This is a genomic window from Kitasatospora sp. NPDC040550, from assembly GCF_055594965.1.
Genome location: NZ_JBVIWC010000035.1, coordinates 1 through 55,629, shown reverse-complemented (window position 1 = coordinate 55,629; position 55,629 = coordinate 1). Strand labels below are relative to the sequence as shown.

55 protein-coding genes (1 of these 55 only partly in view) are annotated in these 55,629 nt (G+C 72.8%); 26 read left to right on the top strand and 29 right to left on the bottom strand.

The window, feature by feature from the left end; all coding sequences use genetic code 11:
* Positions 1-495, top strand: partial view of an MFS transporter gene (locus ACZ58X_RS35690; protein ID WP_470337729.1) — the final stretch only. 981 nt of this gene lie to the left of the window's left edge; 495 of the gene's 1,476 nt are visible here — the last part of the coding sequence; its start codon lies beyond the left edge, outside the window; it ends in the stop codon at positions 493-495.
* 97 nt (positions 496-592) lie between these two features.
* Here ACZ58X_RS35690 and ACZ58X_RS35685 read toward each other — a convergent pair whose 3' ends face one another.
* Positions 593-955, bottom strand: a complete 363-nt coding sequence (locus tag ACZ58X_RS35685) for a MerR family transcriptional regulator (protein ID WP_470337728.1) — start codon at positions 953-955, stop codon at positions 593-595.
* A gap of 112 nt (positions 956-1,067) precedes the next feature.
* Between ACZ58X_RS35685 and ACZ58X_RS35680 the strand changes: the two genes are divergently transcribed.
* From ACZ58X_RS35680 to ACZ58X_RS35670, 3 genes are all read left to right on the top strand, one after another.
* Positions 1,068-2,327 (top strand): MFS transporter, encoded by a 1,260-nt coding sequence (locus tag ACZ58X_RS35680; protein ID WP_470337727.1) that lies wholly within the window; start codon positions 1,068-1,070, stop codon positions 2,325-2,327.
* A gap of 68 nt (positions 2,328-2,395) precedes the next feature.
* The gene (locus tag ACZ58X_RS35675; protein WP_470337726.1) at positions 2,396-2,689 is read left to right on the top strand and encodes a type II toxin-antitoxin system Phd/YefM family antitoxin; all 294 of its coding nucleotides are present in this window, start codon (positions 2,396-2,398) and stop codon (positions 2,687-2,689) included.
* On the top strand, positions 2,686-3,120 hold the full coding sequence (locus ACZ58X_RS35670; RefSeq protein ID WP_470337725.1) for a type II toxin-antitoxin system VapC family toxin: 435 nt from the start codon (positions 2,686-2,688) through the stop codon (positions 3,118-3,120). The genes ACZ58X_RS35675 and ACZ58X_RS35670 overlap by 4 nt, the downstream gene beginning before the upstream one ends.
* Here the strand turns inward: ACZ58X_RS35670 and ACZ58X_RS35665 are convergent.
* Positions 3,068-3,742 carry an alpha/beta fold hydrolase gene (locus ACZ58X_RS35665; protein ID WP_470337724.1) on the bottom strand — a complete coding sequence of 225 codons (675 nt, stop codon included), beginning with the start codon at positions 3,740-3,742 and terminating at the stop codon, positions 3,068-3,070. The genes ACZ58X_RS35670 and ACZ58X_RS35665 overlap by 53 nt on opposite strands.
* Positions 3,743-3,783: 41 nt before the next feature.
* Complete coding sequence (locus tag ACZ58X_RS35660; protein WP_470337723.1) at positions 3,784-4,980, bottom strand: MFS transporter; 1,197 nt, start codon at positions 4,978-4,980, stop codon at positions 3,784-3,786.
* A gap of 212 nt (positions 4,981-5,192) precedes the next feature.
* Between ACZ58X_RS35660 and ACZ58X_RS35655 the strand changes: the two genes are divergently transcribed.
* From ACZ58X_RS35655 to ACZ58X_RS35635, 5 genes are all read left to right on the top strand, one after another.
* Positions 5,193-5,426, top strand: a complete 234-nt coding sequence (locus ACZ58X_RS35655) for a hypothetical protein (RefSeq protein ID WP_470337722.1) — start codon at positions 5,193-5,195, stop codon at positions 5,424-5,426.
* A 68-nt stretch (positions 5,427-5,494) separates the two neighbouring features.
* Positions 5,495-6,349: a DUF3626 domain-containing protein gene (locus ACZ58X_RS35650; protein ID WP_470337721.1), complete on the top strand. Its 855-nt coding sequence runs from the start codon at positions 5,495-5,497 to the stop codon at positions 6,347-6,349.
* 45 nt (positions 6,350-6,394) lie between these two features.
* Positions 6,395-7,507 carry a threonine aldolase family protein gene (locus ACZ58X_RS35645; RefSeq protein ID WP_470337720.1) on the top strand — a complete coding sequence of 371 codons (1,113 nt, stop codon included), beginning with the start codon at positions 6,395-6,397 and terminating at the stop codon, positions 7,505-7,507.
* 91 nt (positions 7,508-7,598) lie between these two features.
* The gene (locus ACZ58X_RS35640) at positions 7,599-8,177 is read left to right on the top strand and encodes an NADAR family protein (RefSeq protein WP_470337719.1); all 579 of its coding nucleotides are present in this window, start codon (positions 7,599-7,601) and stop codon (positions 8,175-8,177) included.
* 206 nt (positions 8,178-8,383) lie between these two features.
* On the top strand, positions 8,384-9,562 hold the full coding sequence (locus tag ACZ58X_RS35635; protein ID WP_470337718.1) for a hypothetical protein: 1,179 nt from the start codon (positions 8,384-8,386) through the stop codon (positions 9,560-9,562).
* A 96-nt stretch (positions 9,563-9,658) separates the two neighbouring features.
* Here ACZ58X_RS35635 and ACZ58X_RS35630 read toward each other — a convergent pair whose 3' ends face one another.
* Positions 9,659-11,041, bottom strand: coding sequence for a glycine--tRNA ligase (locus ACZ58X_RS35630; protein WP_402483569.1), 1,383 nt, complete (start codon positions 11,039-11,041; stop codon positions 9,659-9,661).
* A gap of 191 nt (positions 11,042-11,232) precedes the next feature.
* Between ACZ58X_RS35630 and ACZ58X_RS35625 the strand changes: the two genes are divergently transcribed.
* From ACZ58X_RS35625 to ACZ58X_RS35610, 4 genes are read left to right on the top strand one after another with little or no spacing between them, the layout of a single operon-like run.
* Complete coding sequence (locus tag ACZ58X_RS35625; RefSeq protein ID WP_470337717.1) at positions 11,233-12,222, top strand: metal ABC transporter substrate-binding protein; 990 nt, start codon at positions 11,233-11,235, stop codon at positions 12,220-12,222.
* Between the two features lie 14 nt (positions 12,223-12,236).
* The gene (locus tag ACZ58X_RS35620) at positions 12,237-13,001 is read left to right on the top strand and encodes a metal ABC transporter ATP-binding protein (protein ID WP_470337716.1); all 765 of its coding nucleotides are present in this window, start codon (positions 12,237-12,239) and stop codon (positions 12,999-13,001) included.
* On the top strand, positions 12,998-13,960 hold the full coding sequence (locus tag ACZ58X_RS35615; protein WP_470337715.1) for a metal ABC transporter permease: 963 nt from the start codon (positions 12,998-13,000) through the stop codon (positions 13,958-13,960). Before ACZ58X_RS35620 ends, ACZ58X_RS35615 begins: the two co-directional genes overlap by 4 nt.
* Positions 13,961-13,995: 35 nt before the next feature.
* Positions 13,996-14,406: a Fur family transcriptional regulator gene (locus ACZ58X_RS35610; protein WP_470337714.1), complete on the top strand. Its 411-nt coding sequence runs from the start codon at positions 13,996-13,998 to the stop codon at positions 14,404-14,406.
* Positions 14,407-14,507: 101 nt separating this feature from the next.
* Here the strand turns inward: ACZ58X_RS35610 and ACZ58X_RS35605 are convergent, their stop codons facing one another.
* The 4 genes from ACZ58X_RS35605 to leuA form a co-directional block, all read right to left on the bottom strand.
* Positions 14,508-15,347 carry an isoprenyl transferase gene (locus ACZ58X_RS35605; protein ID WP_470337713.1) on the bottom strand — a complete coding sequence of 280 codons (840 nt, stop codon included), beginning with the start codon at positions 15,345-15,347 and terminating at the stop codon, positions 14,508-14,510.
* Between the two features lie 4 nt (positions 15,348-15,351).
* The gene (gene recO / locus ACZ58X_RS35600) at positions 15,352-16,098 is read right to left on the bottom strand and encodes a DNA repair protein RecO (RefSeq protein WP_470337712.1); all 747 of its coding nucleotides are present in this window, start codon (positions 16,096-16,098) and stop codon (positions 15,352-15,354) included.
* A gap of 200 nt (positions 16,099-16,298) precedes the next feature.
* Positions 16,299-16,970 carry a TerB family tellurite resistance protein gene (locus ACZ58X_RS35595; protein WP_470337711.1) on the bottom strand — a complete coding sequence of 224 codons (672 nt, stop codon included), beginning with the start codon at positions 16,968-16,970 and terminating at the stop codon, positions 16,299-16,301.
* Between the two features lie 250 nt (positions 16,971-17,220).
* Positions 17,221-19,017 carry a 2-isopropylmalate synthase gene (gene leuA, locus ACZ58X_RS35590; protein WP_470337710.1) on the bottom strand — a complete coding sequence of 599 codons (1,797 nt, stop codon included), beginning with the start codon at positions 19,015-19,017 and terminating at the stop codon, positions 17,221-17,223.
* 333 nt (positions 19,018-19,350) lie between these two features.
* Here leuA and ACZ58X_RS35585 point away from each other — a divergent pair, with 333 nt between their 5' ends.
* Both ACZ58X_RS35585 and ACZ58X_RS35580 read left to right on the top strand, forming a co-directional pair.
* On the top strand, positions 19,351-20,373 hold the full coding sequence (locus tag ACZ58X_RS35585) for a M4 family metallopeptidase (RefSeq protein ID WP_470337709.1): 1,023 nt from the start codon (positions 19,351-19,353) through the stop codon (positions 20,371-20,373).
* A gap of 108 nt (positions 20,374-20,481) precedes the next feature.
* Positions 20,482-20,748, top strand: coding sequence for a protealysin inhibitor emfourin (locus ACZ58X_RS35580; protein WP_360228741.1), 267 nt, complete (start codon positions 20,482-20,484; stop codon positions 20,746-20,748).
* A 96-nt stretch (positions 20,749-20,844) separates the two neighbouring features.
* On the opposite strand, the gene era is transcribed toward ACZ58X_RS35580, so the two are convergent.
* The 15 genes from era to hrcA all read right to left on the bottom strand — a co-directional run bounded on the left by era (position 20,845) and on the right by hrcA (position 35,279).
* Complete coding sequence (gene era, locus ACZ58X_RS35575) at positions 20,845-21,774, bottom strand: GTPase Era (RefSeq protein WP_049651090.1); 930 nt, start codon at positions 21,772-21,774, stop codon at positions 20,845-20,847.
* Positions 21,775-21,834: 60 nt separating this feature from the next.
* Positions 21,835-22,017 (bottom strand): hypothetical protein, encoded by a 183-nt coding sequence (locus tag ACZ58X_RS35570; protein WP_360228745.1) that lies wholly within the window; start codon positions 22,015-22,017, stop codon positions 21,835-21,837.
* 100 nt (positions 22,018-22,117) lie between these two features.
* Positions 22,118-22,471 carry a cytidine deaminase gene (locus tag ACZ58X_RS35565; RefSeq protein ID WP_470337708.1) on the bottom strand — a complete coding sequence of 118 codons (354 nt, stop codon included), beginning with the start codon at positions 22,469-22,471 and terminating at the stop codon, positions 22,118-22,120.
* A 50-nt stretch (positions 22,472-22,521) separates the two neighbouring features.
* On the bottom strand, positions 22,522-23,073 hold the full coding sequence (locus ACZ58X_RS35560; protein WP_470337707.1) for a DUF4383 domain-containing protein: 552 nt from the start codon (positions 23,071-23,073) through the stop codon (positions 22,522-22,524).
* Positions 23,074-23,124: 51 nt separating this feature from the next.
* A complete protein-coding gene (locus tag ACZ58X_RS35555) occupies positions 23,125-23,361 on the bottom strand; it encodes a hypothetical protein (RefSeq protein WP_470337706.1) in 237 nt (78 codons plus the stop codon).
* Positions 23,362-23,394: 33 nt separating this feature from the next.
* Complete coding sequence (locus ACZ58X_RS35550; RefSeq protein WP_470337705.1) at positions 23,395-24,717, bottom strand: hemolysin family protein; 1,323 nt, start codon at positions 24,715-24,717, stop codon at positions 23,395-23,397.
* 19 nt (positions 24,718-24,736) lie between these two features.
* A complete protein-coding gene (ybeY, locus tag ACZ58X_RS35545; RefSeq protein ID WP_030061268.1) occupies positions 24,737-25,231 on the bottom strand; it encodes an rRNA maturation RNase YbeY in 495 nt (164 codons plus the stop codon).
* Positions 25,232-25,245: 14 nt separating this feature from the next.
* The gene (locus tag ACZ58X_RS35540; RefSeq protein ID WP_470337704.1) at positions 25,246-26,373 is read right to left on the bottom strand and encodes a PhoH family protein; all 1,128 of its coding nucleotides are present in this window, start codon (positions 26,371-26,373) and stop codon (positions 25,246-25,248) included.
* Positions 26,374-26,572: 199 nt separating this feature from the next.
* A complete protein-coding gene (locus tag ACZ58X_RS35535; protein ID WP_470337703.1) occupies positions 26,573-27,496 on the bottom strand; it encodes a ribonuclease Z in 924 nt (307 codons plus the stop codon).
* 6 nt (positions 27,497-27,502) lie between these two features.
* Positions 27,503-27,856, bottom strand: coding sequence for a histidine triad nucleotide-binding protein (locus tag ACZ58X_RS35530; RefSeq protein ID WP_470337750.1), 354 nt, complete (start codon positions 27,854-27,856; stop codon positions 27,503-27,505).
* Positions 27,857-27,912: 56 nt separating this feature from the next.
* A complete protein-coding gene (locus ACZ58X_RS35525; RefSeq protein ID WP_470337702.1) occupies positions 27,913-28,725 on the bottom strand; it encodes an RDD family protein in 813 nt (270 codons plus the stop codon).
* 127 nt (positions 28,726-28,852) lie between these two features.
* Entirely contained in the window at positions 28,853-32,101 is a 3,249-nt protein-coding gene (locus ACZ58X_RS35520) for a S41 family peptidase (protein WP_470337701.1), read from the bottom strand.
* A gap of 82 nt (positions 32,102-32,183) precedes the next feature.
* A complete protein-coding gene (locus ACZ58X_RS35515) occupies positions 32,184-32,933 on the bottom strand; it encodes a 16S rRNA (uracil(1498)-N(3))-methyltransferase (RefSeq protein WP_470337700.1) in 750 nt (249 codons plus the stop codon).
* A gap of 93 nt (positions 32,934-33,026) precedes the next feature.
* Complete coding sequence (gene dnaJ / locus ACZ58X_RS35510; protein WP_470337699.1) at positions 33,027-34,166, bottom strand: molecular chaperone DnaJ; 1,140 nt, start codon at positions 34,164-34,166, stop codon at positions 33,027-33,029.
* 78 nt (positions 34,167-34,244) lie between these two features.
* Complete coding sequence (gene hrcA / locus ACZ58X_RS35505) at positions 34,245-35,279, bottom strand: heat-inducible transcriptional repressor HrcA (protein WP_360228778.1); 1,035 nt, start codon at positions 35,277-35,279, stop codon at positions 34,245-34,247.
* 267 nt (positions 35,280-35,546) lie between these two features.
* On the opposite strand from hrcA, the gene htpX reads away from it, so the two are divergent.
* Genes htpX through ACZ58X_RS35490 form a run of 3 tightly spaced genes read left to right on the top strand, consistent with a single transcriptional unit; the run spans position 35,547 to position 37,951 of the window.
* Positions 35,547-36,467 (top strand): zinc metalloprotease HtpX, encoded by a 921-nt coding sequence (htpX, locus tag ACZ58X_RS35500; RefSeq protein ID WP_470337698.1) that lies wholly within the window; start codon positions 35,547-35,549, stop codon positions 36,465-36,467.
* 42 nt (positions 36,468-36,509) lie between these two features.
* Positions 36,510-37,094 (top strand): PspA-associated protein PspAB, encoded by a 585-nt coding sequence (gene pspAB / locus ACZ58X_RS35495; RefSeq protein ID WP_470337697.1) that lies wholly within the window; start codon positions 36,510-36,512, stop codon positions 37,092-37,094.
* Positions 37,095-37,117: 23 nt separating this feature from the next.
* On the top strand, positions 37,118-37,951 hold the full coding sequence (locus ACZ58X_RS35490; RefSeq protein ID WP_470337696.1) for a DUF3097 domain-containing protein: 834 nt from the start codon (positions 37,118-37,120) through the stop codon (positions 37,949-37,951).
* Here the strand turns inward: ACZ58X_RS35490 and ACZ58X_RS35485 are convergent.
* Genes ACZ58X_RS35485 through ACZ58X_RS35475 form a run of 3 tightly spaced genes read right to left on the bottom strand, consistent with a single transcriptional unit; the run spans position 37,942 to position 41,487 of the window.
* Positions 37,942-38,220 carry a hypothetical protein gene (locus ACZ58X_RS35485; protein ID WP_470337695.1) on the bottom strand — a complete coding sequence of 93 codons (279 nt, stop codon included), beginning with the start codon at positions 38,218-38,220 and terminating at the stop codon, positions 37,942-37,944. The genes ACZ58X_RS35490 and ACZ58X_RS35485 overlap by 10 nt on opposite strands.
* A gap of 41 nt (positions 38,221-38,261) precedes the next feature.
* Positions 38,262-39,491 (bottom strand): radical SAM family heme chaperone HemW, encoded by a 1,230-nt coding sequence (gene hemW / locus ACZ58X_RS35480; RefSeq protein WP_470337694.1) that lies wholly within the window; start codon positions 39,489-39,491, stop codon positions 38,262-38,264.
* Positions 39,492-39,549: 58 nt separating this feature from the next.
* Entirely contained in the window at positions 39,550-41,487 is a 1,938-nt protein-coding gene (locus ACZ58X_RS35475) for an AMP-dependent synthetase/ligase (RefSeq protein WP_470337693.1), read from the bottom strand.
* A 325-nt stretch (positions 41,488-41,812) separates the two neighbouring features.
* Here ACZ58X_RS35475 and ACZ58X_RS35470 point away from each other — a divergent pair, with 325 nt between their 5' ends.
* Complete coding sequence (locus tag ACZ58X_RS35470; RefSeq protein ID WP_470337692.1) at positions 41,813-43,546, top strand: ABC transporter ATP-binding protein; 1,734 nt, start codon at positions 41,813-41,815, stop codon at positions 43,544-43,546.
* 134 nt (positions 43,547-43,680) lie between these two features.
* The gene (locus tag ACZ58X_RS35465; protein WP_470337749.1) at positions 43,681-45,579 is read left to right on the top strand and encodes an ABC transporter ATP-binding protein; all 1,899 of its coding nucleotides are present in this window, start codon (positions 43,681-43,683) and stop codon (positions 45,577-45,579) included.
* 231 nt (positions 45,580-45,810) lie between these two features.
* Here ACZ58X_RS35465 and lepA read toward each other — a convergent pair whose 3' ends face one another.
* Positions 45,811-47,679: a translation elongation factor 4 gene (lepA, locus tag ACZ58X_RS35460; RefSeq protein ID WP_470337691.1), complete on the bottom strand. Its 1,869-nt coding sequence runs from the start codon at positions 47,677-47,679 to the stop codon at positions 45,811-45,813.
* A gap of 223 nt (positions 47,680-47,902) precedes the next feature.
* Here lepA and ACZ58X_RS35455 point away from each other — a divergent pair, with 223 nt between their 5' ends.
* The 3 genes from ACZ58X_RS35455 to ACZ58X_RS35445 all read left to right on the top strand — a co-directional run bounded on the left by ACZ58X_RS35455 (position 47,903) and on the right by ACZ58X_RS35445 (position 49,677).
* Positions 47,903-48,208: an antibiotic biosynthesis monooxygenase family protein gene (locus ACZ58X_RS35455; protein WP_470337690.1), complete on the top strand. Its 306-nt coding sequence runs from the start codon at positions 47,903-47,905 to the stop codon at positions 48,206-48,208.
* Between the two features lie 176 nt (positions 48,209-48,384).
* Entirely contained in the window at positions 48,385-48,654 is a 270-nt protein-coding gene (gene rpsT / locus ACZ58X_RS35450) for a 30S ribosomal protein S20 (protein WP_375892438.1), read from the top strand.
* Positions 48,655-48,921: 267 nt separating this feature from the next.
* The gene (locus ACZ58X_RS35445) at positions 48,922-49,677 is read left to right on the top strand and encodes a hypothetical protein (protein ID WP_470337689.1); all 756 of its coding nucleotides are present in this window, start codon (positions 48,922-48,924) and stop codon (positions 49,675-49,677) included.
* A gap of 52 nt (positions 49,678-49,729) precedes the next feature.
* Here the strand turns inward: ACZ58X_RS35445 and holA are convergent, their stop codons facing one another.
* Positions 49,730-50,728 (bottom strand): DNA polymerase III subunit delta, encoded by a 999-nt coding sequence (holA, locus tag ACZ58X_RS35440; RefSeq protein ID WP_470337688.1) that lies wholly within the window; start codon positions 50,726-50,728, stop codon positions 49,730-49,732.
* Between the two features lie 189 nt (positions 50,729-50,917).
* On the opposite strand from holA, the gene ACZ58X_RS35435 reads away from it, so the two are divergent.
* Positions 50,918-51,211: a hypothetical protein gene (locus tag ACZ58X_RS35435; protein WP_470337687.1), complete on the top strand. Its 294-nt coding sequence runs from the start codon at positions 50,918-50,920 to the stop codon at positions 51,209-51,211.
* A gap of 107 nt (positions 51,212-51,318) precedes the next feature.
* On the opposite strand, the gene ACZ58X_RS35430 is transcribed toward ACZ58X_RS35435, so the two are convergent.
* On the bottom strand, positions 51,319-52,254 hold the full coding sequence (locus ACZ58X_RS35430) for a LysR family transcriptional regulator (RefSeq protein ID WP_470337686.1): 936 nt from the start codon (positions 52,252-52,254) through the stop codon (positions 51,319-51,321).
* A 298-nt stretch (positions 52,255-52,552) separates the two neighbouring features.
* Between ACZ58X_RS35430 and ACZ58X_RS35425 the strand changes: the two genes are divergently transcribed.
* Both ACZ58X_RS35425 and ACZ58X_RS35420 read left to right on the top strand, forming a co-directional pair.
* Positions 52,553-53,788 carry an MFS transporter gene (locus tag ACZ58X_RS35425; RefSeq protein ID WP_470337685.1) on the top strand — a complete coding sequence of 412 codons (1,236 nt, stop codon included), beginning with the start codon at positions 52,553-52,555 and terminating at the stop codon, positions 53,786-53,788.
* Positions 53,789-54,349: 561 nt separating this feature from the next.
* The gene (locus tag ACZ58X_RS35420; protein WP_470337684.1) at positions 54,350-55,477 is read left to right on the top strand and encodes a DUF4185 domain-containing protein; all 1,128 of its coding nucleotides are present in this window, start codon (positions 54,350-54,352) and stop codon (positions 55,475-55,477) included.
* Positions 55,478-55,629 lie beyond the last annotated feature (152 nt).

Sequence of the window (55,629 nt, the reverse complement as noted above, 5' to 3'; positions counted from 1 at the left end):
CTGCGGCTCGGCGTGGTCGCCGCCGGCTGGGCGCTCGTCCCGATGGCCGTCGGCTACTTCACCGCCTCGCTCTCCGGCCCGCGGCTGATCGGCCGCTGGGGCAGCCGGGTGCTCAGCGCCGGCGCCGTCGTCCAGGCCCTCGGCCTCACCACCATCGCGCTGACCGTGCTCGCCGACGCGGACCACTTCTCCCCGCTGCGGATGGCCCCCGGCGTCGCCCTCGCGGGCATCGGCCAGGGCCTGATCGGCACCCCGCTGTTCCGGGTCGTGCTCGCCAAGGTGCCCGCCGCCCGGGCCGGCGTCGGCAGCGGCGTCCTCGCCACCGGCCAGCAGTCCAGCCTCGCCCTCGGCGTGGCCACCCTCGGCACCCTCTACCTGTCGCTCTCCCCCAGCCTCGGCATGGGCCGCGCGCTCGCCCTGTGCCTCGGCGTCCAGCTGCTGGGCTCCTTCACCGTGCTGTACCTGACCACCCGCCTGCCCCGCTCGATCGGCTGAGCCCCGCGGGCCCACGGGCCCGGGCGACGACGCACGGCCCCGCGACCGGTTCCCGCCGGTCGCGGGGCCGTCCCGCCGCCCGGAACCGCCCGTACGGTCAGGCGAGTTCCCTGACCACGGACAGGTACTCCAGGATGGCGTCGCGGTTGCGGGTCAGGCAGTGGATGCGGCGGGTCATCCGCTCGGTCTCGGACTCCAGGGTGTCGAGCATCTCCGGGGTGGCGTCCGCGAAGTGGATCTTCCGCGGGGCGTCCAGGCAGGGCAGGATCTGCTTGATGATCCTGGTCGGCAGCCCCGCGTCCAGCAGTCCGCGGATCTGGAGCACCCGGTCCACCAGGGAGTCCTCGTAGTCCCGGTACCCGTTCGCCTCGCGGCGCGGGATGATCAGGCCCTGCTTCTCGTAGTAGCGCAGCAGGCGCGGTGAGGTCTCCGTCAGCCTGGCCAGTTCGCCGATCCGCATGTGACCACCCTCACGTCGGAGCCGGGCCGCTCCGGCTGGACCTTGACATCCATGTCAACGATAGACGATCGGTCACATGCCGACGCACGAACTCCCTTCCCCCGCTTCCCCGATGACGACCCCGACCACGCCCGGTGGCCCCACCCCGACACCTTCGCCCGGCCCGGCGAGGGAGGCACCACCGGCCCGACTGCCCTGGCCGGCGCTGCTCGCCCTGAGCACCGGCGGGTTCATCACCCTGATGACCGAGGCGCTGCCCGCCGGCGTCCTGCCCGCGATGAGCAGGGACCTCGGCGTCAGCCAGTCCGGTGCCGGACAGTCCGTCACCCTCTACGCGGTCGGCTCCATCGCGGCCGCCATCCCGCTGACCGCCGCCACCGCCGGCCGGCCGCGCAAGCGACTGCTGCTCCTCGCCGTCGGCGGCTTCACCGTCGCTAACGCCGTCACCGCGGTCTCCGGCAGCTACCCGCTCACCATGGCCGCCCGCTTCGCGGCGGGCCTGGTCGCCGGAATGCTCTGGGCCCTGCTGGCCGGGTACGCCCGCAGCATCGTCGCGCCCGAACAGCGCGGACGGGCCATGGCCGTCGCGATGGGCGGCGCCACGGTCGCCCTGTCCGTCGGGGTCCCGGCCGGCACCCTGCTCGCCGGGGCCGCCGGGTGGCGCGTCGCCTTCGGGCTGATGAGCGTCCTCGCGCTCGCCCTCGTCGGCTGGATCGCCGCGGCCGTCCCCCCGGTCCCCGGCCGGGCCGAACACGACCGGCTGCCGCTCCGGCAGGTCGTACGGATCCCCGGCGTGGCGGCCGTCCTGGCCGTCACCGCGACCTTCGTCCTCGCCCACAACGTCCTCTACACCTACGTCGCGGCACTGCTCGAACCGCTGCACCTCGGCGGGCGGACCGACACCGTACTGCTCGTCCTCGGCCTGGCCTCGCTGGTGAGCATCGCCGTCACCGGAGCCCTGATCGACCGGCACCTGCGCACCCTGACCCTCACCGCCTGCCTCCTCGTCGGCGCCGCGACCCTGACCCTCGCCGGCGCCCTGCTCGGCTCGTCGCCCTGGCCCGTCTACGCCGCCGCCGCGGTCTGGGGCCTCGGCTTCGGCGGCGCCGCCACCCTGCTGCAGACCGCCGTCGCCGACGCCGCCGACACGGCCGCCGACCTCGCCCAGTCCCTGCTGGTCACCTGCTGGAACCTCGGCATCGCCGCCGCCGCGTCCGCCGGCGGCCTCCTCCTCGACCACGCCGGGCCGCGGTCCCTGCCCTGGTCGGCCCTGGCCCTGCTGGCCCTCGCCCTGGCCGTGACCACGGCGGCGCGCCGCCACGGCTTCCCCGGCCGGGGGCTCCCGGAGCGGGGGCGCCCGGAGCGGGGGTGACGCTCGTCCGGGTGAACCCGACGCACGCTGCGCGCAATCGCCGCACGATCCGCCCTACCGTGAGTCGCATGACGGCCAGAGTCCCCATCCGGCAGCTCCAGCAACATGCCAGCGAACTGATCGACCGGGTCGCAGCCGGGGAGCGCATCGAGATCACCCGCAACGGGCGGCTGATCGCCGTACTCGCACCGCCTGACCCGGAGCAGCGGGTCCTGGAGGATCTCGTACGCGACGGCACCATCGACCCGGAGAACGCCGCCACCGCCCGTGGACTGGCCGACTGGGTCCCACCCACGATCAACATCCGGCTCCCGTCCGCGACCGAGGCCCTCCACAGGATGCGCGAGGAAGAAGACCGTTGATCTACCTCGACTCCTGCGCGATCCTCAAGCTCCTCCTCCCGGAGACGGAGTCCTCCGCACTGCGAACGTTCCTCTCGTCACACGGCTCCGAGGGCCATGCGACCAGTGCGCTGGCCCAGGTCGAGGTCCCGCGCGCGCTCATCAGGATCGGTGCGCCGCAGCAGTTGCACGATGCTGCGGCGGACCTGCTCGACCGAATGCTCCGCATCCGGCTCTCCGATCCGATCCTCCGAGCCGCCGGCAGCTTCCCCACCCGGCACCTGGGGACGCTCGACGCCATTCACCTCGCCGGCGCCGAACACCTGGAGCATGCGCTCACCGCTTTTGTGACGTACGACAAACGCCTCGCCGAAGCGGCCGAGGGACGTGACCTGCCGATCACCGCACCGGGCTCGACGTCGGACGTCGAGCCCGGCGGCGCCCCCGCCTAGGCGCAGGTTCCACGGCCGGGGTCAGTGCGCCGATGAAGGTGTCCAGGCGGGCGACGGCTGTGCGGAGCAGGTCGACGGATCCGGTCGGGTCGTCCGGGAGTTCGAGGCCATGGTCGGCGGCGGGGAGTTCCAGGACCTGATGGCCGGTGGCGTCGGCAACGTTCCGGTCCCACAGCCTGTCGGCGCTGCCGCCGATCAGGAGGGTCGGTGCGGTGGCCCGGTGGAGGGCGCGGGCCACCTGGTCGACGGTGAGCACCGGGGTGAGCCAGGCGGCCGGGAGGGCGCGGTCCGCGGCGAGGCCGGCGGCCAGGGAGCCCAGCGACTTGCCGACCAGCAGGCGGCAGGCGCCGCCCTCGGCGTCGACGGCCGCGCCGACCTGCCGCTCGACCCAGGCGATCCGCTGCTCGATCGTGAACTCGACGAACTCGTCCGGGATCCGCCACCACAGCTCCTGGACCGTCCAACCGTGCCGGGCCAGGACGGCGGAGGCGAAGTGCAGCAGCGGACGGGCGGGCGAGTAGCCGACGCCGGGGACGACCAGCGCGACCCGGTCCGGGTCGCCGTCGACGCGGGTGGGAAGGCTGAGCGCGGAGGAAGCGGAGGAGGCGGAGGAGGCGGACATGCCCGCAGGCTACGTCCGGCCCGCTCCGGCGGGCGGGCCGGTCAGGCCCGGCTCCCCTCCGGGAGGACCGCCCGGGGTCGGGTGCGCACCACCGCGAGGGTGCCGGCCAGGGCGATCGCGGCGAAGACGGCCAGCGCCCCGGTGGTGCCGACCGCACCGGCCAGCGTGCCGCCCAGCAACGCGCCCACCGGCATGACGAGTTGGCCGATCGAGCGGGACAGGCCGAGGACCCGCCCCAACTGCTCCGGCGGGGACAGCTGTTGCTGGAGGGTCACCCAGCTGACGCCCCAGACCGTCGCGCAGTAGCCGAACACCGCCTGGTAGCCGACCAGTACCGGGAGGGCCGCCCCGAGCGAGGCCAGCGGGATCAGGAACAGGGCGGCCGCGGCCAGCGGGCCGAAGAGCGGGATCACCCTGGTCAGCCCGACCCGCCGGATCACCCGCTTCGCGGTGAGCACCGCCGTCACCGCGGCGATGCTGTAGACGGCCTGGGTCAGCCCGAGCTCCCCCGGGCCCAGGCCCACGACCTGGTACGCGAAGTAGGCGAACAGCCCGGCCAACCCCGCCCCACCCAGGTTGAGCGCCGCCGCGGCGACGGCCAGCCGGGCCAGCAGCGTCCGACCGCGCAGGACGTCGATCCCCTCCCGCAGCGAGGCGGCGATCCCCGGGCGGGCGGCGGCCCGCGGCGGCTCCTCGTCCCGGTGGAGCCGGGGCAGGCTCATGGCGAGGGCGGACAGCCCGTAACTGACCGCGTCCGCGACCATCGCGGTGGCCGCCCCGACCGCCTGCACCAGCGCGGCGGCCAGCCCCGGCCCGGCGATCTGGCCGACCGAACGGGCCCCGGCCAGCTTGGCGTTGACCGCCACCAGGCCGTCCTTGGGCACGAAGTCCGCCACCACGGTCGGCACCGCGATGGCGGAGATGCCGCCCAAGGCCCCGGAGACCGCCGCGACCGCGTAGAGGTGGGCCAGCGTCAGCGCACCGGCGGCGTGCGCCAGCGGGACGGTGGCGATCAGCAGCAGCTGGGCGAGGTCCACCGCGACCAGCAGCCGCCGCCGGGAGGCGACCCGGTCCACCAGCACCCCGGCGAACGGGCCGGTCAGCCCCTGCACCCCGTACTCCAGGGCGAACAGCAGCGAGGCCGCCAGCGGCCCGGCGTCCAGCAGCAGGATCGCCAGCGCGGGCAGGGCCAGTGCCGTGACCTGGGTGCCCGCCACACTGACGCCCTGCGAGAACATCAGGGCCGGTACGGCGCTCCGCGAGTCCCGTGGAGCCGCCGGGGAAGCGGTCGGCGGAGCAACCGGTGAAGCGGTCGGCGGACCGGCCGTGGGGGAACTGCCTGCGCCATCATCTGCCATGCGCCCCAAGCTACTTCAGCTATGGCGGAGCGACACCCCGGTCCGCGATACTTGGTTCGCACAGTGATCGAGTCCGAAGGAAGGGGGAGCTCATGAGCTTCGTTCTCGCGTTCCTGGCCGTTCTGGCGGCCGTCGTCGTCGGCACCACCCTGTTCCTGGTCCGTCGTGACCGGGCCCGCCGGCAGTGGGCGAACGGCACGGAGGGCCTGCTGATCGAACAGCGGCGGACCTCCCAGGCCGCCCGGATCCGCAGCACCCACTCCACCTGGGCCACCCACCACGGCAACGGCCTGTTCCCCGACGACCTGCAGACGCAGTACGTCTGACGCAGCGGCGCCGGAGCGGACGAAAACCCGGGTGCACCCACCGGCCCGGCCGCGCGACACTACCCCGCATGAGCTCCGACCCCGCCCCGACCCCGCAGGTCCGGGCCCTCGGCCACGTGGCCTCGCTCTCCGCCGGGCCGCCCGTCGACCCGGCCCTGCGGGTGACCCTCAACTTCCATCCGGACCGGGTCTCCCGCGGCCGGGCCGTCCTCGACGCCCTGGCCGAGGACGGCGCCTACCTCTCCCAGTTCGCCACCGGCACCAGTAACGGCGGCCTGACCGCCCACCCCGGCGGGGACCGCTGGCGCTGGGAGAGCCGGATCTTCGCCGGCGCCTACGACGCCGCGGCTCCCGGCGAACGCCCCGTCTACGGAGCCCTCGACCACCGCCGCAGTCCGGTCGGCGCCGCACCCCGCTTCGGCTCCGCGCACCTGCGGCTCACCGCCCCCGCCCTGGAGCGCACCACCTTCTGCTACCCGGACAGCTTCCTGGAGCCCACGGACTTCGGCACCGCCGCCCGCATGGGGCTCGTCGAACTGGCCCTGGCCGACGACCAGGACGCCCTCGACGACTACATCGAGGCACAGGTCCACGGCCCGGTCCGGCTGGCCGAGGACGTCGAGGCCCTGGTGCTGGACCCCTGCTACCGGGACACCCCGGTCGAGGACGCCGCCCGCCGCCTCGCCTGCCCGCTGGAGTGGCACCCCGGCTTCCGGCTCACCGTCGAGGAGCTCCGCCGCCACCCCGACTACCGCGGCCAGGAGTTCGTCGCCCTCGGCGCCCGGATCGCCGAGGAGGGCGCCCTCGACCCCCGGATCATCGGCGCTGCCGCCGCGAGCGGTCGCCACGACCCCCAGGCCCTCAAGAAGGTGTGGCACTACCTCGCCCGCTTCGGCGCCCCCGGGTTCGGCGCCCCCGGGTAGCGAAAAGCGGTTGGCCCGGTTTCCCGCCGGACGGAGAATCGCCGGATGACCGATGACCAGATCGACTGGGCCCGCCTGCGCGCCGCCCACCGGGCCTGTACCCGCTTCCTCTCCGGCAACCGCCCGCTCACCATGCGCGAGCGGCTCACCGCACTCGCCGAGGCGGTCGAGCCGGACGCCCACCCCGACATCTACGGGGACGGCGGGCCGGTCGGGGAGCTGGAGGAGCGCACCGCCGCGCTCCTCGGCACGGAGGACGCGGTGTTCTTCCCCAGCGGGACGATGGCCCAGCAGGTCGCCCTGCGCCACCACGCCGAGCGGACCGGCAACCCGGCCGTCGCACTCCACCCGCAGAGCCACCTCGAACGGCACGAGCGCCACGCCCACATCCAACTGACCGGCCTGCGCAGCCTCTGGCCCACCACCGAGCCGCGGCAGCCGACCGCCGACGAACTGCGCGCCCTCGGCCAGCCGTTCGGCACCCTGGTGGTGGAACTCCCGCTCCGCGACCCGGGCTTCGTCCTGCCCACCTGGGACGAGCTCACCGAGCTGGTCGCCGCCGCCCGCGAGGCCGGCGCCCGGGTGCACTTCGACGGCGCCCGCCTGTGGAACACCACGACCCACTTCGGCCGGCCGCTGGACGGGATCGCCGCCCTGGCCGACAGCGTCTACGTCTCCTTCTACAAGGACCTCGGCGGCATCAGCGGGGCCGCCCTCGCCGGGGACAAGGCCTTCACCGCGTACGCCCGCACCTGGCGCCACCGTTACGGCGGGCAGCTCTACCAGCAGTGGCCGGCCGCCCTCGCCGCGCTCACCGGCCTGGACACCGAGCTCCCCCGGATCCCCGGTTACGCCCGCCACGCGGCGACCCTCACCCCCGCCCTGGCCGCCCTGCCCGGTGCGCGGATCTTCCCGGAGGTCCCGCCCACCCACGACTTCCAGCTCTGGCTCCCCCACCCGGCGCGGGTCCTGAACGCAGCCACCCTCGCCCTCGCCGAGCGGGAGGGGACCTGGTTCCTGGACTGGACCGACGCCGCCCCCGGCCTCGCCATGGCCGAGGTCCGCCTGGCGGGCTCGGCCCAGGACTGGACGGCGGAGGAGGTCACCGAACTCGGGCTGCGCTTCCTGGAACTGGTCGCCGCCGCCGACCGGGACTGACCCGCCGGCCCCCGGGCTCGGGCAGCCGGGCGGAGCCCGCCGCCGTCAAACGGATGGCGGGCTCCCGACCCTTCGTGTCAGAATGACGATTATGAGCAAGCAGCAGGTCGGGGACTTCGCCGACGTCCGCAGCCGCGAGGAGCTGGCGGCCCTGATGGCCACCGGGGCGCGGCCGAAGTGGGTGATGTTCTGGGGGCACACCGCCCGCAAGGGCGGCGGGACGCGGCAGGAGTGCCTGAGCCAGTGGTGGCCCGGGCAGTTCACCGTCGACGGGGTGACGTACGCCTCCGCCGAGCACTGGATGATGGCCGGCAAGGCCCGGATGTTCGGCGACCGGGCGATCGAGCAGCAGGTCCTGGAGGCCCGGACGCCCGCCGAGGCGAAGAAGCTGGGCCGGCTGGTGCAGGACTTCGACGACGAGACCTGGACGGCGGGCCGGTTCGACCTGGTGGTCGAGGGGAACGTCGCGAAGTTCGGCCAGGACGAGGCCCTGCGGGAGTACCTGCTGGGCACCGGCGGCCGCGTCCTGGTCGAGGCCAGCCCGCTGGACCGGATCTGGGGCATCGGCCTCGGCGCGGACGACATCCGGGCCGAACGACCGCTGGAGTGGCGGGGGTTGAACCTGCTCGGGTTCGCGCTGATGGAGGCGCGGGCACGACTGGCCGGATGAGAGATGAGACCGGTCGTGCCCCTGTCGGACGGGGCGCCCCCGCCGCGGAGCGCGACCGGCGCACTTTTCGCAACGGCCGCCCTCTGTGCGCTCCTTGACACCACTCGGGCACGACTGGTCGCGCTCTCGTAACTCCATCGCCACATTTCGACGCCAGGATGTCCCGCAGTCAGGGTACAGATGGACAGGTTGGGGCGATCATGCGCATGCGGTCGACGGAAGAATCCGCAGGCCAGCAACCGGAGGGCGAGCAACGGGCCGCCGAACTCCGGTCGGAACTCGACGAGTTGCTCCGCGCGAGCCGTTACGCGGGCCAACGCGAACGCCGGTTGAACGAGGCGATACGGGCGACCCCGGGCCGCCGGCGCCCGGACGGCGACCTGCTGCGGCAGCTCGCCCAGGCCCGCACCCTGCGCGAGGGCCTGGGTGCGCGCTGCCTGCAACTGAGCGACCAGTTACAGGAATTGGAGATCCACCTCAGACAGCGACCACACCCCCAGCCCGCCCCCGAGCAGGCGGACCCCCCACCCCGGTCCGCCCACCGGCCCCCACCGCCCCCGGCTCCGGCTCCGGCTCCGGCTCCGGCCCCACCCTCGGCCCCGGCACCGACGCCGCCACCGGCAGCACCCCCCGCCCCACCCGTCCGCCCCGACCTCGGCGCCCTCACCGAGCGGATCACCGGACTCCACCGCAGCGGCGCCCGCCCCGAGGCCGAGGACCTGCTGGACCGGGCCGCCGCCCGGCTCGCCCCCGCCGACGCCGCCCTGCTGGCCGGGATGCTCTCCCAGCGCGGCCCGACCGGCGCCTCGCTCCAGCTGGCCCGGACGACCGCCCGGGGCGCCCCGGAGCACGCCGTCGCGGTGCTGGCGGAGCTGCGCGAGCTGGGGCTGACCGAGGAGGCCGCCGAACTGTTCCACGCCTTCCGGGCCTACCCGGCCGCCGCGGTCCCGGCCCTGCTCGCCGCGCTGGAGCGGGCCGGGCAGCACGCCGACAGCGCCACGCTGCTCTGGGAGTGGGGCTCGGCACCGACCCCGGAGCTGACCTCGCTGGCCGCCGGCCTGCAGCAGCAGGGCCGCCCCGCCGACGTCCGCACGCTGCTGCGCCAGGCGGCCGGCCGCCCGACCGCGGACCTGGCCGGACTCGCGACCGAGCTGCCGCCCGCGCTCGCCACCCTCCTGCTGCGGGAGCTGACGGCCCTCCGCCCGCCGGTCGAACTGGTGCGCCTGGCCGCCGCGTTGGAGAACCGCCGGGACCTCTACGGGCAGCTGCTGGCCGCGCTGCTCGCCGACGACGCCCGCCACCGCGCCACCCTGGCCGCCCTCCGCACGGCCGGCCTGCCGACCGCCCCGCCGGCCGCCCCGCGCTCCCGCTGGGGCCGGCGCTGACCCACCGGCCGTACGACAGCGGGGAGCCCCCGCCCGCCTCCACGAGGAAGGACGGCCGGGGGCTCCCCGAAGTACCGAGCTACCGGAGTACCGGACTCAGCAGCCGATCAGCCGCGCCGCCAGGTAGCCCTTCACCTGGTCCAGCGACACGCGCTCCTGCGACATGGTGTCGCGGTCGCGAACGGTCACGGCGTTGTCCTCGAGGGTGTCGAAGTCGACCGTGACGCAGAACGGCGTGCCGATCTCGTCCTGGCGGCGGTAGCGCTTGCCGATCGCGCCCGCGTCGTCGAACTCGACGTTCCACGCGGTGCGCAGGTCGGCGGCCAGGCCGCGGGCCTTCGGGGAGAGCTCGGCGTTGCGCGACAGCGGCAGCACGGCGACCTTGACCGGGGCCAGGCGCGGGTCGAGCCGCATGCCGACGCGCTTCTCCATGACGCCCTTGGCGTTCGGCGCCTCGTCCTCGAAGTAGGCGTCGATCAGGAAGGCCAGCATGGCGCGGTTGAGGCCGGCCGCCGGCTCGATGACGTACGGGAAGTACCGCTCGCCGCTCTCCTGGTCGAAGTACTTGAGGTCCTGGCCGGAGGCCTCGCTGTGCACCCGCAGGTCGTAGTCCGTGCGGTTGGCGACGCCCTCCAGCTCAGAGAACTCGGAGCCGCCGAAGTTGAAGCGGTACTCGATGTCCACGGTGCGCTTGGCGTAGTGGGAGAGCTTCTCCTTCGGGTGCTCGAAGAAGCGCATGTTCTCGGTGCGCAGACCGAGGTCGACGTACCAGTCCCAGCGCTGCTGGAGCCAGTACTCGTGCCACTGCTCGTCCTCGCCCGGCTTGACGAAGAACTCCATCTCCATCTGCTCGAACTCACGGGTCCGGAAGATGAAGTTGCCGGGGGTGATCTCGTTGCGGAAGCTCTTGCCGGTCTGGGCGATGCCGAACGGCGGCTTCTTGCGCGAAGTGGTCTGGACGGCCTTGAAGTTGGTGAAGATGCCCTGGGCGGTCTCGGGGCGCAGGAAGGCCAGGCCGCTCGCCTCCTCGGTGACACCGAGGTGGGTCTTGAGCATGCCCGAGAAGTCCTTGGGCTCGGTGAACTGGCCCTTGGTGCCGCAGTCGGGGCAGTTGACGTCCTTGAGGCCGTTCGGCGGCGGGAAGCCGTGCTTGGCCTCGTACTTCTCCTCCAGGTGGTCGGCCCGGTGGCGCTTGTGGCAGGAGAGGCACTCGGTCAGCGGGTCGTTGAAGGTGGCGACGTGGCCGGAGGCCTCCCAGACCTCGCGGGCCAGGATCACCGACGAGTCGAGTCCGACGACGTCCTCGCGGGCCTGGACCATCGTGCGCCACCACTGGCGCTTGATGTTCTCCTTGAGCTCGACGCCCAGCGGCCCGTAGTCCCAGGCGGCACGCGTGCCGCCGTAGATCTCGCTGCAGGGGTAGACGAAGCCTCGGCGCTTGCTCAGGCTGACGATCGTGTCGATCTTGTCGGCGGCCACAGTGCTCTCTTCAGTACGTACGGCACGGTCAGGGCACGGCTGGTTGCTCGTACCCGAATACCCAAGGTTACCGGCCAGACGGGTACGGGGTTCAAATCGATATGGTCCGGCTCCCCCCATCCACGGCCACCTGCCGTTCACCCGTCCGAGTGAGTTGACAATCATTTCCACTGCAGATGAGAATGATTGTCATGATGATCGGACTGCTCAGCCGCCGAACCCGCAGGACCGCCGCCCTGGCCGTCACCGCCCTCGCCGCCTCCACGGCCCTCACGGCCTGCGGCGGCAGCAGCAGCGCCCAGGGCACGGACGGCAAGCTGAACGTCGTCGCCTCCTTCTACCCGATGGAGTTCCTGGCCCAGCAGATCGGCAAGGAGCACGTCTCGGTCACCGACCTCACCGCCCCCGGCGTCGAGCCGCACGACCTGGAGCTCACCGCCAAGCAGGTCGCGGGCGTCCAGAAGGCCGACGCGATCCTCTACCTCAAGGGCCTCCAGCCCACCGTCGACCAGGCCGTCGGCCAGTCGGACAGCAAGCACAAGATCGACGCCACCGCCGCCAGCCCGCTGGTCGACCACCACCTCGACGAGGGCGCCGCCCAGGGCGACGGCCACCAGCACGAGGGCCCGGCCGGCGACCCGCACATCTGGCTCGACCCGAGCCGCTACGCCGCGATCGCCAAGAGCGTCGGCGCCGAGTTCGCCAAGGCCGACCCCGCGCACGCCGCCGACTACCAGAAGAACACCGACGACCTGGTCACCCGGCTCACCGCCCTGGACCAGGAGTTCCGGACCGGGCTGCAGGACGTCAAGACCAAGACCTTCGTCACCAGCCACGCCGCCTTCGGCTACCTCGCCGACCACTACGGCCTCACCCAGGTCGCCATCAACGGCGCCGACCCGGAGTCCGAGCCCACCCCGGCCCGCCTCGCCGAGGTGCAGAAGGCCGCCAAGGACAACGGCGTCACCACGATCTTCTTCGAGACCCTGGTCAGCCCCAAGCTCGCCGACACGGTCGCCAAGGACCTCGGCCTCAAGACCGCCGTGCTGGACCCGCTGGAGGGCGTCAAGGACCCGTCCAAGGACGACTACCTGACCGTCATGCAGCAGAACCTGGCCAACCTCCGGGCCGCCCTCGGCGCCCCCGCCGCGGCCACCCCCGCCCCCACCCCCGCGAGCTGACGGGACGCCCCGCCATGACCCACCCGATACCCCCGGCCGTCCGCCTCCGCGACGCCGTCGCCTCCCGCGGCGGCCGGCCGGTGCTGCGCGGCGTCGACCTCACCGTCCGCCCCGGCGAGGTCGTCGCCCTGCTCGGCGCCAACGGCTCCGGCAAGTCGACCACCGTCAAGGCCGTGATCGGCTCCGTGCCGCTGGAGCGGGGCACCCTGGAGCTGTTCGGCACCCCGTACGGCTCCTTCCGCGCCTGGCACCGGATCGGGTACGTCCCGCAGCGCACCACCGCCGCCTCCGGCGTCCCCGCCACCGTGCGCGAGGTGGTCTCCACCGGGCGGCTGTCGCAGCACCGGCTGCTGCCGTTCCGCCGCCGGGACCGCACCGCGGTGGACGGCGCGCTGGCCGCCGTCGGCATGCTGGACCGGGCCGGGGACGGCGTCGCCGACCTCTCCGGCGGCCAGCAGCAGCGGGTGCTGATCGCCCGTGCCCTGGTCGGCACCCCCGACCTGCTGATCATGGACGAGCCGATGGCCGGCGTGGACGCCGCCAGCCAGCAGGTGCTCGCCGACACCCTGCGCGCCGAGGTCGGCCGCGGTGCCTCGGTGCTCCTGGTGCTGCACGAACTCGGGCCGCTGGAGCCGCTGATCGACCGCGCCGTGGTGCTGCGGGACGGCTGCGTCGCGCACGACGGCCCGCCGGTACCGGGCGCCGGCCTGCACGCGCTGCCCGGCCACGACCACGTCCACCCGCACGCCGACCTCACCCCGCCGAGGCTGTTCGCATGACCGAGATGCTCTCCTACGACTTCATGCAGCGCGCCCTGCTGGCCGCCGTGCTGGTCGGGATCACCGCCCCCGCCGTCGGGATCTACCTGGTGCAGCGCCGCCAGGCCCTGATGGGCGACGGCATGGGCCACGTCGCGATGACCGGCGTCGGCCTCGGCTTCATCTTCCAGACCAGCCCGGTCTGGATGGCCGTGCTGGTCTGCGTGCTCGGCGCCGTCACCATGGAGCTGGTCCGCTCGCGCGGCAACCAGCGCGGCGACATCGCCCTGGCGATGCTCTTCTACGGCGGCATGGCCTGCGGCAAGCTGCTGGTCTCGATGTCCGCCCAGGCCGGGGCCGGCTCGCTGGAGAGCTACCTGTGGGGCTCGATCCTCACCGTCGCCCCCGCCGACCTGGCCACCATCGCGGTGCTCGGGGCGGTGGTCATCGCGGTCACCGTCGGCCTGCGCCGCCAGCTCTTCGCGATCTGCCAGGACGAGGACTTCGCCCGGGTCACCGGGGTGCCGGTGCGCACCCTCAACCTGCTGCTCGCGGTGATGGCCGCGGTCACCGTCACGGTCGCCATGCGGGTGGTCGGACTGCTGCTGGTCAGCGCGCTGATGGTGGTCCCGGTGGTCGCCGCCCAGCAGCTGACCCGCTCCTTCGCCGCCACCCAGGCCGCCTCGATCGCCCTCGGCGTGGTGGTCGCGCTGGCCGGCGTCACCGGCTCCTACCAGCTGAACGTGCCCTCCGGCCCGGCCATCGTGCTGCTCGCCATCGCGGTGTTCGCGGTGTTCAGCGCGATCGCCGCCCCGCTCGCCCGCCGCCGCCACCGGCGCCGCGGCGACGCCGACCCGGGCCCCCAGGTCTGCGACGTCCGACTCCCCGACGGAATCCCCGGCCTCATCCCCGGCCAGGACCCGGGACGGACTTCCTCCAACGCGACCACTCCGGAGCGGCGGGCCGGGCTGGCACAATGAGGTGCGTGACGCCCACGACCCCAGGAGGACCCACGGTGACCACCGCAGGCCCGTCGCCGCGCGCCCGCTCGACCCGGCAGCGAGCCGCCGTCTCGGCGGCCCTGGACGAGATCGCGGACTTCCGCAGCGCCCAGGAGCTCCACGACCTGCTCAAGCACCGCGGGGACTCCGTCGGTCTGACCACGGTCTACCGCACCCTCCAGTCGCTCGCCGACGCCGGTGAGGTGGACGTGCTGCGCACCGCCGACGGCGAGGCCGTCTACCGCCGGTGCAGCAGCGGGCACCACCACCACCTGGTCTGCCGGCACTGCGGCGCCACCGTCGAGGTCGAGGGCCCCGCCGTCGAGCGCTGGGCGAACTCGGTCGCCGCCGAGCACGGGTTCAGCGACATCGCGCACACCCTGGAGATCTTCGGCACCTGCGCGGACTGCGCGAAGAAGGACTGACCGGCCGTCCGTACGGGGGCAGCCCGCGCGGACGACGGCCGAAGGGCCCGTGGGAACGGTTCGTTCCCACGGGCCCTTCGGCGCGCCCACGACGGTCGGCGTCAGCGCTGGGTGGGCAGCTCCACCGGCGCGGCGACCTCGTTCGGGATCGCCCCGCCGAAGCGGCGGTCGCGCATCGCGAACTGCTCGCAGGCCCGCCACAGGTCGCGGCGGTCGAAGTCCGGCCAGAGCACGTCCTGGAACACGAACTCGGCGTAAGCGGACTGCCAGAGCAGGAAGTTGGAGGTGCGCTGCTCGCCGCTGGGGCGCAGGAAGAGGTCCACGTCCGGCATGTCCGGGTGGTACATGTACTTGGCGATGGTCTTCTCGTTGACCTTCTTCGGGTCCAGCCGGCCCGCCGCCACGTCCAGCGCGATCGCCTGCGCGGCGTCGGCGAGTTCGGCCCGGCCGCCGTAGTTGACGCACATGTAGAGCGTCACGGCGTCGTTGCCCTTGGTCTGCTCCTCGGCGACCTGGAGCTCCTGGACGACGCTCTTCCACAGCTTGGGCATCCGGCCGGCCCAGCGGATCCGCACGCCCATCGCGTCCATCTCGTCGCGGCGGCGGCGGATGACGTCCCGGTTGAAGTTCATCAGGAACTTCACCTCGTCGGGCGAGCGCTTCCAGTTCTCGGTGGAGAACGCGTACAGCGAGATGTTCTTGACGCCGAGCTCGATCGCGCCCTTGAGCACGTCCAGCACGACGGACTCGCCGATCTTGTGGCCCTCGGTGCGGGGCAGCCCGCGCTCCTTGGCCCAGCGGCCGTTGCCGTCCATCACGATGGCGACGTGGTCCGGGACCAGCTCGCCGGGGATCTTCGGGGGCTTGGCGCCGCTGGGGTGCGGGGTCGGGGGTTCGTAGACCCGCTGCTTGCCGCCGCCGAAGAGCCGTCGCGCTGCCATGTGCTCACTTCTCCACGTATCTCATCGAGCGGATGCCCCGCTCCAGGTGCCACTGCAGATAGGCCGCGACCAGGCCGCTGCCCTCCCGCCAGTACCGCGGCTCGCAGGCGTCGGCCGTCCGCCAGTCCCCTGACAGCAGCGCCCCGAGCAGTACCAGTGTCTCAGGGGAGGGTACGGCACATCCGGGCACTCGGCAGTCCGCGCAGAGCACCCCCCCTGCGGGGAGGGAGAAGAAACGGTTCGGCCCGTCCAGGCCGCACTTGGCGCAGTCCGTGAAGCTCGCGCCGTACCCGTTCACCGCGAGCGAGCGCAGCAGGAAGGCGTCCAGCACCAGGTGCGACTCGTGCGTTCCGGCGGCCAGCGTGCGCAGCCCGCCCACCAGCAGCAGGTACTGCTGGACGGCCGGCTCGCCCTCGTTCTCGGCGAAGCGCTCGGCCGTCTCCAGCATCGCCGTGCCGGCGGTGTAGCGGCCGTAGTCGGTGACGATCGTTCCGCCGTACGGGGCGATGGTCTCCACCTGGGTGCACAGCGGCAGCCCGCGCCCGATCAGCTCGCTCCCCCGGCTGAAGAACTGCACGTCCACGTGCGAGAACGGCTCCAGCCGGGCGCCGAACTTGGACTTGGTCTTGCGCACCCCGCGCGCCACCGCCCGGACCTTGCCGTGGTGGCGGGTCAGCAGGGTGATGATCCGATCGGCCTCGCCGAGCTTCTGCGCCCGCAACACGACGCCGTCGTCCCGGAAAAGACTCATGCCCCCCATTGTCCCCCAGGGCACGGACAGCCGTGGACGGTCACGGACGGCCGTGCACGGCCGCGGCAGCGGACAGCCGTGTTGCCCGCACCGGGGCCGTGGGGGAGGACCACTGCGGTGCGGGTCACGGCGGGCCCGGAGGGGGGAACGGGCCCGTTTTGTGGGGGATGCGGAAGGTCCGGAGGGGCGGGGCCGAGGCCCTACAGGTTCTCGTACGGTGCCCGGGTCGCCGCCTCCAGCAGCGCCGGCACCTGGCTCTGCGGCAGGTCCAGGCAGCTGCCGACGGCGGCCAGCGCCTCGCGTTCCTGCGGCAGGTAGCGCCCGTCCGCCAGGGCGATCGCGGCACCCAGCAGCAGCAGCCGCTCCCGGCCCTGCTGGGCCAGGTGCGGGGCGAGCGGTTCGAGCACCGCGTGCAGCTCCACGGCCAGGCCGCCGGCCATCCCGTGGGCGTCGTGGAGTTCGCCGCCGAGCCCGGACAGCGCGGCGAGGGCGGCCAGCACCTGGGCCTCGCCGCAGTCCTCGAACCCGGCCTCGCGCACCGCCGTGCAGGCCGCCTCGCGGGCCGCCCGGTGGGCGGTGCCGCCGGCCGCGAGCAGGGCCAGGGCGATGGTGTACTGGGCGTCCCGCAGCATCGCGCCGAGGCGCACGCTGGTGGGCTGCTCCAGGGACTCGACGCCGTAGCGCCCGTGGCAGCTGGTGCACTGCACGCTGCCGATCACCGGCCCGAGCGGCGCGACCGGCGTCCCCAGCAACCGCAGCCACCGCCGGCCGTGCTGCCGGCGGTAGTTGCGGTCCCCGCCGCAGCCCGGACAGAAGAAATCACCGAGAACATCGGTCCGCCACCTCGGGCGAACACCCCACAACCTGGTCACGGCGCCACTCCCCAGACATGGCAGGCGGCCTGCACAACTATGGACAGGTCACGCGACCGGACACCGAGGCCGTCCCACCGACCCGGCTTGCCGGTGGATCGATGTTGCCACGGTTACCGGCACGTGTCAGTACCTCGAACGGCTTCCGATCCGAAAAAATGTGGCGCAGGCCACAGCCCGCCCGGAGCGCCCGCCGGACACGGCGAAGGGCCGCCCCGCGGGACGGCCCTTCGCGTACCACCCTCGGGAGTTAACCGCGCTGCGAGCGGTTGACGGCACTGATCATCGCCTTCAGCGAGGCCAGCACGGTGTTGCCGTCGATGCCCACGCCCCACAGCACCTTGCCGTCCACCGCGCACTCCACGTACGCGGCCGCCTGGGCGTCGCCGCCCTCGCTCAGCGCGTGCTCGGCGTAGTCCAGCACCCGTACGTCCACGCCGATCCGGGCCAGCGCGTCCGCGAAGGCCGAGACCGGGCCGTTGCCGGTGCCGGACAGGGTCACCGGCGCACCGTCCACCACGGCTTCGGCGGTCAGCGCGTCCCGGCCGTCCTCGGTGGTCAGGGTGCGCGAACCGGCCAGCGACAGCCGGCCCCACGGGTTGCCGGTGGTCGGCAGGTACTCGTCCTCGAAGACCCGCCAGATCTCCGCCGGGCTGACCTCGCCACCCTCGGCGTCGGTCTTGGCCTGGATGATCCGGGAGAACTCGATCTGCATCCGGCGCGGCAGGTCCAGCTTGTGGTCGTTCTTGAGGACGTACGCCACCCCGCCCTTGCCGGACTGGCTGTTGACCCGGATGACCGCCTCGTAGGTGCGGCCGACGTCCTTCGGGTCGATCGGCAGGTACGGCACGCCCCAGGTGTGCTCCGCCACCGGCACCCCGGCCGCCTTCGCGTCCGCCTCCAGGACGTCGAAGCCCTTCTTGATGGCGTCCTGGTGCGAGCCGGAGAAGGAGGTGTACACCAGGTCCCCGGCGTACGGGTGGCGCGGGTGCACCTCCATCTGGTTGCAGTACTCGGCGGTGCGGCGCACCTCGTCGATGTCGGAGAAGTCGATCTGCGGGTCGATGCCCTGCGAGAACAGGTTCATCCCCAGCGTCACCAGGTCGACGTTGCCGGTCCGCTCGCCCTGCCCGAACAGGCAGCCCTCGATCCGGTCCGCGCCCGCCATGTAGGCCAGCTCGGCCGAGGCCACGGCGGTGCCGCGGTCGTTGTGGGGGTGCACCGACAGGCAGACGAACTCGCGGCGCGACAGGTTGCGCGACATCCACTCGAACTGGTCGGCCTGGACGTTCGGGGTGGCCCGCTCGACGGTGGCCGGCAGGTTCAGGATGATCTCGCGGCCCTCACCGGGCTGCCAGACGTCCATCACCGCCTCGCAGACCTCCAGCGCGAAGTCCAGCTCGGTGTCCACGAAGATCTCCGGCGAGTACTGGTAGCCGAAGACGGTGTCGTCGCCCAGCAGCTTCTCCGCGTACTCCATCACCAGCCGGGTGCCGTCCACCGCGATCGCCTTGGTGGCCGCCTCGTCGTTGCGGAACACCACCCGGCGGAACAGCGGCGCGGTCGCGTTGTACAGGTGGACGGTCGCCCGCGGGGCGCCGACCAGCGACTCGACGGTCTTCTCGATCAGCTCCTCGCGGGCCTGGGTCAGCACCGAGATGGTGACGTCCTCCGGGATCGCCCCCTCCTCGATCAGCGACCGCACGAAGGCGTGGTCGGTGGCGCCGGAGGACGGGAAGCCGACCTCGATCTCCTTGTAGCCCATGGCCACCAGCAGGTCGAACATCTTCCGCTTGCGGGCCGGGGACATCGGGTCGATCAGCGCCTGATTGCCGTCCCGCAGGTCGGTGGAGAGCCAGCGCGGCGCCTTGGTGATCACCTTGTCCGGCCAGGTGCGGTCCGGCAGGTCGACGGTGCCGAACGGCAGGTAGCGCCCGTAGCGCATGCCCGAGGGCCGCTGGCGCACGGAGGCGGCGGTGATCGGGGTCGGCCGGTCGACGAAGGCGCGAGCGGCGGGGACGGACGCGGCGGAGGTCTGCTCGGTCATGGAGGGGACTCTCGGCTTCCTGTGGATGCGTGGTGCGGGCGGTCGGGAGGGATCGACACCGACTGGCCGGCCGCTGCTGCGCCACGCGATGCGCCGTCGCACCGCCGTTTCCGCGCACAGCTCGTTCCCCGCGGCGAGGGAGCCGGCCCGGTGGACTACAGGCCCTCGACGCGGCAGCTAAGAAGAAGCAGCCCGTTGCGCATGATGTGGCCCAGCGTAACCCAGGCCCGCGCGCCCCCGAAGTGATCCGGGCTTCCGTTCCACTCCTTGAGACGTGGACCGGTCCTGCCGCAGGTGGTGACATCCGGTCATCGAGGCCTCACCCTGGGCCACATGACTGCAGGAGTCCCGCGCTGCGCGATCGTCCCGCCGTACGTCCTGGACCGCCTCGCCGAGGCCGGTCACCAGCCCGCCGTCCACTCCCTCGCCCTGGACGCCGCCCACCGCGCGGCCCGCCTCGCCGCTCCCCCGCCGACCGCCGGCGCCCCCGGCCTGAGCCGGCTGATCCTCGACGCCGGGCACGGCCGGCGGCTGCCCGGGCGCACCGTCCGCACCGAGGGCCACGCCCCGGTCACCGACACCTCCGTCAACCACGCCTACGACGGCCTAGGCGCCACCTTCGCGCTCTACTCCGAGGTCTTCGGCCGCGACTCGATCGACGGCCACGGCCTGCGGATGGACGCCAGCGTCCACTACGGCCGCGACTACGACAACGCCTTCTGGAACGGCTCGCAGATGGTCTTCGGCGACGGCGACGGCCAGGTCTTCGGCGACTTCACCGCCTGCATCGACGTCATCGGCCACGAACTCACCCACGGCGTCACCCAGTTCACCGCCGGACTGGACTACCAGGACCAGCCCGGCGCGCTCAACGAGTCGGTCTCCGACGTCTTCGGCTCGCTGGTCAAGCAGTACGCCCTGCACCAGGACGCCGCCTCCGCCGACTGGTTGATCGGCGCCGGACTGCTCGCCCCCGGCATCCAGGGCGTGGCGCTGCGCTCGATGAAGGCCCCCGGCACCGCCTACGACGACCCCCAGCTCGGCAAGGACCCGCAACCCGCCCACCTGCGGGACTACGTGAACACCACCGAGGACAACGGCGGGGTGCACATCAACTCCGGCATCCCCAACCACGCGTTCTACCTGCTGGCCACCGCCCTCGGCGGGTCGTCCTGGGAGCAGGCCGGGCGGATCTGGTACGACGCCCTGACCGGCGGCACGCTGCCCGCCACCGCCGACTTCACTGCCTTCGCCCGGGCCACCGTGGCCGCCGCCAAGGCCCGCTACCCCGACAAGCCCCCGATCGCCGACACCGTGACGGCCTCCTGGGCCCAGGTCGGCGTCAGCCCGGGATGACCGCGGGCGACCGGTTCACCGCCGGTCCGGAGCGGTTTGAGACCGGCTTAAGGTCACGGTCAGGGAAAAGAGCCGCACGAGCCTTCCCTGCGTAGCACCATGGACACCATGCGTATCCAGGTGACCCGGACCGGCGGACTCGCCGGAATCCTCCGCCACGCGGAGCTCGACACCGTCGACCGCACGGACGCCCCGCACGTCCACGCGCTCGCCCGCGAGGCCGTGGCGGGCGGGCTGCGCGCGCCCTCGTACGGGGTGCCGGACGGCTTCCACTACGAGATCACCGTCGACGGGCGGACGGTGTACTGCGCCGACCCCAAACTCACCGACTCGCAGCGGGAGCTGGTCTCGCTGGTGCTCCGCGAAGGGGCGTAGACCGCTCCCGGGCCCGGTGCGGCACGGGCCCGCCCGGACGCGCACGGCGTCCGGACGGGCCCGGGGCGGTTCCCCGCCCTTCGCCGAACTGCCCGGTCAGAAGCCGAGCTTGCGCAGCTGCTTGGGGTCGCGCTGCCAGTCCTTGGCCACCTTGACGTGCAGGTCCAGGTAGACCGGCGTGCCGAGCAACGCCTCGATGTGCTTGCGGGCGGTGGTGCCGACGTGCTTGAGCCGCGCGCCCTTGGCGCCGATCACGATCGCCTTCTGGCTCTGCCGCTCGATGTAGACGTTGGCGTGGATGTCCAGCAGCGGGCGGTCCGCCGGGCGGCCCTCGCGCGGCAGCATCTCCTCGACCACGACGGCCAGCGAGTGCGGCAGTTCGTCCCGCACGCCCTCCAGAGCGGCCTCGCGGATCAGCTCGGCGACCATGATCTGCTCGGGCTCGTCGGTGAGGTCGCCCGCCGGGTAGAGCTGGTCGCCCTCGGGCAGCAGCTTGGTGAGGAGGTCGGCGACCAGTTCGACCTGCTTGTCGCCGACCGCGGAGACCGGGATGATCTCGGCCCACTCGAAGCCCAGCTCGATGCCGAGCTGGTGGATGGCGATCAGCTGCTCGGCCAGGCGCTTGGAGTCGACCAGGTCGGTCTTGGTGACGATGGCGACCTTGGGGGTCTTCTTGATCCCGGCGATCTCCTTGGCGATGAACTTGTCGCCGGGGCCGATCTTCTGGTCGGCGGGCAGGCAGAAGCCGATCACGTCGACCTCGGCCCAGGTGGTGCGGACCAGGTCGTTGAGGCGCTCGCCGAGCAGGGTGCGGGGCTTGTGCAGGCCGGGGGTGTCGACCAGCACGAGCTGGGCGTCCGGGCGGTGCACGATGCCGCGCACGGTGTGCCGGGTGGTCTGCGGGCGGTCGGAGGTGATCGCGACCTTCGTCCCCACCAGGGCGTTGGTCAGGGTCGACTTGCCCGCGTTGGGACGGCCGACGAAGCACGCGAACCCGGAGCGGTACGAGGAGGAAGGGGCATTCATGGGCCCCATTCTCCCTGATCACCGGAGCCCCGCTGTCCGGGGTCGGTCCGTCCGGGCCGCTCAGCCCTTGCCGCCGCCCCGTCCGACCAGCGAGAACACCACCAGCAGCAGCAGGAAGGCGAGTGAGCCCCAGAGCCAGTAGACCGTGCCGGTCTCCTGCCACTTGCCCATGCCCATCACGAACAGCACCAGCCCGGCGACGAACGCCAACGCCCCCATGCCCCAGCCCCTCACCGAGTCCACCCCTCCGGTGAGATTATCTGCTGAGTACAGGAGGCGGGGTCCGCCTGACCGCAGGGGGCGGGGTCCGCCACAGCGGCCCCGACGGGCCGCCGCAGGCGCCTCAGCGCGCCTCGGCCGCCACCCGCAGCGTCCCGTCCGGCCCGGCCAGCAGCACCGGCGTGCCGGGCCCGCCCAGGTCCCGCACGGCCGCCAGGTCGGCCTCGGCGGGCTGCTCGGCCTCGCTCACCACGGCGGCCGCCTCCAGCGACTTCGCACCACTGGCCACCGCCATCGCCACCGCCGCCTGCAGCGCGCTCAGCCGCAGCGACTCCAGCGCGACCGTGCCGGCCACGTAGGTGCGGCCGGTCTCGTCGCGCACCGCGGCCCCCTCGGCCACGCCGTTGCGGGCGCGGGCCGAACGGGCCAGGGTGATGATCTTCTTGTCTTCGGGGTCGAGTTCGACGATGTCACTCATGCCGCCGAGCATAGGCGGCCGCTCGCCCGCCCGAGCGGGCGAGTCGCACCTCAGTGGCCGACCGGGTGGGTGCGTCCCGGGTTGGGGTTGAGCACCTTGACGAAGGTCTTCGCGGCGCCGGACGGCAGCGGCTCCTCCCGTGAGGCCCGGTCGCGCCAGAACGGGTTGTCGTGCGGCAGGTGGCTGCTCACCCGGCCGTACATCCCGAAGGTGGTCACGACGATCCCGAAGACGAACGCGAACAGCACGTTCGACATCCGGAAGTTGAGGATGTTCGCGTCCGGCCGGCCGAGCACCGTCAGCCCGTAGAAGCCGGACAGGACGAACAGCACGCCGACCACCATGTTGAGGTTGGACGCGAAGTTCCCGCCGATCACCGCCCCGGCCAGCAGGACCGCCCCCGCCACGATGGACAGGATGCTCAGCGCCCCGTTGGTCGACAGCCCGGCGATCCGGTCACCGTGGGTGGCCAGGAAGCCGGGGTGGTCGGCCAGCCCCAGGATCCCGAACACGATCAGGAAGATCCCCCCGAGCCCCGCCCCGACCCGCCACACCAGGGCGAGCCGTCGATCGACGGTCGGCAGTTCGTCTTGCAGCTTCATGGCGACCTCCAGAGCTCGGCCCCGGCCGGAAAGCACGGCCGAGGGCCACGGCTAGCTGTAGGGATGGCTCCCCTGCATGTGCGGGGTCTCGTGCAGGTAGAGCGAGCCGCACTGCTGGCAGCAGCGCAGCCCGGTGCCCCATTCCTGTTCGGGCCGCGTCTCGGCGTCGGCGGGCATGGTCCGGCCGCAGAGCGCGGTCGACGGGTCCTCGTCCCGCACCACGTGCCAGGACTTGACTCCGCCGGCCGCCCCCTGCGGGCCGTACTCCGCGCGAAGTTTGTGCGTCATGCCCTCCATGGTCGCGCGGCGACCGCCCACCCGCTACTCGCCCGCGGCCCGCACCGTTTCCGACCCGCGCACCGGCGAGGCGACCATCGAGCCGATCCGGTTGCGGCGCCCGGCCGAGGACTCGGCGGTCAGCAGGATGCCGGTCAGGCCGGCCGCGGCCGGCTCGGGCAGCGGGATCTCGCAGGCCGACCCGGGGATCGGCACCCGGCCCAGGTGCTTGGCCAGCAGGCCGCCGACGGTCTCGACGTCCTCGTCCTCCAGCTCGATCCCGAACAGCTCGCCCAGGTCCTCCACCAGCAGCCGGGCGGTGATCCGGTACGAGCCGTCGCCGAGGTCCTCGACCGGCGCGATCTCCCGGTCGTACTCGTCGGTGATCTCCCCGACGATCTCCTCCAGGACGTCCTCGATGGTGACCAGGCCCGCCGTGCCGCCGTACTCGTCGATCACGATCGCGACGTGCGAGCGGCGCTGCTGCATCTCCCGCAGCAGGTCGCCGGCCGGCTTGGAGTCCGGGACGAACACGGCCGGGCGCATCACCGCGCCGACCTCCTCGGCCTCCGCCTCCCGGTTGATGTGGGTGCGGCGCACCAGGTCCTTGAGGTAGACGATGCCGACCACGTCGTCCTCGTTGTCGCCGACCACCGGGATCCGCGAGAAGCCCGAGCGCAGCGCCAGGGTGAGCGCCTGCCGGACGGTCTTGTGCCGCTCGATCATCACCAGGTCGGTGCGCGGCACCATCACCTCGCGCACGATGGTGTCGCCCAGTTCGAAGACCGAGTGCACCATCCGGCGCTCCTCGTCCTCGATCAGGTCGTCCTTCTCGGCGAGGTCGACCAGCGCCCGCAGCTCCGCCTCGGAGGCGAACGGCCCCTCCCGGTACCCCTTGCCCGGGGTCAGCGCGTTGCCCAGCAGGATCAGCAGCCGCGGGATCGGGCCGAGCACCGCGGCCAGCGGCAGCAGCACGAAGGAGGCCGCGGTCGCGGTGGAGATCGGGTGCTGGCGCCCGATCGTGCGCGGCGAGACGCCCACCGCGACGAAGGACACCAGCACCATCACGCCGAAGGCCAGCAGCACGGCCTGCCAGGTCGGGTGGATGTTGCGCACGCACACCACGGTGACCAGCACCGCGGCCGCCATCTCGCTGGCCACCCGGATCAGGGTGGCCAGGTTGAGGTAGCGGAACGGGTCGGAGGCGACGGCCAGCAGCCGCGCGGAGCCGCGCCGGCCGTTGCGCACGGCCTCCTCCGCCCGGAACCGGGAGACCCGGGAGATGCCCGCCTCGGCGCACGCGGCCAGCCAGCCCAGCACGACCAGGGCCACGGCACCGAGGATGAAGCTCGTACTCTCACCACTCACGGGAGTTCGGGCCCCGCGCTCAGTGGGTGGTGGGGGCCGGGGAGATGCCGCCGAGGCCCCGGCCCGCCCGCCAGTCGTCCAGGATCCGCTTCTGGAGGGCGAACATCTCTTCCTCCTCCTCCGGCTCCTCGTGGTCGTAGCCGAGGACGTGCAGCACGCCGTGGACGGTGAGCAGCTGCAGCTCCTCGTCCATCGAGTGCTTGGAGGGGGCCGCCTTGCCCTGCTGCTCGGCGACCTCGGGGCAGAGCACGATGTCGCCGAGCAGGCCCTGCGGCAGCTCCTCGCCCTCCTTGCCGGGACGCAGCTCGTCCATCGGGAACGACATCACGTCGGTCGGTCCGGGCAGGTCCATCCACTGGATGTGCAGCTCCTCCATCGCCGCACCGTCCACCAGGATCACGGACAGTTCGGACTGCGGGTGGATCCGCATCTTGTCCAGGGCGAAGCGGGCGACGTCGAGGATGGCTTCCTCATCGGCGTCCCAACCGGACTCGTTGGCGATGTCGATCGACATGACGGGCTGTGTGCTCAGCTTTCGGTGCGATGGGACTGTCGGGGTGCGCGCGCCGCGGCGGTCTTGCCGGGGCGCCGCTGGGCGGGCTTGCGGGCGGCCGGGGAGTTCTCCTCGGCCTCCTGCAGCGCGTCCCAGCGCTCGTAGGCGTCCACGATCCGGCCGACCAGCTTGTGGCGGACCACGTCGGTGCTGGTGAGGACGGAGAAGTGGATGTCCGGGACGTCGGCCAGGATCTCCTGGACGACCTTGAGCCCGCTGCGGGTGCCGCCCGGGAGGTCGATCTGGCTGGTGTCGCCGGTGACCACCACCCGGGAGTTGAACCCGAGGCGGGTGAGGAACATCTTCATCTGCTCGGGCGAGGTGTTCTGGGCCTCGTCCAGGATGATGAAGGCGTCGTTCAGGGTGCGGCCGCGCATGTAAGCGAGCGGCGCGACCTCGATGGTGCCGGCCGCCATCAGGCGCGGGATGGAGTCCGGGTCCATCATGTCGTGCAGCGCGTCGTACAGCGGGCGCAGGTACGGGTCGATCTTCTCGTAGAGGGTGCCGGGCAGGAAGCCCAGCCGCTCGCCCGCCTCGACCGCCGGGCGGGTCAGGATGATCCGGTTGACCTCCTTGGCCTGGAGGGCCTGGACGGCCTTGGCCATCGCCAGGTAGGTCTTGCCGGTACCGGCCGGGCCGAGGCCGAAGACGATCGTGTGCTTGTCGATCGCGTCGACGTAGCGCTGCTGGTTCAGCGTCTTGGGGCGGATCGTGCGGCCGCGGTTGGACAGGATGTTCGCGGTGAACACCTGGGACGGCGCCGGGCTGTCCGGGCCCTCCTCGCGGAGCATGGCGATGGAGCGCTCCACGGAGTCCTCCGTCAGGGGCTGGCCGGTGCGCAGCACCAGCATCATCTCGTTGAAGAGCTTCTGCACGAGGGCGACCTCGGCGCGCTCCCCGGTGGCGGTCACCTCGTTGCCGCGGACGTGGATGTCGGCGGCGGGGAACCCCTGCTCGATCACGCGCAGCAGCGAGTCCGCCGTGCCGAGCAGGGTGACCATCGGATGCTTCTCGGGGATGACGATCCGGGCGCTCACCCGGCCGTCGCCGGTCGGTTCGGGGCGCGACTGTCCGTCGGTACGGGTCTGCGATGTGTCACTCATGGGTCGGCGCTGGGCCTGCCTCATCCCATCCGTGGTCTCGTGTGCCGCTCGGTCTCTCCGGGGCACCAGGGTACGCCGCGAGCGTGATCGCCGCGGCGGGCGGCGGGGCCGCACCCGACGATGCTGCGGCAGATCGCGGGGCGGCGCGAGCCCTTTTCGCGGGGAGCCCGCGCACCGTCCACCGCCGGCGCCCCGCCGTTCACGGGTGACGGCGGGCGGGGACGGGCACCCGGGCGAGGTCCCCGGCGAGCACCAGCTCCCCGTCGAAGTGCTTGCGGGCGTCGGCCAGGTGCTGGCCCAGGTCCGGGTAGCGCTGGGAGAAGTGGGTCAGCACCAGGGTCCGCACCCCGGCCTCGGCGGCGACCTTGGCGGCCTGCCCGGCGGTGAGGTGGCCGTGGTCCTCGGCGAGGTGGGCGTCGGCGTCGGTGAAGGTCGCCTCGACCACCAACAGGTCGGCCCCCTCGGCGAGTCCGTGCACCCCCTCGCAGAGCCGGGTGTCCATCACGAAGGCGAAGCGCTGGCCCCGCCGGTGCTCGCTGACCTCGTCCAGGGTGACGGTGCGGCCGTCCACCTCGACCGCTCCCTCGTGCTGGAGCAGGCCCACCGCCGGGCCGCGCACGCCGGCCGCGGCGAGCCGCTCGGGCACCAGCCGGCGGCCGTCCGGCTCGGACAGCCGGTAGCCGAAGGACTCCACCGGGTGGTCCAGCCGGACGGCGTCCAGCGCGAAGCGGGCGCCGGGCGCGGGCAGCGGGCCGGGCTCGTCGATCGGCCGCGGCCGCAGCACGGCGGTCTCGTGGTACGCGGTGGCGTGCCGCAGCCGCTCGAAGTAGACCTCGCCGGACGCCGGGAAGTAGACGTCCACCGGGTGCGGGACCCGGTCAAGGTTGATCCGCTGGATCACCCCGGCGAGGCCCAGGCAGTGGTCGCCGTGGAAGTGGGTCACCGCGATCCGGGTGATCTGGGTGGCCGAGACCCCGGCGTGCAGCATCTGGCGCTGGGTGCCCTCGCCGGGGTCGAACAGCAGGCCCTCGCCGTCCCAGCGGAGCAGGTAGCCGTTGTGGTTGCGGTGCCGGGTGGGCACCTGGCTGGCGGTGCCGAGGACGACGAGTTCGCGCTGGGACACCTGGGATCAGACCATGCTCTCGTTCATCGGCATCCCGCCGAGCACGTGCACGTGGGCGTGGAACACGGTCTGCCCGGCGCCCGCGCCGGTGTTGAAGATCAGCCGGTAGTCCTCGATGCCCTCGTCCCGCGCCACCGCGCCCGCCTCGGCCAGCAGTTCGCCGGCGATCTCGGGCTCGGCGGCGCCCAGCGCCGCGGCGTTCGGGTAGTGGACGTGCGGGATCACCAGGACGTGTACGGGGGCCTTGGGGGCGATGTCGCGGAAGGCGAGGACGCGCTCGGTCTTGCGCAGCACGGTCGCCGGGATCTCGCCCGCCACGATCTTGCAGAACACACAGTCGGACTGCGGCTCGCCGGCCATCGGAATCTCCTCGGTTCGGTCGTCGATCACGGTTTCACGGGCCGTACGGGCGCAGCCTAGCCGAGCCGCCCGACCGCCTGCCGGTACTCCCGCAGGTGCTTCCAGCGCACCGAGCGCATGCCGACCACGTCCCCCTCGTCCAGGTCGAACTCCTCGGACAGGAAGGCCACCGCCAGGAAGACGAAACCGAGCAGCCAGCGCCTGGTCAGCCGCCAGGTGTTGGGGCGCATCACCCGCTTGCGGCGCACCACCCGCATCGCCAGGATCCCCTTGCCCACGCTGAAACCGGTCAGCCGGGCGAACACCACCTGGTTGAGGAACGAGGCGAGCAGGCCGACGCCCAGGAAGGCCACCCAGAACGGCACCACCGGGCCGCCGGCGTGCTGGACGGCGTGGCCGGCCGCGGCCGCGACCGGCTTGGTCCGGCCCGCGGCCGCGTCCGAGGCGACGGCGGCCGCGAAACCGAGGCCCAGCGCGAGGGCGAAGTCCAGCACGATCGCCAGGAAGCGCCGGAAGCCGCCCGCCTCCGGGGGGCACGGCGGCAGCGCGGGCTGCGCCTGCTGCTGCGGGTGGGGCTGCTGCTGCGCCTGCGGGTACGGGGGCTGCCCGTACGGCGGTTGGGCCGGCGGGTACGGCTGGGGCTGCCCGTACGGCTGCTGGGGCTGACCGTACGGCTGGGGCTGCTGCGGGTACGGCTGCGGGGGCTGCGCGTACGGGCCCTGGCCGTACGGGTTCGGCCCCGGGCCGCTCTGCGGGTACTGCTGCTGCGGGTACTGCTGCTGCGGGTACGGCTGGTTCTGCGGGTACTGCTGGTGCTGCGGGTACTGCTGGTGCTGCGGGTACTGCGGCGGCGGATAGCCCTGCGCCATGGTGTGCTCCCCCGTGAGCCGTCGACCAGATCACGATCGCGATCAAGAACAGCCCCGCATCCTACCCACGCCCCGGGGCGGGAGCCCGGCCGCGCCGGACCCCGCGCCCCGGAGGGCCCCGCGCCGGCTAGACCCAGGGCAGCGGCGGCGCCGTGCGGGCCGGGGTGGCGGCCAGGGTGTCGAGGGCGATCCGCACGGCCTCGGCCAGCTGCGGGTCCTCGCCGGCCGCCCAGTGGTGCGGGGCGAACGGCACCTCGACGTCCGGGTCGACGCCGTGGTTCTCCAGGCCCCAGCCGTAGTTCTCCATCCACATCGCGTACTTGGGCTGGGTGACCAGGGTGCCGTCGACCAGCTGGTACCGGCTGTCGATGCCGATCACCCCGCCCCAGGTCCGGGTGCCGACCACCGGGCCGATGCCGAGCGCCTGGATGGCGGCGTTGACGATGTCGCCGTCCGAGCCGGACAGCTCGTTGGCGATCGCGACCACCGGCCCGCGCGGGGCGTCCATCGGGTAGGGCACCCGGCCCTCGGTGTCCCGGATCGCGTACCAGCCGATGATCCGCCGGGCCAGCTTCTCTATCACCAGCTGCGAGGTGTGGCCGCCGCGATTCTCCCGGACGTCCACGATCAGGCCCTCCTTGGCCATCTCGGTGGAGAGGTCGCGGTGCAGCTGCGCCCAGCCGGCCGTCTGCATGTCGGGGATGTGCAGGTAGCCGAGCCGGCCGCCGGACAGCTCCCGCGCCTTCGCCCGCCGGCCGGCCACCCAGTCGTGGTAGCGCAGCGCCTCCTCGTCGGCGAGCGGGACGACCACGGGGTGGCGCCGGTCGGTGCCGTCCTTGCCGGCCACGGTCAGCTCGACCGGCTGCCCGGCGGTGCCGGCCAGCAGCGGGGCCGGGCCGGTGACCGGGTCGACCGGGCGGCCGTTGACGGCGAGCACGGCGTCGCCCGGGCGGATCGCGGCGCCGGGCGCGGCCAGCGGCGAGCGGGCCCGGGGGTCGGAGGACTCACCGGGCAGGATCCGGCCGATCCGCCACCGCTCACCGTCCCGGACCAGGTCGGCGCCGAGCAGGCCCTGGCGCCGGGCGGGCTCGGTGTAGCGGCCGTACGGGACGACGTAGGCGTGCGAGGTGCCGAGTTCGCCGTGCACCTCCCAGAGCAGGTCGACCAGTTCGTCGTGCGAGCCGACCCGCTCGACCAGCGGCCGGTAGCGCTCCAGGACCCCGGCCCAGTCGACGCCGCCGAGGTCGGGGCGCCAGAAGTTGTCCCGCATCAGCCGGCCGTTCTCGGCGTACATCTGCCGCCACTCGGCGGCCGGGTCGACGGTCACCCGCAGCCGGGTGAGGTCGACGGCGGTCTCGTCGTCCTCGCCGCCCGACTTGCGGTCGGCCGGGAGGATCCGCAGCTCGCCCCCGTCCAGCACGGCCAGCCGGGTGCCGTCCCCGCTGACCGAGAACCCGTCGACGCCGTGCACCAGTTGCTCGACCCGGCGCTTCCTGAGGTCGAAGCGCTCCAGCACCGGGCGGGGCCGGTCGTCGTCCAACGAGGCCGCCTCGTCGCCGAGTTCGCCGAGCAGCGGCGCCCTGGTCCAGAGCACCCCGTCCTTGGCGGCGCGCAGCGCGTGGAAGCGGCCGCCCTCGACCGGGAAGGGCACGATCCGGTCGGCGATGCCGTCCAGGTCCACCCGGACGGCCGGCACCGCCCCGTCCGCGGCCTCCTCGCCGTCCGCCGTGCGGGCCTTGGGCTCGTCCTCCTCCCCGCCGGGCGCCCGCCCGGCCCGCTGCGGGCCGAACGGGGACGGCGTCTCGGCGGCGAGCGTCACCAGGTGGGGGCGGCAGCCGTTCGGGAAGGACAGGCCGAAGGCGTGGGCGTCGTAGACCGGGTCGAAGCTGCGCACCGACAGGAAGGCCAGGTAGCGGCCGTCCGCGGTGAAGGCGGGCGAGGTGTCCAGGAAGCGCTGCGAGGTGACCTCCCCGACGGTGCGGGTGGCCAGGTCGGCCAGCACGATCTGGCGCAGCGAGTACGGGCCCATCCGGTGCACCGGGCGCGACCACGCCAGCCAGGCCGAGTCCGGGCTGAACACCAGTCCGCTGACCTCGCCGTCGGTGCTGCGGTCCAGCTCGTGCACGGCGCCGTCGGCCAGGCCGACCACCAGCACCCGGCCGTCGTGCACGCCGACCGCGGCCCGCCTGCCGTCCGGGGAGACCACCAGCGAGTTGACCCGGCCCAGTCGCCCGGCGGCCAGCCGGCGCCGCTCGGGGTCGTGCACGGCGGGGGCGTACTCCAGGGCGTCCTCGCCCTCGGCGTCGGACACCCAGAGCACGCCCTGGGCGCCGTCCTCGCCCGGCACCACCCGGGCCAGCCGGGCCCGCACGCCCGGGGTCTCGTCCAGCACCCGGGCCGGGCCCTCGCGGTGGGTCAGCCAGTGCACGCTGCCGCGCACCACCACGGCGCCGGCCCGGCCGGTGCGGTCCGGGGCGACGGACTCCAGCCAGTGCGCGGCGTGCACCGGGTGGGGGCGGCGGCGGGCCCGCGAGCCGGCCGGCCGGACGTCCAGCCGGCGCGGGGCGGCGCTCTCCAGGTCGTCCAGCAGCCACAGGTCGCCGGCCCGGTGGAAGACCACCCGGGTGCCGTCGGTGGTGGCGTTGCGGGCGTAGAAGCCGTCCGGGTCGGTGCTGTGGCGGCGCAGGTCGGAGCCGTCCGGGCGGCTGGACCACAGGTCGCCGACGCCCTCGTGGTCGGACAGGAAGGCGATCCGGCCGTCGCCGTCCCCGGCCACCCAGAGCGGGGAGTCGAGCTGCCCGGCCAGCTCCTGGTGGATCCGGGCGAACCGGTCCTGCCCGATCCACAACTTGCCGGCCCGGCCGCCCCGGTAGCGCTTCCACCAGGCCGGCTCGCGGTTGTTGACGGTCACCAGCAGCACCCGGTCGCCGTCCGGCTCGAAGGCGAGCCCGCCGACCGGCCCGTACGGCAGCCGCACCGCCTCGCCGCCGTCCAGCGGCACCGCGTGCGCCCAGCAGCGGCGCACACCGGACTCGCCCGCGCCGGTGGTGGCGATCGGGCGCCCGTCGGCGGTCCAACCCTGCACCCGGGTCTCGGTGTTGCCCCAGTACGTCAGCCGCCGGGACGGTCCGCCGTCCACCGGCACCACGTGCACCTCGGGGGCGCCGTCCCGGGTGGAGGTGAAGGCGATGTGCCGCCCGTCCGGGGAGAACCGGGGGTGCTGCACGGGCAGGTGATCGGCCGTCAGCCGCCAGGCCCGGCCGCCGTCCAGCGGGGCCAGCCACAGGTCGTCCTCGGCGACGAAGGCGACCAGGTCGCCGTGCAGGTGGGGATGGCGCAGATAGGCGCCCGCGGAGGTGCTCAGGGAGTCCGTCACGCCGCCAGCGTAGGCAGGTGCGGGTACGAGCCGCTCCGTTTTCCGCAGACTCCCGGCGGGCGCGCGGAAGGTGCCGGTGGGGTCAGGCCCAGCGGCCGGTGCGCCCCAGCAGCAGCGCCCCGGCGGCCACCCCGGCGGTCGAGGTGCGCAGCACCGAGGGGCCCAGCCGGTACGGCTCGGCGCCGGCCTCGGCGAAGGCGGCCAGCTCCTCCGGGGAGACCCCGCCCTCCGGGCCGACCACCAGCACGATGTCCCCGCCGGCCGGCAGCGCGGCCTGCGCCAGCGGCTCGGCGCCCTCCTCGTGCAGCACCGCGGCGAGCGCGGCCCCGGCCAGCAGCGGTGCCAGCTGGCGGGTGGTCATCGGGTCGCGCACCTCGGGGAAGCGCAGCCGGCGGGACTGCTTGCCCGCCTCCCGGGCGGTGGCCCGCCACTTGGCGAGCGCCTTGGCGCCGCGCTCGCCCTTCCACTGGGTGATGCAGCGGGAGGCGGCCCAGGGGACCACCACGTCCACGCCGACCTCGGTCATGGTCTCCACGGCCAGCTCGCCGCGGTCGCCCTTGGGCAGCGCCTGGACGACCACGATCCGCGGCGCCGGCGCCGGCTCCCGCCGCACGGCGGCCACCGTGACCTCGATCGCGTCCTTGCCGAGCACCGCGGCGACGGTGCCGTCCACGCCCAGCCCCAGCCCGTCCGCCAGGGTGACCGCCTCGCCGGCCTCCAGCCGCTTCACCGCGGCCGCGTGCCGGCCCTCGGGCCCGTCGAGCCGCAGCACGGCCCCGGGCACGGCGGCGGCGATCCGCTCGGTCTCGACGACGAAGACGGGCGCGGTCATGGCGGGGAACCTTTCCTGGGGTGGCCTGCGGCCGGGGAGGGGGAACACCGAAGGGGTGCCGGGGATCCTCCCCCGGCACCCCTCCTCGGACGACTACCGGCCGTTGAAGGCGTCCTTCAAGCGCGAGAACAGGCCCTGCTGGCCCGGCGCGAACTGGCCGGACGGCCGCTCCTCGCCGCGCAGCAGCGAGAGCCGGCGCAGCAGCTCCTCCTGCTCGGCGTCGAGCTTGGTGGGCGTCTGCACCTCGACGTGCACTATCAGGTCGCCCCGGCCGCCCCCGCGCAGGTGGGTGATGCCCCGGCCGTGCAGCGGGATCGACTGGCCGGACTGGGTGCCGGGCCGGATGTCGACCTCCTCCAGCCCGTCCAGGGTCTGCAGCGGCACCTGGGTGCCGAGCGCGGCCGCCGTCATCGGGATGGTGACGGTGCAGTGCAGGTCGTCCCCGCGCCGCTGGAACACCGCGTGGGCGGTCTCGGCGATCTCGACGTACAGGTCGCCGGCCGGGCCGCCGCCGGGGCCGACCTCGCCCTCGCCGGCCAGCTGGATCCGGGTGCCGTTGTCCACACCGGCCGGGATCTTCACCGTCAGGGTGCGGCGGGCCCGCACCCGGCCGTCGCCGGCGCACTCGGGGCACGGGGTCGGCACCACGGTGCCGAAGCCCTGGCACTGCGGGCACGGGCGGGAGGTCATGACCTGGCCCAGGAACGAGCGGGTGACCTGGGAGACCTCGCCCTTGCCGCGACACATGTCGCAGGTCTGGGCCGAGGTGCCGGGGGCCGCGCCCTCGCCGCTGCAGGTGGTGCAGGTGACGGCGGTGTCGACCTGGAGTTCCTTGGTGGTGCCGAAGGCGGCCTCCTCCAGGGTGATCTCCAGCCGGATCATGGCGTCCTGGCCGCGGCGGGTGCGCGAGCGCGGGCCGCGCTGGCCGGCCGCGGCGCCGAAGAAGGCGTCCATGATGTCGGAGAAGCCGAAGCCCGCCGCGCCGGCGCCGAAGCCGCCCGCGCCACCGCCGCCCGGCGACAGCGGGTCGCCGCCCAGGTCGTAGACCTGGCGCTTCTGCGGGTCGGAGAGCACCTCGTAGGCGGCGTTGATCTCCTTGAACCGCTCCTGCGTCTTCGGGTCCGGGTTGACGTCCGGGTGCAGTTCGCGTGCCAGGCGCCGGAACGCCTTCTTGATCTCGTCCTGCCCCGCATCCCGTCGGACGCCGAGTACCGCGTAGTAGTCCGTGGCCACCAAATGCTCCGCTTGTTCCGCCTGTAGTAGTGCTGCGACTGGACGCCGGCCGTTAGATTTCTAACAGCCGGCCGTGTGCTACGACTCGGCCAGGATCTGGCCCACGTACCGTGCCACCGCCCGCACCGCCCCCATTGTGCCCGGATAGTCCATCCGGGTCGGACCGATCACACCCAGTTTGGCCACACTCTCGTCGCCCGAACCGTAGCCGACCGAAACGACCGAGGTGGAATTCAGCCCTTCGTACGCGTTCTCCCGCCCGATCCGGACCGTCATCGCGGCGTCCGTGGTCTCACCCAGGAGGCGGAGCAGGACGACCTGCTCCTCCAGGGCCTCCAGCACCGGCTGGATGGTGAGCGGGAAGTCGTGCCCGAAGCGGGTCAGGTTGGCCGTGCCGGCCAGCATGATCCGCTCCTCGTTCTGCTCGGCGAGCGCCTCGAACAGCGTCGCCAGGACCGTGCTGACGGTCGGCCGGTCGGCCGCCTCGAAGGCCGCCGGGAGCTCCTCCAGGAGCCCCGGGACGTCCGGCAGCCGCTGGCCGGCCGCCCGGGTGTTGATCCGCGAGCGCAGGTCCGCCAGGACCGTCTCGCCGACCGTGCCCGGGCAGTCGACCATCCGCTGCTCGACCCGGCCGGTGTTGGTGATCAGCACCAGCATCACCTTCGCCGGGGCCAGCGCCACCAGCTCGATGTGCCGGACGGTGGAGCGGGTCAGTGAGGGGTACTGCACCACGGCGACCTGGCGGGTCAACTGGGCGAGCAGCCGCACCGTACGGGTGACCACGTCGTCCAGGTCGACGGCGCCGTCCAGGAAGTGCCGGATCGCCCGGCGCTCCGGGGAGCTCATCGGCTTGATCTCGGCGAGCTTGTCGACGAACAGCCGGTAGCCCTTGTCGGTGGGGATCCGCCCGGCGCTGGTGTGCGGCTGGTGGATGTACCCCTCCTCCTCCAGCGCCGCCATGTCGTTGCGCACCGTGGCCGGGGACACCCCGAGGTTGTGCCGCTCCACCAGGGCCTTGGAGCCGACCGGCTCCTCGGTGCCCACGTAGTCCTGGACGATCGCGCGCAGCACGGCGAGCTTGCGGTCGTCCAGCTGGCGGACCTCTCCGGCCATGGGGCACGCACCTCCGTCTTCGCACGTTGTCCGTCTGTGATGCTGCGAGCCGCTCCGGGGAGGACCCCGACCCTGGCACTCTGCACGCACGAGTGCCAAAACCGTACCTGCCAGTGTACGGCCCGGGTCGTACCGCAGGAACGGCCCGGCCGGGGTGATCCTGCCCGCAGTTCCGGACGGCCACCACGACACTCCGCGTGCGCGGGTGGTGCCCCGGGGCCGTCCGGGTGGCAGCATCGAAAGCGACGGCGAACGGAGGAGCAAGCGATGTCGAGCTCGGGCCAGCACACCCGTTTCGCGCCCGACCGCGGCCTGACCAGCCGCATGGTCGGGACGATGTTCGTGATCGGGCTGCTGTACGTCGGTTTCACGGGCCTGCTGATCGCGCTGCTGCGCGGGGCCTGGCCGCTGATCGTGCTGATCTCCGGCGGGCTGTTCGTGGCCCAGTTCTGGTTCAGCGACAAGATCACCGAGCGGGCCATGGGCGCCCACCAGGTGACCGAGGAGCAGTACCCCCAGCTGCACGGCACCATCGACCGGCTCTGCGCCCTGGCCGACATGCCCAAGCCCCGCGTGGCGGTCGCCGACAACGACATGCCGAACGCCTTCGCCACCGGCCGCAACCCGCAGAACGCCGTGGTGTGCGTCACCACCGGCCTGCTGCGCCGACTGGAACCCGAGGAGCTGGAGGGCGTCCTGGCGCACGAGCTGTCGCACGTCGCCCACCGGGACGTCGCGGTGATGACCATCGCCGGCTTCCTCGGCGTACTCGCCGGGGCGATGACCCGGGTCGCGATGTACGGCGGGTTCATGGGCGGCAACCGCAACAGCAACGACCAGAACGCGGCCATCGCGGCGCTGATCATCCCGCTGGTGTCGATCGTGGTCTACGCGATCAGCTTCCTGCTCACCCGGCTGCTGTCCCGCTACCGCGAACTGGCCGCCGACCGGGCCGCCGCCCAGCTCACCGGGCGGCCCAGCGCCCTCGCCTCGGCGCTCACCAAGGTCACCGGGCAGATCGCCGCCATCCCCACCGAGGACCTGCGCAGGGCCCAGCCCTACAACGCCTTCTACTTCGCCCCCGCGCTGAGCGCCAAGGAGACCGCCTCCCAGCTGCTCTCCACCCACCCGACGCTGGAGAAGCGGTTGGCCCAGCTCGCGAAGATCTCCGAGCAGCTCGGCCACTGACCCCCTGAACTCCGGCCCCGCCCGATTCCCGAAAGGACCGCCGTGGGATTCCTGGACGCCCTGTTCGGCCGCACCAAGCCCGTCAAGCCCGACCTCGACCAGCTGTTCGGCGTGCCGTCCGCCGCGCTCACCCTGGAGGCCGGGGCCGGGTTCCTCCCCACCGGGCTCGGCTCGGTCTGCTTCGCGGCCGTCGAGGGCGCCGCCTTCGTCCAGGTGGAGCAGCAGGTCCGGGCCCTGCTGGACGCCGACACCGAACGCGGCGGCGTCCCGGTGGAGGCCTCCAAGGACGGCTACGGCTACTCCTGGCTGCTCACCCGGCACACCCCCGAGGAACTCCCGGAACTGGTCAACGACCTGCACGCGGTCAACAGCGAACTGGAGGGGAACGGCTTCGGCCCGCAGCTGCTCTGCTCCCTGGTCGCCTTCCGCAACCCGGAGGGCCAGTCGCTGGCCCTGGTCTACCTCTACAAGCGCGGCACCTTCTACCCCTTCGCCCCGATGCCCGGCGGCGGTGAGCGGCGCAACAGCCCGCTGGAGCTCCAGGTGAACGCGATGCTGGCGAACGACCTGCGGCTGGAGAAGGACCTCAGCCGCTGGTTCCCGGTCTGGGGCGCGCCGGGCCTCTGACGCCCCGTCCGTAAGATCCCCCCATGCGCAGCCACCAGTACGGACCGGACCTCACCCCGCCGTGGAAGAAGCAGCAGCCCGCACCCGAGGTGCCGGCCGAGCGGGACCTGGTGGTCGAGGAGGCGGCCACCGGCTACTGCGGGGCGGTGGTGCGCTGCGAGCGGACCGCCGAGGGGTTCACCGTCACCCTGGAGGACCGCTTCGGCAAGCACCGGGTCTTCCCGCTGGTGCCGCGGGGCTTCCTGCTGGAGGGCAGGGTGGTCACCCTGGTGCGCCCGGCCGCGCCCGCCGCGCCGCGCACTCCCGCCCGCACCGCCTCCGGCTCCCTCGCCGTCCCCGGCGCCCGGGCCCGGGTCGCCCGCGAGTCCCGGATCTACGTCGAGGGCCGGCACGACGCCGAACTGGTCGAGCGGGTCTGGGGCGACGACCTGCGCATCGAGGGCGTCGTCGTCGAGTACCTCCAGGGCATCGACGACCTCCCCGCGATCGTCGCCGACTTCGCCCCCGGGCCCGGCCGCCGCCTCGGCGTCCTGGTCGACCACCTGCTCCCGGGGACGAAGGAACACCGCATCGCCGCCCAGGTCACCGGCGAGTCGGTGCTGGTCGTCGGCCACCCCTACATCGACATCTGGCAGGCCGTGAAGCCGTCCAGCGTCGGCATCCCGGCCTGGCCCGCCGTCCCCCGCGGCGAGGACTGGAAGGAGGGCACCTGCCGCCGCCTCGGCTGGCCGGTGGACACCCCGGCGGCCTGGAAGCACATCCTGTCGAAGGTCGACAGCTACAAGGACCTGGAGCCCGAACTGCTGGCGAAGGTCGAGGAGTTGATCGACTTCACCGCGATCCCGGATCAGGGGTAGGTCTGGAACTCCGAGGTGTCCAGGATGATGTCCAACAGGTCGAGCCGAATCGGATCGCCGAACTTGGTGGTTCGCTCGGACCAGTACACCGGGAGCGACCGCCACCGGGCGTACGGGGACTGGTGCTGAATCGCGGAGACGATGAGGTTATGGACCATGTCAAGCCCCGCCATCATCACGATTTCCCCCCTGATGAGCTCGGCCTTGACGCCTTCCGGAACCTCCAAGTTCTCGAAGATTCCCATCATCCGGTCATCGATGGCGGTCATCGCACGCTCCCTCCGACGGCTGACCCCCACGTCAACGAATGTCAGTCCACCAGGTCACGCACGACGGCGTCCGCCAGGAGCCGCCCCTGGAGGGTCAGGGCGGCGCGGCCCTGCTCGTAGGCCGTCTCGGCGAGGAGGCCGTCGGCGAGGGCCTTGGCGGCGGCCTTGCGGCCCGTCTCGGCCAGCAGGTCCAGGGGGATGCCGTCGGCCAGGCGCAGTTCCAGCAGGATGCGCTCGACCCGGCGATCCTCCTCCGACAGCACCTCGCGGCCCAGGGCCGGGGTGCGGCCCTCGGCGAGGGCCTGGGCGTAGGCGGCGGGGTGCTTGGCGTTCCACCAGCGGACGCCGCCGACGTGGCTGTGGGCGCCGGGGCCGGCACCCCACCAGTCGCCGCCGGTCCAGTAGAGCTCGTTGTGGCGGCAGCGCCCCTGGGGGGTGGTGGCCCAGTTGGAGACCTCGTACCAGGAGTAGCCGGCGGCGCTGAGCGCCTGTTCGGCGAGGAGGTAGCGGTCGGCGTGCACGTCGTCGTCGATCATCGGCAGTTCGCCGCGCTTGACCCGGGCGGCCAGCTTGGTGCCGTCCTCGACGATCAGGGAGTACGCGGAGACGTGGTCGGGCCCGGCGCCGATCGCGGCGTCCAGGGAGGCCCGCCAGTCGTCGTCGGACTCGCCGGGGGTGCCGTAGATCAGGTCCAGGTTGACGTGGTCGAAGCCGGCCGCGCGGGCCTCGGCCACGCAGGCCTCGGGGCGGCCGGGGGTGTGGTGGCGGTCGAGCAGCTGGAGGACGTGCGGGCGGGCGCTCTGCATGCCGAAGGAGATCCGGTTGTAGCCGCCCTCGCGCAGTTCGGCGAGGTACGCCGGGTCGACGGACTCGGGGTTGGCCTCGGTGGTGACCTCGGCGCCCGGGGCGAGCCCGAACTCCTCGCGCAGCGCGGCGAGCATCTTCACCAGGTCGCGGGCGGGCAGCAGGGTCGGGGTGCCGCCGCCGAGGAAGACGGTCTCCACCGGCAGGTCGACGTCCCCGAGGACGCGACGGGCCAGCCGGATCTCGGCGACCACGTTGTCCGCGTAGGTCTCCTGGGAGGCGACGGCCCCGGAGGAGCGCAGTTCGGTGGCGGTGTAGGTGTTGAAGTCGCAGTAGCCGCAGCGGCTGGCGCAGTACGGGACGTGCAGGTAGAAGCCGAACGGTCGGTCGCCCAGCCCGGTGAGGGCGTGCGCGGGCAGGGAACCGTCGGACGGCACCGGTTCGCCGTCGGGGAGTGCGGAGGGCATGACCCCATTGTCCCGTACGGCTCACCCGAACTCGTGAGCCGTACGGGAGGGGGGTGGCTCAGGCCTCGTTGGCGCCCGCGTACATGGCGGTCACCGCGTCGGCGTAGGTCCGCTCGACCACCGGGCGCTTGATCTTGAGGCTCGGGGTGAGCTCGCCGTGCTCGATGTCGAGGTCGCGCGGCAGCAGGTGGAACTTCTTGATCGTCTGCCAGCGCTGGAGGTCGGCGTTGACCCGCTTGACGAAGCCCTCGATCAGCTGGTGCACGGCCGGGTCGGCGGCCAGCTCGGCGTAGCTCTTGCCGGCCAGGCCGCGCTCGGCGGCCCACGGCATCAGCACCGCCTCGTCCAGGCCGATCAGCGCGGTGCAGAAGTTGCGGCCGTTGCCGATCACCAGGATGTTGCTGACGAACGGGCAGACCGCCTTGAACTTGCCCTCGACCTCGCTGGGCGCCACGTACTTGCCGCCGGAGGTCTTGAACAGGTCCTTCTTGCGGTCGGTGATCCGCAGGAAGCCGTCGGGGCTGAGCTCGCCGATGTCCTCGGTGTGGAACCAGCCGTCCGGCTCCAGCACCTCGGCGGTCTTCTCCGGCAGGTTGTGGTAGCCGCGCATCACGCCGGGGCCGCGCAGCAGGATCTCGCCGTCCTCGGCGATCCGCACCTCGGTGCCGGGCAGCGGGCGGCCGACCGTGCCGATCCGGACGTCCTCCTTGCGGTTGACGCAGGAGCCGGCGCTGGTCTCGCTCAGCCCGTAGCCCTCCAGGATCGGCACCCCGGCGCCGAGGAAGAAGTAGCCGATCTCGGGGGCCAGGGCGGCGCTGCCGGAGACGGCGCCGCGCAGCCGGCCGCCGAAGGCGGCCCGGATCTTCGCGTACACCAGCTTGTCGGCCAGCGCGTGCTGCAGCCGCAGGCCCAGCGGGGCGCTCTCGGCACCGGTGGCGACCCGGCTCTCCTGGACCACCCGGGCGTAGTCGCGGGCGACCTTGGCGGCCCACAGGAAGATCTTGTACTTGGCGCCGCCCTCGGCCCGGGCCCGCCCGGCGATGCCGTTGTAGACCTTCTCGAAGATGCGCGGCGCCGAGGCCATGGTGGTCGGCCGGATGACCGGCAGGTTGTGGATGATCCGGTCGACCCGGCCGTCCACCGCCATCACGTGGCCGGTGGCGATCTGGCCGGAGATCAGCGTCTTGCCGAAGACGTGCGACAGCGGCAGCCACATGAACTGGACGTCGTCGGGGCCGAGCAGGCCGCTGGCCTCCTGGGCCCGGCCCTCGTAGGCCCAGCAGTCGTGCACCAGGCGCACGCCCTTGGGGCGGCCGGTGGTGCCGGAGGTGTAGATGAGGGTGGCCAGCTGCTCCTTGTCGAGCCCGGCCACGGCCTTCTCGACCGCGTCCGGGTGCTGCTCCAGGTACTCGGCGCCGCGCCGTTCGAGCTCGGCCAGGGTGATCAGGTCCAGCCCGGCCGTCGGGAGCTCCTCCGACCCGGGCACCCCGGCGGGGGCGTCGAAGAGGATCACGGTGCGCAGCTCGGGCAGCTCGTCGATGTGCTCGACGGCCTTGGCCAGCTGGGCCGCGTTCTCGGCGAACAGGGCCCGGGAGCCGGAGTTGGAGAGGATGAAGGCCGTCTCGTCGGCGTTGGTGCTCGGGTACACGGTGGTGATGGCGGCGCCCGCGCACATGGCGCCCAGGTCGGCGAGGATCCACTCGACCCGGGTGGAGGAGGCCAGCGCGACCCGGTCCTCCGACTGGATGCCGAGCGCCATCAGGCCGGCGGCCACCGCCTTGACCCGGACCGCGGTCTGCGCCCAGGTGAGCGAGCGCCACTGCTCAGCGCCCGGCGCGCCGTCCGCGGCGTGCTCGTCGACCGAGGCCGGGTAGCGGTAGGCCTCGGCGTTCGGGGTCAGGGCGACCCGCTCCAGGAACAGGTGGGCGACGGAGGCGGGACGCCCGGCGACGATGTCGGCACTGCCGGAGTCGATCAGGGACTGCGCGGAACTCAACGAGGACCTCCGGGGGCGGGTGGCCGTCTGAGGGATTGTCGCGGCGTCCGTGGGGGCGGCCGCCGGGCCCCGGTTAACGTGGTTGGTACCGGTCAGTAACAAGGGCGTAGTCAGCAGCCTAGGGGGAAACCGGTCATTCCGTAAGGGGGCGGCCCCAGCTGGCACGCCCCCGACGCGCCGGTGCCGGTCCCACGGGGCGCGAACCGGGCCCGGATGGCAAAGGCCCGGCAAACCTCCGCCGGACAGCCCACGAATCGTCTGTACGACGCTACAGAACGACGAGAATTGGGGTGCGAACCCGACCGGCGACGACAAGAGTGTGCCAGTGCTGATCAGACTGCTCCGGGCGTACCTGCGCCCATACTCCCGACCGATCACCCTGCTGGTGGCCCTCCAGCTGGTGTCCACCCTCGCGGCGCTCTACCTGCCCACGCTCAACGCCGACATCATCGACAAGGGCGTGGTCAAGGGCGACACCGGCTACATCCTGCGCCTGGGCGCCGTGATGATCGGCGTCACCCTGCTCCAGGCGCTCTGCTCCATCGGCGCCGTCTACTACGGAGCCCGCACCGCGATGGCCTTCGGCCGCGACCTGCGGGCCGCCGTCTTCGACCGGGTGCAGAGCTTCTCCGCCCGCGAGGTCGGCCAGTTCGGCGCCCCGTCGCTGATCACCCGCACCACCAACGACGTCCAGCAGGTCCAGATGCTGGCCCTGATGAGCTTCACCCTGATGGTCGCCGCACCGATCATGTGCGTCGGCGGCATCATCATGGCGCTCAACCAGGACGTCCCGCTGTCCGGCCTGCTGCTCGCCGTCATCCCCGTGCTCGGCGTCGTCGTCGTCCTGCTGGTGCGCGCCCTGCGGCCGAAGTTCCGCAGCATGCAGGTGAAGATCGACACCGTGAACCGGGTGCTGCGCGAGCAGATCACCGGCATCCGGGTCATCCGCGCCTTCGTCAAGGACGGCCACGAGCAGCAGCGCTTCGCCGACGCCAACGAGGACCTCACCCAGGTCGCCCGGCAGGTCGGCCGGCTGATGTCCGTGATGTTCCCCGCCGTGATGCTGGTCGTCAACGTCTCCAGCGTCGCGGTGCTCTGGTTCGGCGCCCACCGCATCGACAGCGGCGGCATGGAGATCGGCGGGCTCACCGCCTTCCTCTCCTACCTGATGCAGATCCTGATGAGCGTCATGATGGCCACCTTCATGTTCATGATGGTGCCGCGCGCCGAGGTCTGCGCCGAACGCGTCGAAGAGGTCCTCGGCACCTCCTCCAGCGTCGTCCCGCCCGCCGCCCCGGTCACCGAGGTGCTGCGCCGCGGCAACCTGGAACTGCGCGACGTCGCCTTCCGCTACCCCGGCGCCGAGGCCCCGGTACTGCGCGGCATCGACCTCACCGCCCGCCCCGGCGAGACCACCGCCATCATCGGCTCCACCGGCGCCGGCAAGTCCACCCTGCTCGGCCTCGTCCCCCGGCTCTTCGACGCCACCTCCGGACAGGTCCTGCTCGACGGCACCGACGTGCGCGAGCTCTCCGCCGACACGATCGCCGACAGCGTCGGCATCGTCCCGCAGAAGCCCTACCTCTTCTCCGGCACCGTCGCCAGCAACCTCCGCTACGGGCGTCCCGACGCCACCGACGAGGAGCTCTGGCACGCCCTGGAGATCGCCCAGGCCAAGGACTTCGTCGAGAAGCTGCCCGAAGGCCTGGACGCCCCCATCGCCCAGGGCGGCAGCAACGTCTCCGGCGGCCAGCGCCAGCGCCTGGCCATCGCCCGGGCACTCGTCCGACGGCCCGACGTCTACCTCTTCGACGACTCCTTCTCCGCGCTCGACTACGCCACCGACGCCAGGCTGCGCAAGGCCCTCGCCCGCGAGACCTCGAACGCCACCGTCCTGATCGTCGCCCAGCGCGTCTCCACCATCCGCGACGCCGACCGGATCATCGTCCTCGACGAGGGCGCCGTCGTCGGCACCGGAACCCACCACGAACTGATGGCCGACAACCCGACGTACCGGGAGATCGTGCTCTCCCAGCTCACCGAGCAGGAGGCGGCGTGACCACCCCAGGAAAGCCCGCCGGGAAACCCTCCGGGCCGAACGCCGGGCCCGGCGCCGGACAGCCCGCGGACAAGCTCCCCAGCGACTCCCAGGCCGCCGCCGCCCGCCGCGGACCGGCCGGACCGGGCCGCTTCATGGGCGGCCAGGGCACCGAGAAGTCCATGGACTTCAAGGGCTCCGGCAAACGCGTGCTCGGCCTGCTGCGCCCCGAACGCTCCATCCTGCTCGGCGTCCTGCTGCTCGGCGTGCTCGGCATCGGCTGCGCCGTCACCGGCCCGAAGATCCTCGGCGACGCCACCGACCTGATCTTCGCCGGCGTCATCGGCGCCCGCTTCCCGGCCGGCACCTCCAAGGCCGAGGTCATCGCCGGACTGCGCGCCCACGGCGACGGCGGCGTCGCCGACCTGCTCTCCGCCGTCGACTTCACCCCCGGCCAGGGCATGGACTTCGGCGCCATCGGCTCCATCCTGCTCTGGGTGCTCGGCATCTACGTCGCCTCCGCCCTCTTCGGCATCGTCCAGGGCCGCCTGGCCACCCGGGCGATCCAGTCCGCCAGCTACCGGCTGCGCCAGGACGTCGAGGCCAAGCTCGCCCGGCTGCCGCTCAGCTACTTCGACAAGCAGCCGCGCGGCGAGGTGCTCAGCCGGGTCACCAACGACATCGACAACATCGGCCAGTCGATGCAGCAGACCATGGGACAGATCGTCAACTCGCTGCTCACCGTGGTCGGTGTGCTCGCGATGATGTTCTGGATCTCCCCCATCCTCGCCGTGATCGCCCTGGTCTCCGTGCCGCTCTCGGTGGTCGTCGCCGCCAAGGTCGGCAAGCGGGCCCAACCGCAGTTCGTCCAGCAGTGGAAGTCCACCGGCCAACTCAACGCCCACATCGAGGAGATGTACACCGGCCACACCCTGGTCAAGGCGTTCGGCCGGCACCGCGAGTCCGCCGAGACCTTCCGCGAGCACAACGACGCGCTGTTCCACGCCAGCTTCCGCGCCCAGTTCATCTCCGGGATCATCCAGCCCGCGATGATGCTGATCGGCAACCTGCAGTACGTGCTGGTCGCCGTGGTCGGCGGCCTGCGGGTGGCCAGCGGCTCGCTGTCCATCGGCGACGTCCAGGCCTTCATCCAGTACTCCCGGCAGTTCAGCCAGCCGCTCACCCAGGTCGCCAGCATGGCCAACCTGGTGCAGTCCGGCGTCGCCTCCGCCGAGCGGGTCTTCGAACTGCTCGACGCCCCCGAGCAGACCCCCGAACCGGCCATGCCCGAGAAGCCCGACACCGTCCACGGCCGGGTCGCCTTCCAGGACGTGTCCTTCCGCTACGACCCCGACAAGCCGCTCATCGACGACCTCTCACTCAAGGTCGAACCCGGCCAGACCGTCGCCATCGTCGGCCCCACCGGCGCCGGCAAGACCACCCTGGTCAACCTGCTGATGCGGTTCTACGAGGTCAGCTCCGGACGCATCACCCTCGACGGCACCGACATCGCCGCGATGTCCCGCGAGGACCTGCGCTCCGGCATCGGCATGGTCCTCCAGGACACCTGGCTGTTCGGCGGCACCATCGCCGACAACATCGCCTACGGCGCCGGCTCCGCCACCCGCGAACAGGTTGTCGAGGCCGCCAGGGCCGCCCACGTCGACCGCTTCGTCCGCACCCTCCCGGACGGCTACGACACCGTCATCGACGACGAGGGCACCGGCGTCAGCGCGGGCGAGAAGCAGCTGATCACCATCGCCCGGGCCTTCCTCGCCCAGCCGTCCATCCTGGTCCTCGACGAGGCCACCAGCTCCGTCGACACCCGCACCGAGGTGCTCATCCAGCGGGCCATGGCCCGGCTGCGCACCGGCCGCACCAGCTTCGTCATCGCCCACCGGCTCTCCACCATCCGGGACGCCGACGTGATCCTGGTGATGGAGAACGGCTCCATCGTGGAGCAGGGCTCGCACGACGAGCTGATCGCCGCCGACGGCGCCTACGCCCGGCTCTACCAGGCGCAGTTCGCGGAGGCCGTGGCCGAGGTGGACTGACCCGTCGTCACGCGCGCGAGGAGCCGGGACGGAACCCTCCGTCCCGGCTCCTCGCGCCCCGACCTGGCCGGGCACAAGGTCCTCCTCGGCTACGACACCCTGGTCTACGCCCTCGGCAGCCGCACCGCCCGGCACGGCGTCCCCGGCGGCCGCCGGGGGACTCCTCCCGGCGGGAACGCGGAAGGGCCCGGGCAGCTGCCCGGGCCCTCCTCGTACCGCTTCCCGCTACGCCTACTTCTTGTCCTTCGGCGTCTCGGCGTCGGTGGACAGCGCGGCGATGAAGGCCTCCTGCGGGACCTCCACGCTGCCGACCATCTTCATCCGCTTCTTGCCTTCCTTCTGCTTCTCCAGCAGCTTCCGCTTGCGGGAGATGTCACCGCCGTAGCACTTGGCGAGGACGTCCTTGCGGATCGCGCGGACCGTCTCGCGGGCGATCACCCGGGAGCCGATGGCGGCCTGGATCGGCACCTCGAACTGCTGGCGGGGGATGAGCTTCTGCAGCTTGCCGGCCATCATCACGCCGTAGCCGTAGGCCTTGTCCTTGTGCACGATCGCGGAGAACGCGTCCACCGCGTCGCCGTGCAGCAGGATGTCGACCTTCACCAGCTGGGCGGCCTGCTCGCCGATGGGCTCGTAGTCGAGCGAGGCGTAGCCGCGGGTCTTGGACTTCAGCTGGTCGAAGAAGTCGAAGACGATCTCCGCGAGCGGCAGGGTGTAGCGCAGCTCGACCCGGTCCTCGGAGAGGTAGTCCATGCCCTGGAGGTTGCCGCGGCGGGACTGGCAGAGCTCCATGATCGCGCCGACGAACTCGTTCGGCGCCAGGATGGTGCCGCGCACGACCGGCTCGAACACCTCGGAGATCTTGCCGGTCGGGAACTCGCTCGGGTTGGTGACGGTGTGCTCGGTGCCGTCCTCCATCACCACCCGGTAGACCACGTTCGGGGCGGTGGAGATCAGGTCGAGGTTGAACTCGCGCTCCAGGCGCTCCCGGATGATCTCCAGGTGCAGCAGGCCGAGGAAGCCGCAGCGGTAGCCGAAGCCGAGCGCGACCGAGGTCTCCGGCTCGTACACCAGGGCGGCATCGTTGAGGCGCAGCTTGTCCAGCGCGTCGCGCAGCAGCGGGTAGTCCGAGCCGTCCAGCGGGTACAGGCCGGAGAACACCATCGGGCGCGGGTCCTTGTAGCCGCCGAGCGGCTCGGTGGCGCCCTTGTGCATCGAGGTGATCGTGTCACCGACCTTGGACTGCCGGACGTCCTTCACACCGGTGATGATGTAGCCCACCTCGCCGACGCCGAGGCCATCGGCGACCTTCGGCTCCGGCGAGATGACACCGATCTCCAGCAGCTCGTGGGTGGCGCCGGTGGACATCATCTGGATGCGCTCGCGCTTGGTGAGCTGACCGTCCACGACACGGACGTAGGTGACCACGCCGCGGTAGGAGTCGTACACCGAGTCGAAGATCATCGCGCGGGCCGGGGCGTCCTTGACGCCGACCGGGGCCGGGACGGTGTTGACGATGTGGTCCAGCAGGTCCTCGACACCGAGACCGGTCTTGGCGCTGACCTGGAGCACGTCGGAGGGGTCGCAGCCGATGATGTGGGCGATCTCGGCGGCGTACTTCTCCGGCTGGGCGGCCGGCAGGTCGATCTTGTTCAGGACCGGGACGATCGTGAGGTCGTTCTCCAGCGCCAGGTACAGGTTGGCGAGGGTCTGCGCCTCGATGCCCTGGGCCGCGTCGACCACCAGGATGGTGCCCTCGCAGGCCGCGAGGGAGCGGGACACCTCGTACGTGAAGTCCACGTGGCCGGGGGTGTCGATCATGTTGAGGATGTGGGTCGTCCCGGCGTCCGGCCCGGTCTTCGGGGCCCACGGGAGGCGGACCGCCTGCGACTTGATGGTGATGCCGCGCTCGCGCTCGATGTCCATGCGGTCGAGGTACTGGGCGCGCATCTGCCGGGGGTCGACGACGCCGGTGATCTGCAGCATCCGGTCTGCGAGCGTCGACTTGCCGTGGTCGATGTGGGCGATGATGCAGAAGTTGCGGATCAGCGCCGGGTCGGTACGGCTGGGCTCTGGCACATTGCTGGGGGTCGCGGGCACCTTGGTCCGATTCTCCGTTGGTCCGGGGCCGGGGGTGTCCGGATCATCGCTGACCGGCTATCCCGGGGACCGGACGGTCTCGTCCGATCGAAATAGTTCCTCCCATCCTCCCACGACTACGGGCCGGGACGCCGTTCGGGCACCTCACAGCCCTCTTCACGGCCTTCCGCCGGGCACCCCGGCCCTTCCGCCCGCCGTCCGGAAGGCGGCAGGATGGCCCGCCATGATCCTGGAAAGCGCCCTGCTCGACGTCCTGCCCGGCCGGGAGGACGAGTTCCTCGCCGCCTTCGCCGAGGCCCGCCCGCTGATCGCCGTCCAGAGCGGCTTCCGCTCCCTGGAACTGCGCCGCTGCCTGGACGAGGGGCGCGGCTCGCGCTTCCTGCTGCAGGTGGAGTGGGAGACCCTCGCCGACCACACCGAGGGCTTCCGGGGCTCGGCCGAGTACGCGCGGTGGCGGGACCTGCTGCACCGCTACTACCAGCCGTTCCCGGAGGTCGAGCACTACGGGGAGCCGGTGCTGAGCGCCTGACCCGCCCGCGGGCCCGCTGCCCCGGGGCGGCTGCCCGCCGGCCGCCGGTTTGGGGCGGGCGGCGGGCCCCTGGTAGCGTGGTCAGCTGCACCTGGCCTCGGCATGCCCTCTCAGCTGGTCCGACGGCCGCACGGTGCAGCCCGTTCAAACCATTCAGACAAGACTGAGGCTCCTTCGTGGCGAACATCAAGTCCCAGATCAAGCGCAACAAGACCAACGAGAAGGCGCGCCTGCGCAACAAGGCCGTCAAGTCCTCGCTGAAGACCGCCCTGCGCAAGGCCCGCGAGGCCGCTGCCGCCGGTGACACCGAGAAGGCCACCGTGCTGGCCCGCGCCGCCTCCAAGGCGCTCGACAAGGCCGTGAGCAAGGGCGTCATCCACGCCAACCAGGCCGCCAACAAGAAGTCGGCCATCACCAAGCGCGTCAACACCGCCGTCCAGGCCTGACGCCCCCGGGGGCTCCGACCCCCACCGCCTCAGGGCGCCCGGCCCTCTACCCGGAACCCCGAGGCGTGCGAGACTCGCACCGCACGCGGCCTGCGTTCGCCACGCGGGTGCGGTGCACACGAGCTGTACGGCAGGCGCCGCAGTCAGCCTCTCCCCGAGGCCGACTGCGGCGCCTGTCGCGTTCCGCGCCCCGGCCGCTATGGTCGGTCAGGCGCGACCGGGGGTGCGGGGAGCACCCACGGCGCCAGTCCCGAGGGGGGAACTTCCATGACGACGCCACCGCCGTCACCGCCGTCGCCGGGGCCGGGGCCGGGGGCCGGCGGCTTCGGGCCGCCGCCCGGACTGCCCGCCGCGCCCGGACTGCCCACCGCGCCGCCCAAGGGCGGCGGGCTGCGCCGCAACGCCGTCTGGGCCTTCGTCGGCGCGGTCCTCGCCTCGGCCGGCTGGGCCGCCGCCGTGGCGGTCGTCCCGGACCTGGTCAGCAACGACTCCTCACCGCGCAGCCTCGGCACCTACCACCTCTCCGACGACTTCTGCGCCACCGCGAAGCCCTCCCGGCTGCTGGAGACCTACACCGTCACCACGGACAACAGCTCGCCGTCCCACCACACCGACCGGACCGCCGCCCTGGACAGCATGAACTGCTCCATGTCGCTCAAGCGGACCGGCGGCGGCAGCGACAGCGAGTACGCCAGCGTGTACATCCGTGCCGACCTGCACAAGGCCGTCAACCCGGCGCCCGAACAGGCCTCCGGCAAGGAGCTCTACCGCGCCCGCGGCTACCAGATCACCGACATCCCGGGGATCGGCGAGGACGCGTGCTTCATCTACAAGGACGACGGCGGCACGGGCTCGTACCACAGCCTGTTCGCCGAGGTGCAGATCCGCGACGGCGGGATGACCTACTACATCAGCTACAACGCCAGTTACACCCAGGGGAAGTCCAACCCGCCGTCCATGACCGAGCTCCGCAACGACCTGCAGACCGACGCCGACAACGCCGTACGGGCCATGCGCAAGTAGCGGTCCGCCGCCACGGCCGTCTCCGCCGTTTCCGCCGCCTCCTCCGCCGCGGTCAGTACGCGGGGCGGGAGCCGGCCCGGGCGGCCCTGGCGACGGCCACCACCGCCCGCTCCAGGGCGAAGGCCGGGTCGGCCGAGCCGCCCTTGACCGCCGCGTCGGCCTGGGCGATCGCGGTGAGCGCCGTGGCCACCGCATCGCCCGTCCAGCCGCGCATCTGCTGACGGACCCGGTCCACCTTCCACGGCGGCATGCCCAACTCGCGGGCCAGATCGGCCGGCCGCATGTTCCGCCCGGTCGTCGCCAGCCGGCCGATGCTGCGCACGCCGGAGGCCAGCGCGTAGGTGATGCCGGTCGGCGGCTGGCCGACGGCCAGCGCCCAGCGCAGCCGCTCCAGCGCCTCGGCCGCCCGGCCGGTGACCGCCAGGTCGGCCACCTCGAACCCGGTCGCCTCGGCCCGTCCGCTGTAGTAGCGGGCCACCACCGTCTCGTCGATCGTGCCCTCGATGTCCGAGGTCAACTGGCTGCACGCGGCCGCGAGCTCGCGCAGGTCGCTGCCGAGCGCGTCCAGCAGTGCCTGGCAGGCCTCCTGGGTCGCGGAGCGGCCCAGCGTACGGAACTCACCCTTGACGAAAGCCAGCCGCTCGCCCGCCTTGGCCAGCTTGGCGCAGGCCACCTCGCGCCCGCCCGCCTTGCGCCCGGCGTCCAGCAGGCCCTTGCCCTTGGCCCCGCCTGCATGCACCAGGACAATGATCACTTCCTCGGCCGGGGCCTCGAGGTACGCCTTGACCTCCTTCACCGACTCGGCAGAGAGGTCCTGCGCGGCCCGGACCACGATCACCTTGCGCTCGGCGAACAGCGAGGGCGTGGTCAGCTCGGCCAGACTGCCCGGCTGCAGCCCGCCGGGCGGGAGGTCCCGCACGTCGGTGTCCGGGTCCGCCGCCCTGGCCGCGGCCACCACCTGGGCGACCGCACGGTCCAGCAGCAGCTCCTCCTGACCGACCGCGAGGGTCAGCGGGGCGAGCAGGTCGTCGGGTGCACTCTTCCTGGCCATCGCCTACCAGCATCCCACGCGCCGCGGACACTCCCGCCCGTGCGGCTGGGGGGCCGGGGCCGGGGTCGGGGCGGGGGCCGGGGCCGGGGCCGGGGCGGGGGCCGGGGGCTGGGGCCGGGGTCGGGGCCGGGGTTCGGTGAAGGCCGACCGCCCTGCGGGGGTGCGCGGCCCGACCTGGAGAATGGTCCGGTGACCGAGAACCACGCCCCCGACCTGCCGGACGTCGACGACCCGTTCGTCCGCCAGCTGCTCGTCCTGCCCGACCGCGACACCGCCGACGAGGCCGCCGAGGAACTCTCCGCCGCCCACCCCGACCTCGGCGACCTGGAGATCGTCCGCGACGCGCTGGCCGGCGAGGACGACGCCGAGGACGCCCAGTGGCTCGTCGTCCTCGACCCCCCGTCCGACGGCTGGACCCCCGCCCTCCTGCACGCCCTCGACACCCTCGCGGCCTCCTGCGAGGGCTGGCGCGAGGAGGCCTGACCCGACGACCGTCGCCCGTCCCCGACGCCCGGGTACCCGCCGCCCGCGAACCCGCCGCCCGGGTACCCGCCTCCCGGCCCCGAGGCCCCTGGCGTTCCCCGGGGCGGTCAGTTCGGCAGCACCCAGTCCGGCCGCCAGGTCCCGGGGGCGTCGTGGGCGGGCGTGGTGGCGGCGAGGTGGGCCCGGAGGGTCGCCAGGGCCGGGTTGGGGTTGTCCCGGTGCCACAGCAGCGAGTGCGGGTAGACCGGCGTCGGGTCGGTCACCGGGATGCGGCGCAGACCGTGGCCGGCGGGCCAGACCAGCCGGGTGCGCTCGCTCATGAAGGTGGCCAGGGCCGGGGTGTCGGCGACGGTGTCCAGCAGCGCGTCGGAGCCGAAGTTGGGGCCGGTCGCCTCGATGGTGAGGCCGAACTCGGCGACCAGGTCGTCGTAGTAGGCGGCCCACTCGGTGCCGGGGGCGATGCCGGGCATCCAGATCCGGTGACCGACCAGCTGGGCGACGGTGACCGAGCGGGCGCCCGCCAGCGCGTGCGCCGGACCGGTGAGCAACTGCAACGGCTCGTCGAGCACCCGGACGGACTCGACGTCCTCCGGGAAGGGCCGCCCGGGCGCGGCGACGGCGCGGAAGGACGCGTCGATCGCCCCCGAGCGGATCGCGGCGACGGCCGCCGCCACGTCGAACAGCATCACCACGTCCAACTCGACCCCGGGGTGCGCGCGATGGAAGTCCCGCATCAGACCCGACCCGGCGCCTCGCGAGGCGATGATGTCGACCCGCAGCGGCCGGCGGCCCGTCCGCACCGAGGCGACGGCCCGCTCGGCGGCGCGCAGCAGTTCGCGCGCGTGGGGCAGGAACGCCTGTCCGTCGATGGTGAGTTCGGCACCGCGCGGGGTGCGGGTGAACAGGCGCACCCCGAGGTCGCGCTCCAGGGCGGCGATGCGCTTGGAGACGGCCTGCTGGGTGACCGCCAGGTCGACGGCGGCCTTCTGGAACTGGCCTGCCTCGGCGGCGGCGGCGAAGGTGCGTACGGCTTCGAGGTCCACGTCGGCCCACCCTAGTGAACAACGGGTGGTTGTACCCGGCGGGCGGATCGGTTGTTTGACCTGCGGTTGGGCCGCTCGGTTAGCTCTCCCCGGTCAACGTCGGATTGTTCGAACAGGATGCCGAAGGAGCGCGCCGGACATGGTGGGCACAACGGGCACAGAAGGCACGGCCGGCACTGCGGACACGGCCGGCGCAGCGGGCACGGCTGGCGCAGCGGGCGCTGCGGGCGCTGCGGGCACTGCGGGCACTGCGGGCACTGCGGGCACTGCGGGCACGACAGACGCCTCGGCGGGCGCGGTGGGCAGGTTCGGCCGGAGACGGCTGGGGCCGCGGTTCGGCTGGCTGTGGGCGGCCTACGCGGTCAGCGCGTACGGGTCCGGACTGGGCTTCGGCGCCCTGCCGCTGCTGGCCGTCCTGGTACTGCACGCCGGGCCCGCCCAGGTGTCCGCGCTGTCCGCCGTGGGCCCCGCCGTGGGGGCGCTGATCGCGCTGCCGCTCGCCCCCTGGGTGGAGTTCCGGCGCAAACGCCCGGTGATGATCACCATGGACCTGGTCCGGTTCGCAGCCATGGCGACGATCCCGGCGGCCTACGCCCTCGGGCTGCTCGGCTTCGCCCAACTGCTGGCGGTCTCGGCCGTCGTCGCCGCGGCCAAGATCGCGTTCAACGCGGCCGCCGGCGCCCACCTCAAGGCCCTGGTCCGGCCCGAGGACCTCCTGGTGGCCAACTCCCGCTTCGAATCCACGAACTGGAGCTCCATCGCGATCGGACCGCCGCTGGGCGGGGCCGCCATCGGCCTGTTCGGGCCGGTCACCACCGTGATCGCCGACGCGCTCAGCTACCTGCTCTCCGCCCTCGGCATCAGCGCCATCCGCGGCCGGGAGGCGGCCCCGCAGCCCACCGGACGGAACCCGGGGCGGACCGGCTCCGTCCTCGACGGCTGGCGGCACATCCTCGGCGACCCCGACCTACGGGCGCTCTACCTCAACAACCTGCTCGTCTCCGGGCTGATCATGGCCACCGAACCGCTGCTGGCCGTCGTCATGCTGCGCCAACTCCACTTCCCGCCCTGGCAGTACGGCCTCGCCTTCGCCGCCCCCTGCCTCGGCGGACTCATCGGCTCCCGGCTCGCCCAACGCGTCGTGACCCGCTACGGCCGCCACCGGGTCTTCCGGACCGTCGGCACCCTGCGCGCCGTGTGGCTGATCGGCCTGGTCCTCGTCCGCCCCGGCATCGTCGGCCTGGTCACCGTGATGGCCGTCGAACTCGCCATCATCATCAACATGAGCCTCTACACCCCGGTGCTCGCGACCCACCGGCTCGAACGCACGCCCAAACACCTCCTCGCCCGCACCCTGTCCGCCTGGTCCATCGGCCAGCAGGCCGCCATCGCCGTCTGCACCGCCCTCGGCGGCCTCCTCGCCGACGCCACCGGCCCACGCACCGCCCTCGCCACCGCAGGCCTGCTCATCCTGGCCACCCCTCTCCTGCTTCCCCGGGGCACCCACGAGCCGGCCCTGCTCCCGAGCAGCTGAGCCGGACCGCGTGGGAACCGGTACATCGTCGGCGGTGGCCACCGCGCCAGGCTCCCCGCAAGGAACGAGCCGAGATACTCAGCAGCCTCGCGGCTGGCCGTACTGGAGGACTTCGTCCGCGCCCTGCCACGGATCGACGCCCCCGGCCCCTTTGTGCGGCCAACCTCGCCCCACCGCCGGCCCGCCGAACCGGGCGGGAGCCGAACCGGCACCGGCAGTTCCAACTCCGCTCCCCAGCAGGCCCTTTGAGCTTGCCCCTGCCCGACCTCTTCGCACTGGCCGACGAGCTGTACTCGGCGGGGCTGCACCCGGTGGTGCACTGCCGCCGCCTCGGGAGGGTGTTCATGGCCGCCGTCCCCCTGACCACCCGCCAGGATCCCGGCCCCCGGCCTCGCCGGCCGCCCCGGCCTCTGCAGGGCCTACCCAATTCGGGTGAAGGTTTGTCCACCCACCGACGGGGCGGCGGCGGGCCGCCGTAGCCTCGGTGGCGCCCCGTCGCCGCTCGGGCGCGCGATCCGGGCGAAGGTGCGGGATCCGTCGATCCGGAAGGCCACCGACACCATGACACGCTCAGCGGGCGGGAACGACGAGATGGCCGGCGGGCCCTCCCGCCGCCAACTGCTCAGGATCGGCATCGGCGTCGCCGTGGGAGCCGGGGCCATCGGCTCCGGAGCGCCCGCCGCGCTCGCCAACGGGCCGTACGACCCGACCGGTCCGACGATCGCGACCAAGCTCAAGAACCTCAGCGGCCCGGCCGAGACCGGGTCGCTCGGCGCGGCGTGGACCGACCTCGGCATCCCCGTCCGGTGCCCGGACGGCACCATGCTCTTCGTCTGCGGCGACACCTTCGACGGCGACCAGGTCTTCACCGGCCAGTGGAACGCGCCCGTCGGACTGCGCTCCAGCAGCGCGGACCTGGACAACCTGCGCATCGACGGCATCGTTCGAGGCGCCTACGGCACCAGCCTCGTCAACGAGCCGCACACCCCGGTCGGCGACACGGCGCACACCACCGCGATCCCCTCCGACGCCTTCGTCGTCGACGGCGTGATGTACATGCACCTCATGCGCGGGGTCATCTACAACACCCACCACACCGACTTCTGGCGCTCCACCGACAACGGGCAGACCTGGGAGTACCTGTGCCAGTGGCCCGGCGACCTGTACGGCGGGCAGTTCCAGCAGAAGACCTACGCGGTGGCCGACGACGGCTACTGCTACGTGCTGTCCACGGTCTTCAACCGTGACGTGGAGTCGGGGATGCTGCTGCACCGGGTGCGGAAGGAGAGCCTCGGCAACCCGGACGCCTACGAGCCCTGGGGCTACACCGACGGCAACTGGCAGTGGAACGCCCCCGCCCCGACGACCGTCTTCGGCACCCGCAAGTGGGGCGAGCTGTGCTTCCGCGCCATGGACGGCAAGTACGTCCTCACCTGGCTGAACACGGACCCGCTGTCGATCAGGGCGATGGTCTTCGCGCTGCCGACCTCGGACCTGACCCGGACGCTGGAACAGGCCATGATCCTCCCCTGCGCCCCGGGGCAGGAGACCGCCAACTTCGTGGCCAGCCCGTACGGCGGCTTCGTCATCCCCGGCTCGACCTTCGGCAACTTCCACATCGTCGTCAGCCAGTGGTACGACCTGACGAACTACCGGATCATGCAGTACCGGATCAACATGCTCTCCTGATCCCCCCTGGCCCAACTGCCCTGAACCGAAGGCTCATTGCTCCAGTGGCGGGGGGGGGGGGGGGGGGGGGGGGGGGGGGGGGGGGGGGGGGGGGGGGGGTTGGGGGGGGGGGGGGGGGGGCGACGCCCCTCCCCCACCCCGCCCCCCACCCC

Coding starts and splice junctions, on each gene's coding strand:
- ACZ58X_RS35490 (WP_470337696.1), top strand. CDS start 37,118: ATGCGCAGCCACCAGTACGGACCGGACCTCACCCCGCCGTGGAAGAAG.
- ACZ58X_RS35685 (WP_470337728.1), bottom strand. CDS start 955: ATGCGGATCGGCGAACTGGCCAGGCTGACGGAGACCTCACCGCGCCTG.
- recO (WP_470337712.1), bottom strand. CDS start 16,098: ATGAGTCTTTTCCGGGACGACGGCGTCGTGTTGCGGGCGCAGAAGCTC.
- ACZ58X_RS35620 (WP_470337716.1), top strand. CDS start 12,237: ATGACCCACCCGATACCCCCGGCCGTCCGCCTCCGCGACGCCGTCGCC.
- ACZ58X_RS35625 (WP_470337717.1), top strand. CDS start 11,233: ATGATGATCGGACTGCTCAGCCGCCGAACCCGCAGGACCGCCGCCCTG.
- ACZ58X_RS35525 (WP_470337702.1), bottom strand. CDS start 28,725: ATGGCGCAGGGCTATCCGCCGCCGCAGTACCCGCAGCACCAGCAGTAC.
- ACZ58X_RS35540 (WP_470337704.1), bottom strand. CDS start 26,373: ATGAGTGACACATCGCAGACCCGTACCGACGGACAGTCGCGCCCCGAA.
- ACZ58X_RS35555 (WP_470337706.1), bottom strand. CDS start 23,361: ATGACGCACAAACTTCGCGCGGAGTACGGCCCGCAGGGGGCGGCCGGC.
- ACZ58X_RS35680 (WP_470337727.1), top strand. CDS start 1,068: ATGACGACCCCGACCACGCCCGGTGGCCCCACCCCGACACCTTCGCCC.
- ACZ58X_RS35560 (WP_470337707.1), bottom strand. CDS start 23,073: ATGAAGCTGCAAGACGAACTGCCGACCGTCGATCGACGGCTCGCCCTG.
- hemW (WP_470337694.1), bottom strand. CDS start 39,491: ATGCCCTCCGCACTCCCCGACGGCGAACCGGTGCCGTCCGACGGTTCC.
- ACZ58X_RS35445 (WP_470337689.1), top strand. CDS start 48,922: ATGACGACGCCACCGCCGTCACCGCCGTCGCCGGGGCCGGGGCCGGGG.
- hrcA (WP_360228778.1), bottom strand. CDS start 35,279: ATGGCCGGAGAGGTCCGCCAGCTGGACGACCGCAAGCTCGCCGTGCTG.
- ACZ58X_RS35645 (WP_470337720.1), top strand. CDS start 6,395: ATGACCGATGACCAGATCGACTGGGCCCGCCTGCGCGCCGCCCACCGG.
- ACZ58X_RS35455 (WP_470337690.1), top strand. CDS start 47,903: ATGATCCTGGAAAGCGCCCTGCTCGACGTCCTGCCCGGCCGGGAGGAC.
- ACZ58X_RS35515 (WP_470337700.1), bottom strand. CDS start 32,933: ATGACCGCGCCCGTCTTCGTCGTCGAGACCGAGCGGATCGCCGCCGCC.
- ACZ58X_RS35485 (WP_470337695.1), bottom strand. CDS start 38,220: ATGACCGCCATCGATGACCGGATGATGGGAATCTTCGAGAACTTGGAG.
- ACZ58X_RS35605 (WP_470337713.1), bottom strand. CDS start 15,347: ATGGCAGCGCGACGGCTCTTCGGCGGCGGCAAGCAGCGGGTCTACGAA.
- ACZ58X_RS35635 (WP_470337718.1), top strand. CDS start 8,384: ATGCGGTCGACGGAAGAATCCGCAGGCCAGCAACCGGAGGGCGAGCAA.
- ACZ58X_RS35655 (WP_470337722.1), top strand. CDS start 5,193: ATGAGCTTCGTTCTCGCGTTCCTGGCCGTTCTGGCGGCCGTCGTCGTC.
- ACZ58X_RS35650 (WP_470337721.1), top strand. CDS start 5,495: ATGAGCTCCGACCCCGCCCCGACCCCGCAGGTCCGGGCCCTCGGCCAC.
- ACZ58X_RS35615 (WP_470337715.1), top strand. CDS start 12,998: ATGACCGAGATGCTCTCCTACGACTTCATGCAGCGCGCCCTGCTGGCC.
- era (WP_049651090.1), bottom strand. CDS start 21,774: ATGAATGCCCCTTCCTCCTCGTACCGCTCCGGGTTCGCGTGCTTCGTC.
- holA (WP_470337688.1), bottom strand. CDS start 50,728: ATGGCCAGGAAGAGTGCACCCGACGACCTGCTCGCCCCGCTGACCCTC.
- ACZ58X_RS35585 (WP_470337709.1), top strand. CDS start 19,351: ATGACTGCAGGAGTCCCGCGCTGCGCGATCGTCCCGCCGTACGTCCTG.
- ACZ58X_RS35675 (WP_470337726.1), top strand. CDS start 2,396: ATGACGGCCAGAGTCCCCATCCGGCAGCTCCAGCAACATGCCAGCGAA.
- ACZ58X_RS35565 (WP_470337708.1), bottom strand. CDS start 22,471: ATGAGTGACATCGTCGAACTCGACCCCGAAGACAAGAAGATCATCACC.
- ACZ58X_RS35420 (WP_470337684.1), top strand. CDS start 54,350: ATGACACGCTCAGCGGGCGGGAACGACGAGATGGCCGGCGGGCCCTCC.
- ACZ58X_RS35580 (WP_360228741.1), top strand. CDS start 20,482: ATGCGTATCCAGGTGACCCGGACCGGCGGACTCGCCGGAATCCTCCGC.
- leuA (WP_470337710.1), bottom strand. CDS start 19,017: ATGACCGAGCAGACCTCCGCCGCGTCCGTCCCCGCCGCTCGCGCCTTC.
- ACZ58X_RS35640 (WP_470337719.1), top strand. CDS start 7,599: ATGAGCAAGCAGCAGGTCGGGGACTTCGCCGACGTCCGCAGCCGCGAG.
- ybeY (WP_030061268.1), bottom strand. CDS start 25,231: ATGTCGATCGACATCGCCAACGAGTCCGGTTGGGACGCCGATGAGGAA.
- ACZ58X_RS35665 (WP_470337724.1), bottom strand. CDS start 3,742: ATGTCCGCCTCCTCCGCCTCCTCCGCTTCCTCCGCGCTCAGCCTTCCC.
- ACZ58X_RS35660 (WP_470337723.1), bottom strand. CDS start 4,980: ATGTTCTCGCAGGGCGTCAGTGTGGCGGGCACCCAGGTCACGGCACTG.
- ACZ58X_RS35465 (WP_470337749.1), top strand. CDS start 43,681: ATGGGCGGCCAGGGCACCGAGAAGTCCATGGACTTCAAGGGCTCCGGC.
- htpX (WP_470337698.1), top strand. CDS start 35,547: ATGTCGAGCTCGGGCCAGCACACCCGTTTCGCGCCCGACCGCGGCCTG.
- ACZ58X_RS35530 (WP_470337750.1), bottom strand. CDS start 27,856: ATGGCCGGCGAGCCGCAGTCCGACTGTGTGTTCTGCAAGATCGTGGCG.